Source organism: Escherichia sp. MR, assembly GCF_005280595.1.
In the GTDB taxonomy this organism is placed as follows: Bacteria; Pseudomonadota; Gammaproteobacteria; order Enterobacterales; family Enterobacteriaceae; genus Escherichia; species Escherichia ruysiae.
This window is the reverse complement of the sequence record NZ_SZVK01000035.1, coordinates 1-47146: the sequence shown is the minus strand read 5'-3', so window position 1 is coordinate 47146 and position 47146 is coordinate 1. Positions and strand designations below refer to the sequence as shown.

General features: G+C 51.5%; 42 protein-coding genes, 1 rRNA gene and 1 pseudogene. 15 read left to right on the top strand and 29 right to left on the bottom strand.

All coding sequences use genetic code 11. The features are described from left to right. The first annotated feature begins 3 nt into the window (after nucleotides 1–3). Nucleotides 4–60: an IS1 family transposase gene (locus FC814_RS23550; RefSeq protein WP_003032489.1), complete on the top strand. Its 57-nt coding sequence runs from the start codon at nucleotides 4–6 to the stop codon at nucleotides 58–60. 15 nt (nucleotides 61–75) lie between these two features. Here the strand turns inward: FC814_RS23550 and FC814_RS15190 are convergent. After that, nucleotides 76–327, bottom strand: a pseudogene (locus tag FC814_RS15190) (sugar ABC transporter substrate-binding protein); the annotation flags it as partial. 96 nt (nucleotides 328–423) lie between these two features. Further along, nucleotides 424–3705, bottom strand: coding sequence for a DUF5107 domain-containing protein (locus tag FC814_RS15185; RefSeq protein WP_137326141.1), 3282 nt, complete (start codon nucleotides 3703–3705; stop codon nucleotides 424–426). Between the two features lie 117 nt (nucleotides 3706–3822). On the opposite strand from FC814_RS15185, the gene FC814_RS15180 reads away from it, so the two are divergent. Then, on the top strand, nucleotides 3823–5016 hold the full coding sequence (locus FC814_RS15180; RefSeq protein ID WP_137326140.1) for an ROK family protein: 1194 nt from the start codon (nucleotides 3823–3825) through the stop codon (nucleotides 5014–5016). Nucleotides 5017–5079: 63 nt separating this feature from the next. Here the strand turns inward: FC814_RS15180 and glyA are convergent, their stop codons facing one another. Beyond that, nucleotides 5080–6333 carry a serine hydroxymethyltransferase gene (glyA, locus tag FC814_RS15175; protein WP_000919151.1) on the bottom strand — a complete coding sequence of 418 codons (1254 nt, stop codon included), beginning with the start codon at nucleotides 6331–6333 and terminating at the stop codon, nucleotides 5080–5082. Nucleotides 6334–6660: 327 nt separating this feature from the next. Between glyA and hmpA the strand changes: the two genes are divergently transcribed. After that, nucleotides 6661–7851 (top strand): NO-inducible flavohemoprotein, encoded by a 1191-nt coding sequence (gene hmpA, locus FC814_RS15170; protein ID WP_137326139.1) that lies wholly within the window; start codon nucleotides 6661–6663, stop codon nucleotides 7849–7851. A 43-nt stretch (nucleotides 7852–7894) separates the two neighbouring features. On the opposite strand, the gene glnB is transcribed toward hmpA, so the two are convergent. From glnB to purL, 5 genes are all read right to left on the bottom strand, one after another. Further along, nucleotides 7895–8233, bottom strand: a complete 339-nt coding sequence (glnB, locus tag FC814_RS15165) for a nitrogen regulatory protein P-II (protein WP_000717694.1) — start codon at nucleotides 8231–8233, stop codon at nucleotides 7895–7897. A 60-nt stretch (nucleotides 8234–8293) separates the two neighbouring features. Next, the gene (gene glrR, locus FC814_RS15160; protein ID WP_137326138.1) at nucleotides 8294–9628 is read right to left on the bottom strand and encodes a two-component system response regulator GlrR; all 1335 of its coding nucleotides are present in this window, start codon (nucleotides 9626–9628) and stop codon (nucleotides 8294–8296) included. Next, on the bottom strand, nucleotides 9618–10331 hold the full coding sequence (qseG, locus tag FC814_RS15155; protein WP_137326137.1) for a two-component system QseEF-associated lipoprotein QseG: 714 nt from the start codon (nucleotides 10329–10331) through the stop codon (nucleotides 9618–9620). Before qseG ends, glrR begins: the two co-directional genes overlap by 11 nt. Before the next feature lie 164 nt (nucleotides 10332–10495). After that, nucleotides 10496–11923 (bottom strand): two component system sensor histidine kinase QseE/GlrK, encoded by a 1428-nt coding sequence (qseE, locus tag FC814_RS15150; protein WP_137326136.1) that lies wholly within the window; start codon nucleotides 11921–11923, stop codon nucleotides 10496–10498. Nucleotides 11924–12573: 650 nt separating this feature from the next. Further along, on the bottom strand, nucleotides 12574–16461 hold the full coding sequence (purL, locus tag FC814_RS15145; protein WP_137326135.1) for a phosphoribosylformylglycinamidine synthase: 3888 nt from the start codon (nucleotides 16459–16461) through the stop codon (nucleotides 12574–12576). A gap of 257 nt (nucleotides 16462–16718) precedes the next feature. Between purL and mltF the strand changes: the two genes are divergently transcribed. Further along, nucleotides 16719–18275: a membrane-bound lytic murein transglycosylase MltF gene (gene mltF, locus FC814_RS15140; RefSeq protein ID WP_137326134.1), complete on the top strand. Its 1557-nt coding sequence runs from the start codon at nucleotides 16719–16721 to the stop codon at nucleotides 18273–18275. On the opposite strand, the gene tadA is transcribed toward mltF, so the two are convergent. After that, nucleotides 18272–18775 carry a tRNA adenosine(34) deaminase TadA gene (gene tadA, locus FC814_RS15135; RefSeq protein WP_301546369.1) on the bottom strand — a complete coding sequence of 168 codons (504 nt, stop codon included), beginning with the start codon at nucleotides 18773–18775 and terminating at the stop codon, nucleotides 18272–18274. The genes mltF and tadA overlap by 4 nt on opposite strands. 57 nt (nucleotides 18776–18832) lie before the next feature. Further along, nucleotides 18833–19468 carry a phosphatidylglycerophosphatase C gene (gene yfhb / locus FC814_RS15130; protein ID WP_032225975.1) on the bottom strand — a complete coding sequence of 212 codons (636 nt, stop codon included), beginning with the start codon at nucleotides 19466–19468 and terminating at the stop codon, nucleotides 18833–18835. Between the two features lie 208 nt (nucleotides 19469–19676). On the opposite strand from yfhb, the gene FC814_RS15125 reads away from it, so the two are divergent. Beyond that, nucleotides 19677–20525 carry a MurR/RpiR family transcriptional regulator gene (locus FC814_RS15125; protein ID WP_001013782.1) on the top strand — a complete coding sequence of 283 codons (849 nt, stop codon included), beginning with the start codon at nucleotides 19677–19679 and terminating at the stop codon, nucleotides 20523–20525. 55 nt (nucleotides 20526–20580) lie between these two features. Next, nucleotides 20581–20841 (top strand): 4Fe-4S dicluster ferredoxin YfhL, encoded by a 261-nt coding sequence (gene yfhL / locus FC814_RS15120; protein ID WP_001196294.1) that lies wholly within the window; start codon nucleotides 20581–20583, stop codon nucleotides 20839–20841. 193 nt (nucleotides 20842–21034) lie between these two features. Here yfhL and shoB read toward each other — a convergent pair whose 3' ends face one another. From shoB to rseD, 13 genes are all read right to left on the bottom strand, one after another. Next, nucleotides 21035–21115 (bottom strand): type I toxin-antitoxin system toxin ShoB, encoded by an 81-nt coding sequence (gene shoB / locus FC814_RS15115; RefSeq protein ID WP_000128779.1) that lies wholly within the window; start codon nucleotides 21113–21115, stop codon nucleotides 21035–21037. 441 nt (nucleotides 21116–21556) lie between these two features. Then, nucleotides 21557–21937, bottom strand: coding sequence for a holo-ACP synthase (gene acpS, locus FC814_RS15110; protein WP_000986026.1), 381 nt, complete (start codon nucleotides 21935–21937; stop codon nucleotides 21557–21559). Beyond that, entirely contained in the window at nucleotides 21937–22668 is a 732-nt protein-coding gene (gene pdxJ / locus FC814_RS15105) for a pyridoxine 5'-phosphate synthase (RefSeq protein ID WP_001309669.1), read from the bottom strand. The genes acpS and pdxJ overlap by 1 nt, the downstream gene beginning before the upstream one ends. A gap of 11 nt (nucleotides 22669–22679) precedes the next feature. Further along, nucleotides 22680–23408, bottom strand: coding sequence for a DNA repair protein RecO (recO, locus tag FC814_RS15100; RefSeq protein WP_137326132.1), 729 nt, complete (start codon nucleotides 23406–23408; stop codon nucleotides 22680–22682). Between the two features lie 11 nt (nucleotides 23409–23419). Next, on the bottom strand, nucleotides 23420–24325 hold the full coding sequence (era, locus tag FC814_RS15095) for a GTPase Era (protein ID WP_112027612.1): 906 nt from the start codon (nucleotides 24323–24325) through the stop codon (nucleotides 23420–23422). Continuing rightward, a complete protein-coding gene (gene rnc / locus FC814_RS15090) occupies nucleotides 24322–25002 on the bottom strand; it encodes a ribonuclease III (RefSeq protein WP_001068343.1) in 681 nt (226 codons plus the stop codon). The genes era and rnc overlap by 4 nt, the downstream gene beginning before the upstream one ends. A gap of 272 nt (nucleotides 25003–25274) precedes the next feature. Beyond that, a complete protein-coding gene (gene lepB, locus FC814_RS15085; protein WP_105290344.1) occupies nucleotides 25275–26249 on the bottom strand; it encodes a signal peptidase I in 975 nt (324 codons plus the stop codon). A gap of 15 nt (nucleotides 26250–26264) precedes the next feature. Beyond that, nucleotides 26265–28064 carry a translation elongation factor 4 gene (gene lepA, locus FC814_RS15080; protein ID WP_000790173.1) on the bottom strand — a complete coding sequence of 600 codons (1800 nt, stop codon included), beginning with the start codon at nucleotides 28062–28064 and terminating at the stop codon, nucleotides 26265–26267. Between the two features lie 197 nt (nucleotides 28065–28261). Beyond that, nucleotides 28262–28741: a SoxR-reducing system protein RseC gene (rseC, locus tag FC814_RS15075; RefSeq protein ID WP_000589060.1), complete on the bottom strand. Its 480-nt coding sequence runs from the start codon at nucleotides 28739–28741 to the stop codon at nucleotides 28262–28264. Further along, nucleotides 28738–29694, bottom strand: a complete 957-nt coding sequence (gene rseB, locus FC814_RS15070) for a sigma-E factor regulatory protein RseB (protein ID WP_000812045.1) — start codon at nucleotides 29692–29694, stop codon at nucleotides 28738–28740. The genes rseC and rseB overlap by 4 nt, the downstream gene beginning before the upstream one ends. After that, nucleotides 29694–30344 carry an anti-sigma-E factor RseA gene (gene rseA / locus FC814_RS15065; RefSeq protein ID WP_085461026.1) on the bottom strand — a complete coding sequence of 217 codons (651 nt, stop codon included), beginning with the start codon at nucleotides 30342–30344 and terminating at the stop codon, nucleotides 29694–29696. The genes rseB and rseA overlap by 1 nt, the downstream gene beginning before the upstream one ends. 32 nt (nucleotides 30345–30376) lie before the next feature. Beyond that, nucleotides 30377–30952 carry an RNA polymerase sigma factor RpoE gene (gene rpoE, locus FC814_RS15060; protein WP_001295364.1) on the bottom strand — a complete coding sequence of 192 codons (576 nt, stop codon included), beginning with the start codon at nucleotides 30950–30952 and terminating at the stop codon, nucleotides 30377–30379. Continuing rightward, nucleotides 30949–31104, bottom strand: coding sequence for a rpoE leader peptide RseD (rseD, locus tag FC814_RS15055; protein WP_032147913.1), 156 nt, complete (start codon nucleotides 31102–31104; stop codon nucleotides 30949–30951). Before rseD ends, rpoE begins: the two co-directional genes overlap by 4 nt. 255 nt (nucleotides 31105–31359) lie before the next feature. On the opposite strand from rseD, the gene nadB reads away from it, so the two are divergent. Then, nucleotides 31360–32982, top strand: coding sequence for an L-aspartate oxidase (gene nadB / locus FC814_RS15050; RefSeq protein ID WP_001020197.1), 1623 nt, complete (start codon nucleotides 31360–31362; stop codon nucleotides 32980–32982). Here the strand turns inward: nadB and trmN are convergent. After that, a complete protein-coding gene (gene trmN, locus FC814_RS15045; RefSeq protein WP_024212358.1) occupies nucleotides 32967–33704 on the bottom strand; it encodes a tRNA(1)(Val) (adenine(37)-N(6))-methyltransferase TrmN in 738 nt (245 codons plus the stop codon). The genes nadB and trmN overlap by 16 nt on opposite strands. 131 nt (nucleotides 33705–33835) lie before the next feature. Between trmN and srmB the strand changes: the two genes are divergently transcribed. Beyond that, nucleotides 33836–35170, top strand: coding sequence for an ATP-dependent RNA helicase SrmB (gene srmB, locus FC814_RS15040; RefSeq protein WP_000219193.1), 1335 nt, complete (start codon nucleotides 33836–33838; stop codon nucleotides 35168–35170). Between the two features lie 31 nt (nucleotides 35171–35201). Here srmB and FC814_RS15035 read toward each other — a convergent pair whose 3' ends face one another. Further along, on the bottom strand, nucleotides 35202–36083 hold the full coding sequence (locus tag FC814_RS15035) for a LysR family transcriptional regulator (RefSeq protein ID WP_137326131.1): 882 nt from the start codon (nucleotides 36081–36083) through the stop codon (nucleotides 35202–35204). A 102-nt stretch (nucleotides 36084–36185) separates the two neighbouring features. Between FC814_RS15035 and eamB the strand changes: the two genes are divergently transcribed. Further along, complete coding sequence (eamB, locus tag FC814_RS15030) at nucleotides 36186–36773, top strand: cysteine/O-acetylserine transporter (RefSeq protein ID WP_000189197.1); 588 nt, start codon at nucleotides 36186–36188, stop codon at nucleotides 36771–36773. A 60-nt stretch (nucleotides 36774–36833) separates the two neighbouring features. Here eamB and grcA read toward each other — a convergent pair whose 3' ends face one another. After that, entirely contained in the window at nucleotides 36834–37217 is a 384-nt protein-coding gene (gene grcA, locus FC814_RS15025; RefSeq protein WP_000627804.1) for an autonomous glycyl radical cofactor GrcA, read from the bottom strand. 303 nt (nucleotides 37218–37520) lie between these two features. Here grcA and ung point away from each other — a divergent pair, with 303 nt between their 5' ends. Next, nucleotides 37521–38210, top strand: coding sequence for a uracil-DNA glycosylase (gene ung / locus FC814_RS15020; protein WP_032225983.1), 690 nt, complete (start codon nucleotides 37521–37523; stop codon nucleotides 38208–38210). A gap of 46 nt (nucleotides 38211–38256) precedes the next feature. On the opposite strand, the gene FC814_RS15015 is transcribed toward ung, so the two are convergent. Then, entirely contained in the window at nucleotides 38257–39294 is a 1038-nt protein-coding gene (locus tag FC814_RS15015; RefSeq protein ID WP_137326130.1) for a tRNA/rRNA methyltransferase, read from the bottom strand. Nucleotides 39295–39500: 206 nt separating this feature from the next. On the opposite strand from FC814_RS15015, the gene trxC reads away from it, so the two are divergent. The 5 genes from trxC (at nucleotide 39501) to FC814_RS14990 (ending at nucleotide 45219) form a co-directional block, all read left to right on the top strand. After that, nucleotides 39501–39920 carry a thioredoxin TrxC gene (trxC, locus tag FC814_RS15010; protein ID WP_001098726.1) on the top strand — a complete coding sequence of 140 codons (420 nt, stop codon included), beginning with the start codon at nucleotides 39501–39503 and terminating at the stop codon, nucleotides 39918–39920. Nucleotides 39921–39990: 70 nt separating this feature from the next. After that, nucleotides 39991–40689 carry a tRNA-uridine aminocarboxypropyltransferase gene (gene tapT / locus FC814_RS15005; RefSeq protein ID WP_000138186.1) on the top strand — a complete coding sequence of 233 codons (699 nt, stop codon included), beginning with the start codon at nucleotides 39991–39993 and terminating at the stop codon, nucleotides 40687–40689. Between the two features lie 31 nt (nucleotides 40690–40720). Then, nucleotides 40721–43381, top strand: a complete 2661-nt coding sequence (pat, locus tag FC814_RS15000; protein ID WP_105279427.1) for a protein lysine acetyltransferase — start codon at nucleotides 40721–40723, stop codon at nucleotides 43379–43381. 113 nt (nucleotides 43382–43494) lie between these two features. Continuing rightward, nucleotides 43495–44850, top strand: a complete 1356-nt coding sequence (gene pssA / locus FC814_RS14995) for a CDP-diacylglycerol--serine O-phosphatidyltransferase (protein WP_137326142.1) — start codon at nucleotides 43495–43497, stop codon at nucleotides 44848–44850. 45 nt (nucleotides 44851–44895) lie between these two features. Then, complete coding sequence (locus FC814_RS14990) at nucleotides 44896–45219, top strand: YfiM family lipoprotein (protein WP_137326129.1); 324 nt, start codon at nucleotides 44896–44898, stop codon at nucleotides 45217–45219. Here the strand turns inward: FC814_RS14990 and kgtP are convergent. Beyond that, nucleotides 45216–46514: an alpha-ketoglutarate permease gene (gene kgtP / locus FC814_RS14985; protein WP_000841090.1), complete on the bottom strand. Its 1299-nt coding sequence runs from the start codon at nucleotides 46512–46514 to the stop codon at nucleotides 45216–45218. The genes FC814_RS14990 and kgtP overlap by 4 nt on opposite strands. Nucleotides 46515–46867: 353 nt before the next feature. Next, nucleotides 46868–46983: ribosomal RNA gene (rrf, locus tag FC814_RS14980) — 5S ribosomal RNA — on the bottom strand. Nucleotides 46984–47146: the final 163 nt, after the last annotated feature.

Sequence of the window (47146 nt, the reverse complement as noted above, 5' to 3'; positions counted from 1 at the left end):
TCGGTGGAGCTGCATGACAAAGTCATCGGGCATTATCTGAACATAAAACACTATCAATAAGTTGGAGTCATTACCCACGAGCGTATCAACAAAAGTACTTTCTTTCGAAATATCGCCCTGCGCGTTAGTTTCTATTAACTGAACCTGTACTGAGGAATCTTTTGCCGCATCCTGAACACCCTGACGCACACCGGCATAATATCCCTGAGTATCAAGATATATTGCGCCAATGGTCATTTCTTTTTCCGCAGCCCTGGCAAATAGTGCGCTACCTAATAGCGTAGCCATTAATAATAGATTACGGGTTATTCTGCTTTTTTTAGGCATAGTGCCTCCTGTAGGGTTTTTATTAACAACGGCTTATTCTAATTATTTAGTGATGAGCGGCAGTGCGTGCCGCTCAAAGATTACAGTTAATAGGGTTTAGTGAACGTAGTTAAAAATAAAAGGCATCACGGTGGTGAATAATGCTGCTTTCGGCCAGGCCGGATTAATCGCCGTCAATTCAGCGCGAGCAGATTCATATTGCGCAATCTCCCCTAATCCCGCTGCCGCCAGCATCGCCACCATCAGGCATTTTTCTTTATGCTGCTGTTGTAAATCGCCATACAGCGACAACAAGTCGGGTTGCGAGACGGCAAAGAAATCCGCTTCGATACTGGTTTTCGCCATCTCTTGTGCCCACTGTTTCATTTCAGTGAACAGTTGTTGTGCGGTTTGTTGTTCGCCCAGCAATCGCAGCGCCATCCCTTGCCAGAAGAGATAATCAACTGGCTGATCGTTGTAATAACTGTGGATGTTGATGGTGCGATCGCCGGTCGCCGCCAGGCGTAAACAACGCGTCGCCTCAGCTTCATCACCCTGCGCTTTGGCGCATACTGCCTGCCAGAACCAGATGTCATTATCAGTCTGCCCCGGTAAACGGCCTTCGCTCAAATTCTCCGGGTAATGCAGCGCGGCATGAAGCAGTTCGCTGGCCTGCTGCGGCTGTCTGGCATCAAGATGGTGCCAGGCACGTAACAACTGATTGAGGATAAACTGGCTGGTGACCTTCCCTTCTCCGCCTTCCCACGGGTGGAATTTGCGCGTGGCGAGAATATCTGCCGCTTTGTTTGCCTGACCGGTGAGATGCCACAAATTGAGCAGTTCTGCGGTCATGTCGTCGCGTTTCAGGGCAATTGCCAGATTATTTTCCAGACGCGCCAGTCGTTTCTCCGGTGCAGCCCCGGTTAACTTATCCAGCAAATCCCGTTCGAAAAGCAGACGAGCATCCTGCGGCGCAAGTTGATAAGCATTATCAAGATAACGGGCAGCCAGTTCATAATCATGCTGTTTATTCCACGCATGGATCGCCAACCCGCGCCAGCCGTCGGCAAACTCCGGCGTCATCTCTACGCAACGTTGCCATAACGCTATCGCTTTGCCATAACTGCGCTTGTTGTAATGGAAACAGGCCAGTAAATGACGGGCGAACCAGCACTCTTCAATACTCTCCAGTGCCGCGACTTCTTCCAGCGTATTCGGGAAACGAACAAACTGCGGGAACACGTCAATGGCTTTCGCAATCAATTCGCCGCGCTCAGCTTTCGGCAACAAACTGGCTTGCAGATAAAGCGGCAGCGTTCGCTGGCAGTCCAGTGCGTTCAGCATCTCTGCCGCCAGGGCGGGCATTCCCCAGTTAATCAGTTGCCCGGCGGTCATCAGGGCGTTAACGTCACGCCCCTGACACAGACCACGCCACTGCGTGAGGGCTGACTCGGTACGACCATCGAACCAGTTCAGCCACCACAGGGTGGCGTTCAGCGGATAATCGCGCAGCAGTTTCTCGCGCTGCAAACGCGCGTTGTCCTGACGACCGCTTAACACCAGCAGCAGATTATGCAGGCACAGCACTTGCTGATTGGTTGGGCAGGCGCGCAGACTTTGTTGGCAAAAATCCAGACCAGCGTCGAAGTTATCATTACGCGCCGCCAGCCGTGCCAGACCGTAATAGCCCCCCGCTTTACTGTTGCCGCTCCAGACCGCTCGCCAGAAATCCTCTTCAGCTTGTTGATATTGCCCCTGACGTTCGTAAGCACTGGCGCGAATCAAACTGGCCTGTCCGCACTGCGGGTTTTTGTTCAGCGCATGTGCGCGTTTCAGCGCCTGACTGGCATACGCCACCGCTTGCGGGAAATCTGCGCGGTTATATTCCAGCATCGCCAGCGCCAGGTTACAGCGATAATCCAGCGGGTCCAGCGCCACGCCGCGCAGGTAGTAATCGAACGGTGAACGGCTGGCATGATGGTATTGCTCCAGATGCTGACCGATAAACCAGGCTTCATCTGTACTGGTAATGTCTTGCGCTGCCAGTGGCGCTTTGGCAACGTCCGGCAGCGGCAACTCTTGCGGCTGATGTTCCTGATAACTCAGAACAATATTGCCGTCAGCATCGGAAAGTTCGATGGTCAATCTGTCCGGCTCAATACCGTGCAACACGCCCTGGATGGCGGTCGCTGGCGTCAGGGCAACGGCATCGTTAAGTAACGCTTCGCGCTTGCCGATTTCGCGGATCGCCAGACGGTATCCGTTCAACGGGGAGATAGCATACAGCCCCCACTCAATCCCCCGCTCGCTACGCTGTAATTTAATCACCGCATCGCGGGAGGCGTTTTGCACCATGCCCAGAGAATGGTAAGGCAGGAAATACTGCTCGAAACGCTTCTCTTCGTAAGCATCAAGCCAGGTAAAATCGGGCTGGTTATCAGCAAAAATGCCGGTCATCAGCTCGATATACGGGCCGTTATTGTCGGTCAGGCTCTTATCCCACGCCTGGCCAAATTCACTGTGTCCCCAGCTCCACTGTTTTTTACCCGGCGCAATGTGGTGGTTGGCAACGTGTAATAAACCGCCATCTTCATCGTGACACCACGCGCCAACAAAATCGTACTGCGATTTTTCGGCCATATATGAGGTAGGAACAGGCACGTTTTTATAACGCGAAATGTCCACGCCGGCGGAGTAGTCCACTTTGTAATAGGTGCCGGTGGCGATGGGGAAAGCGGAAACTGCGCGTTTGCCGTGATCAAACACCGCAGTCACATCGGGCGGAAAAACGCTCTGATGCCCTTCCCCACCTTTCACTGCCGGGTTGGCCCACCATAAAAAATGACGCGGCGTGGCGTTGCCGTTATAGACGCGGCTGGCAATCTCCAGTGCGGCACGGTCAGGGCGCAGCGTGAAGCCTGTCATCACCTGTAGACCGTGCATCGGCTCCGTCTCACCAACCCACACGGTCTGTGCACCGTCTTCATGGGCTTCAATGGTGAAATCGACGGGCATAAAGGTGGTCGGGCGATGGTGTTGCGGCCAGTTAAACTCAATCCCGCCGGAGATCCACGGCCCCAGCAGCCCGACCAGCGCCGGTTTAATGACTTCATTGTGATAGACAAAATCGCGCTGTTTCACGTTATCCCACGCGCGATGCACCCGACCGCCCAGCTCCGGCAGGATCATCACTTTGATGTAGTCGTTTTCCAGCCACACCGCCTGCCAGGATTTCAGGGTTTTCTGCTCATTCAGCGTATCGGTCACGCCGTAGGGATAAACCGCGCCGGACGATCCCTGATAAACGCGATTTTCCAGGAACATGGGATGTATATCCTGCGGCCCGGTTTCATAGGTAGGGATCTCAACGCGCTCTTGCCACACTTTTACTGGAGTCATGGTGCCCTCAATATTAACAAGACATACTGAATTAAAAGATTTGTGGCAGTGTATTGAACAATCTGGCAATGTTTTCGCGGAATAATCACGCAATTAACTAAACAAGGTTTAGTGAAGATGAGAGCCTGCATTAACAATCAACAGATTCGCCACCATAACAAATGCGTGATTCTGGAACTGCTGTACCGGCAAAAGCGCGCCAATAAATCAACGCTCGCCCGGCTGGCGCAAATTTCGATTCCGGCAGTCAGTAATATTTTGCAGGAGCTGGAAAGCGAAAAACGGGTGGTGAATATCGACGATGAAAGCCAGACGCGCGGGCATAGTAGCGGCACATGGCTGATTGCGCCGGAAGGTGACTGGACGCTGTGTCTGAACGTGACGCCCACCAGTATTGAGTGTCAGGTTGCTAATGCCTGTCTAAGTCCGAAAGGCGAATTTGAGTATTTTCAGATTGAAGCACCGACACCGCAGGCGCTGCTGTCCGAAATCGAAAAATGCTGGCATCGCCACCGTAAATTGTGGCCGAACCGTACCATCAACCTGGCGCTGGCAATCCACGGTCAGGTTGATCCGGTGACCGGCGTGTCGCAAACCATGCCGCAAGCGCCGTGGACAACGCCAGTTGAGGTGAAGTATCTGCTGGAAGAGAAGCTGGGCATTCGGGTGATGGTCGATAATGACTGCGTAATGCTGGCACTGGCGGAGAAATGGCAAAATAATTCACAGGGACGGGATTTCTGCGTGATCAACGTTGATTACGGCATTGGCTCGTCGTTCGTGATTAACGAGCAAATTTATCGCGGCAGTTTGTATGGTAGCGGACAGATTGGTCACACCATCGTTAACCCGGATGGCGTCGCCTGCGACTGCGGGCGTTACGGCTGTCTGGAAACCGTCGCCTCGTTAAGCGCATTTAAAAAGCAGGCGCGGGTATGGCTAAAATCACAACCGGTTAATACTCAGCTTGATCCCGAAAAACTGACTACCGCGCAATTAATCGCTGCCTGGCAGAGTGGAGAACCGTGGATCACCAGTTGGGTTGACCGCAGTGCCAACGCCATTGGTTTGAGTCTGTATAACTTCCTCAACATCCTTAATATTAATCAGATTTGGTTGTATGGTCGCAGTTGCGCCTTTGGCGAGAACTGGCTTAATACCATAATTCGCCAGACGGGATTTAACCCGTTCGACCGCGACGAAGGACCGAGCGTAAAAGCGACGCAAATTGGCTTTGGGCAATTAAGCCGCTCACAACAGGTGCTGGGGATAGGCTATTTGTATGTTGAAGCACAGTTACGCCAGATTTGATGGCGCGATAACGTAGAAAGGCTTCCCGGAGGAAGCCTTTTTTCAACAGATTAACCGTTTCGCTTATGCGTAAACCGGGTAACGTGCGCAGATGTCGAGAACTTTACCTTTGATGCGCTCGATAACCGCTTCATCATTGATGCTGTCCAGCACGTCACACATCCAGCCAGCCAGTTCTTTCGCTTCAGCTTCTTTGAAGCCGCGACGCGTAATCGCCGGAGTACCCACGCGAATACCGGAAGTCACAAACGGGCTCTTCGGATCGTTCGGTACGCTGTTTTTGTTCACAGTGATATTGGCACGACCCAGAGCGGCGTCAGCTTCTTTACCGGTCAGGTTTTTATCAACCAGATCAACCAGGAACAGGTGGTTATCAGTACCGCCGGAAACCACTTTGTAACCACGCTCCAGGAACACTTCTACCATCGCTTTGGCGTTTTTCGCGACCTGCTGCTGGTAAATTTTAAACTCTGGCTCCATCGCTTCTTTCAGCGCAACCGCTTTACCAGCGATTACGTGCATCAACGGACCGCCCTGACCACCAGGGAAAACGGCAGAGTTCAGTTTTTTGTACAGTTCTTCGCTACCGCCTTTCGCCAGGATCAGGCCGCCGCGCGGACCCGCCAGGGTTTTGTGAGTGGTGGTAGTGACAACGTGAGCATGAGGAACCGGGTTCGGGTAGACGCCAGCGGCAACCAGACCCGCAACGTGCGCCATATCAACGAACAGGTAAGCACCGATGCTGTCAGCGATTTCACGCATTTTCGCCCAGTCAACCACACCGGAATAAGCAGAGAAGCCACCGATAATCATTTTCGGCTTGTGTTCTTTGGCTTGTTTTTCCAGATCTGCGTAGTCGATATGACCGGTAGCATCAATACCGTAAGGAACGATGTTGTACAGTTTACCGGAGAAGTTAACCGGAGAACCGTGAGTCAGGTGACCGCCATGAGCCAGGTTCATACCCAGAACGGTATCACCTGGTTCCAGCAGCGCGGTGTAGACCGCAAAGTTAGCCTGAGAGCCGGAGTGCGGCTGGACGTTAGCGTAGTCAGCGCCGAACAGTTCTTTCGCGCGATCGATCGCCAGTTGTTCGACGATATCAACATACTCGCAACCGCCGTAGTAGCGTTTGCCCGGATAACCTTCAGCATATTTATTGGTCAGCTGAGAACCCTGCGCCTGCATTACGCGCGGGCTGGTGTAGTTTTCGGAGGCGATCAGTTCGATGTGCTCTTCCTGACGTACTTTTTCCTGCTCCATAGCCTGCCACAGTTCGGCATCATAATCGGCAATGTTCATTTCACGCTTTAACATCCGCATCTCCTGACTCAGCTAACAATAAAATTTTTGGCCTTTATAGGCGGTCCTGATGGACAACGGCGAACAGTATAACCGAATCATTGTGCGATAACAGGTCTTGACAAAGGAATTTACGCAAACGATTACCTTCAGACTGTGCAAGGCTTTGGAGAATAAAGAGCTTGCAACCGGAAACGGATTTCTTTTCAGGTTTGTGATGCAAATTTTTCACTTCATCACATTCTTGATGAAAAACACCAAAGAACCATTTACATTGCAGGGCTATTTTTTATAAGATGTATTTGAGATACATCAATTAAGATGCAAAAAAAGGAAGACCATATGCTTGACGCTCAAACCATCGCTACAGTAAAAGCCACCATCCCTTTACTGGTGGAAACGGGGCCAAAATTAACCGCCCATTTCTACGACCGTATGTTTACTCATAACCCAGAACTCAAAGAAATTTTTAACATGAGTAACCAGCGTAATGGTGATCAACGTGAAGCCCTGTTTAACGCTATTGCCGCCTACGCCAGTAATATTGAAAACCTGCCTGCGCTGCTGCCAGCGGTAGAAAAAATCGCGCAGAAACACACCAGTTTCCAGATCAAACCGGAGCAGTACAACATCGTTGGCGAACACCTGTTGGCGACGCTGGACGAAATGTTCAGCCCGGGTCAGGAAGTGCTGGACGCGTGGGGGAAAGCCTATGGCGTGCTGGCAAATGTATTTATCAATCGCGAGGCAGAAATCTATAACGAAAACGCCAGCAAAGCCGGTGGCTGGGAAGGTACTCGCGATTTCCGCATTGTGGCTAAAACACCGCGCAGTGCGCTTATCACCAGCTTCGAACTGGAACCAGTCGACGGTGGCGCAGTGGCAGAATACCGTCCGGGGCAATATCTCGGTGTCTGGCTGAAACCGGAAGGTTTCCCGCATCAGGAAATTCGTCAGTACTCTTTGACCCGTAAACCTGATGGCAAAGGCTATCGTATTGCGGTGAAACGCGAAGACGGCGGACAGGTTTCTAACTGGCTGCACAATCACGCCAATGTTGGCGATGTCGTGAAGCTGGTGGCTCCGGCGGGTGATTTCTTTATGGATGTGACAAATGACACACCGGTAACCTTAATCTCTGCTGGTGTCGGTCAGACGCCAATGCTGGCTATGCTCGATACGCTGGCAAAAGCAGGCCATAGCGCCCAGGTGAACTGGTTCCATGCAGCAGAAAATGGCGATGTTCACGCCTTTGCTGATGAAGTTAAGGAACTGGGACAATCACTGCCGCGCTTTACCGCACACACCTGGTATCGTCAGCCGAGCGAGGCCGATCGCGCGAAAGGCCAGTTTGATAGCGAAGGTCTGATAGATTTAAGCAAACTGGAAGGTGCGTTCAGCGATCCGGCCATGCAGTTCTATCTCTGCGGTCCGGTGGGCTTCATGCAGTTTACCGCGAAACAGTTAGTGGATCTGGGCGTGAAGCAGGAAAACATTCATTACGAATGCTTTGGCCCGCATAAGGTGCTGTGATTTGATATTGCCGGATGGAAACATCCGGCAACCCTGACGCGGTTTAAATTGCCGCGTCGTCCTCTTCACCGGTACGGATACGAATGACCCGTGCCACGTCAAAGACGAAGATTTTACCGTCACCGATCTTGCCGGTTTGCGCCGTGCGAATAATGGTATCGACACAGGTATCGACAATGTCGTCTGGTACGACAATCTCAATTTTCACCTTCGGCAGAAAATCCACCATATACTCCGCGCCACGATACAGCTCGGTATGGCCTTTCTGGCGGCCAAAACCTTTCACCTCGGTGACTGTCATGCCGGTAATGCCGACTTCAGCCAGTGCTTCGCGGACATCGTCCAGCTTGAAGGGTTTAATAATCGCATCAATCTTTTTCATGCTATTCCTTGAAAAGGTCGCCTGTCTTCTGATCTGCTAAACGTAACACATTACGCCAATTCATTCCTTGAAATCGTTTGCATCCAGCTCGTGTCGGGAAAGCAGTTTATAAAATTCTGTCCGGTTGCGCCCCGCCATTCTCGCCGCATGGGTGACGTTACCTTTAGTGATTTGCAGAAGCTTGCGCAAGTAATTGAGTTCAAACTGATTACGCGCCTCAACAAAGGTTGGCAACGCGGTGTTTTCGCCCTCCAGCGCCTGCTCCACCAGCGCATCACTAATTACCGGGGATGAGGTCAGCGCCACGCACTGTTCAATCACGTTGACCAACTGGCGAACATTACCTGGCCAGGTGGCGGTCATCAGGCGTTTCATTGCATCGGTGGAGAACGCGCGAACAAAGGGTTTATGTCGCTCTGCTGCCTGGCGCAACAAGTGATTTGCCAGCAGTGGAATATCTTCCGTGCGCTCCGCCAGTGCCGGAATTTTCAGGCTGACAACGTTGAGGCGGTAATAAAGATCTTCGCGAAACTCCCCGCGCGCCATCGCTTTTGGCAGGTCGCGGTGAGTGGCGGAAATAATCCGCACGTCGATATCAATATCGCGGTTGCTGCCCAGCGGGCGTACTTTGCGCTCCTGCAACACGCGCAGCAGTTTGACCTGCAAAGGCGCGGGCATATCGCCAATCTCATCGAGAAATAACGTACCGCCTTCCGCCGCCTGGAATAAGCCCTCGCGATTGCTGACAGCGCCGGTAAACGCGCCGCGTGCATGACCAAACAGCTCCGACTCCAGCAACTGCTCGGGCAATGCGCCACAGTTAATAGCAATAAATGGTTTGCTGTTGCGCGGGCTGGCGTTGTGGATAGCCTGGGCGAAAATCTCTTTCCCGGTGCCGCTCTGACCGTTAATCAAAACGCTAACATCTGATTGCGCCACCAGCCGCGCCTGTTCCAGCAAACGCAACATCAGTGGACTGCGGGTAACAATCGCCTCACTCCAGCGTTCGTCTGTGGCTGGCGCGGATTGTTCCAGTGCATCGTCAATTGCCTGATACAACGCGTCTTTATCAACAGGTTTGGTGAGGAAACTGAACACGCCCTGCTGTGTCGCGGCAACGGCATCGGGAATGGAACCATGCGCGGTAAGAATAATTACTGGCATTCCCGGCTGCACTTTCTGGATTTCAGCAAACAGTTGCATACCGTCCATTTCATCCATCCGCAGGTCGTTGATGACTAAATCTACTTTTTCGCGATTCAGTACCCGTAATCCTTCAGCGCCACTTTCCGCCGTGACCACGCTGTAGCCTTCGCTGGTCAAGCGCAGGCCAAGCAGTTTCAGCAATCCCGGATCGTCATCGACCAATAATAAATGCGCAGGTTTATGGCTCATCAGGGGTGACCTCACTGGTAGATGGTGCGGGCGTTTCGCTCTCGTGCGGTGTGTCCGGCGCGAAATTTCCGGTCGGTTTGCGGGTCGAGAGCTGACGTTCAATATCGGTCAGGTTTTCCAGCTTGCGAGTGGTGAGTTCCAGTTGTTGCTGTAGAAAGTGATGCTGCTGGCGCAAAGTATCCAGCTCGCTGTCGCTGGACTGCTGGAGTTTACTGTAGCGTTGGCGCTCTTGTGCCAGTTGCAATTGTAACGCCTGATCGTCGCGCCAGAGTTGATACAGCGGGCGAACCTGCGCCGGGATCTCGGTGTTTAACGCGTCTATGCGCGCGACCATCTGGCGACGCTCATACGGCGTGATTTTAGCGTCGGCCAGCAAAATCCCCTGTTTAAAGGTATTTTGCCAGCTGCCATCGCCATACTTACGGGCTTGCTGGCGCGACTGCGCTGGCATTAAACGGTTGGCGCAATCCATCGCCCGTAGCCAGTAAAGCGGATTAGTTTCGGTTGATTTACCTTGCAGCGCCCAGATGTCGCTACATTCGGTAGAAAGATAATCAGCCAGTTGATAAACCGGAATTTTTTCTTCTGCTGACGTATCTATGGCAGGCTTATCGTGACTCTGCACACAACCCAGCAACGCCAGACAAGGCAACCCCGCCAGCCACAGCCGTCGGGGCAATAATCGTTGAAAAATGTGTCGCATATTCACCAGACTTAGAGCCTTTCCCTGTAGGCGTAATCGTTGCAGGCAGTTTGGACACGGACAGCGCGGAGAAACCGGAGCGTACACGTAGTACGTGAGGATTTCGAGCACCGCCCGGAGCCAAACTGGCAAATAAAATAGCCTGATGGGATAGGCTCTTAACATTATTTCGTGTTTTTCGACGACGGTAATTCAATGCGGAAACAAACATCTTGCCCGCTCTCGTCGACCAGATACAGTTCCCCCTGCATACGGCGAATACAATCCCTGGCAATGCTTAATCCCAGACCGCTGCCCTTCACCGCCCCTTTTCGCTGGTGGCTTCCCTGAAAAAAGGGTTCGAAGATCATGGCGCGCTCCTCTTGCGGAATGGGCGTGCCTGTATTGATGACATCAATATAAACCCGCGCACCATGTAAACTACTGCGAAGGCAAATGTTACCGGATTCAGCCCCGTAGTGCACCGCATTGGAGTAAAGATTATCCAGTACGCTCATCAGCAGCATTGGCTCCGCCAGGCAAGTTGTTGCTTTGAGATCGACGTCGGTATGCATCATTTTAGCCCGTGCTGGCAAGCTGTGAGCGGAAACCACCATCTCTACCAGCGGTGCCAGCTCTACGTTCTCCAGCTCCACCGCGCCGTCCGCCTGTTTACGGTTGTAATCAAGCAGTTGTTCGATCAGTTTTTGCAAATTGCGGCTACTGCTATCAAGAATGCTCACCACCTCTTTTTGCTCTGGCGTAAGCGGCCCGACAACCTGGTCAGCCAGTAATTCAGTGCCCTCGCGCATACTCGCCAGTGGCGTTTTTAATTCATGAGATAAATGTCTTAAAAATTGATGGCGTTGGGATTCCAGCCATGACAGGCGCTCACTTAACCAAAGAATACGTTGCCCAACCGAGCGTAATTCACTCGGTCCACTGAACGAAACGCTATTGCCCAGTGAGCGCCCCTCCCCCAGACGGTTGATCATCCGTTCAATATTTTTCACCGGGCCGATAATCATCCGCGTGAAAAGCAACACCATCACCAGACTCACCAGAAATAGCACCAGCGACTGCCAACCAAAATATTGCCCACGTTCGGCGATTTCGCGTTGTAACTGCTGCCCGCGAGAGAACACCACAGTGCGAGTGGCTTGTACCATTTCGGTATTGGCACTGGCGAAGGCTTCCAGACGCGCGGCGGCGGCAGCATCAGGACCGCTGTTGTTACACTGAAGTTGAGCCAGATTATTCAAATCCTGACGCAATGCCTGGTAAAGTTTATCGTCCGGCAGCATACCTGCGTGGGCATCGAGCATTTCGCTGTAACGCTTGCGCTGGCTTTGATAAACCTTCGCAAGCGTAGGGTCGTCCAGCACGCAATACTGACGGTAGCTACGCTCCATCTCCAGCGCCGCGTTGGTCATCGCTTCACTGCGCCGGGCATCGATAAGCGTAGTGCGGTTAACCAGCGCCGCCTGATCGCTAAGCGCATTCAGGCTTTGCCAGGCTTGCCATGCCAGTACCAACAGAGGGAGCAAAATGAGCAAGAATGCCAGCATTACCAGTTGTCGTAATGAGCGGGGAAAAACGGGCCAGCGTTTCAAGGTGTTACTCTCGTCAGACGCGAATAGAGTGATGCTAACCGAGGGGACGTTCAGATACAACAAAGCCGGGAATTACCCGGCTTTGTTGTGGAATAAGGCGGTGCCTAACTCGACGTTTCGCCCGATGGTTGATATAGCTAAGCTGATATCAGAAGTTGGACGGCAGGCACCTTGTTGTGCGTCATTCTAATTTTATGTAGCACGTCCCGAAGGGGCTGACATAAGCGGATGAATGAGCCACTGGTTATTATTATGCAGTAACTGTGCCAATAAATAAAATGGTTTGATAACGTACTGATAAAGCGTGAGTTTGATGGATTAATGGCTGCCCCACTGTTTGGCTATAAATCAGCCACTGTGTCGCTTAAAAGAGACATCTGAAGCTAAAATTATTCGTTTTAAATTAAATCAATAAGTTAAGTGTCACCTATAAGCGACACGATAACTCACACATTGTCGTGATTTACAGACACAAAAAAGCTCCCGGAGCTGGGAGCTTATAACTGTTAGCTAAGTGGTTGTGTAATGCCGGATGCAGCGTAAACGCTTTATCCTGCCTACAAAATCTTGCGAATTCAATATATTGCAAAACTAACCGAGCCAACCAGGTAAGCATAGCGCATCAGGCGATGCGCATATTGCCCGATACCTTAACCCAGCTGCTTACGCGCATTGCGGAAAATACGCATCCACGGACCATCCTCGCCCCAGTTTTCCGGATGCCAGGAGTTGCTGACAGTACGGAAAACACGCTCCGGGTGCGGCATCATAATGGTGACACGACCGCTTTCAGTCGTGACCGCCGTAATACCGTTCGGGGAACCGTTCGGGTTAGCCGGGTAAGTTTCGGTGACCTTGCCGAAGTTATCGACATAACGCAGCGCCACCAGCCCTTTGCTTTCCAGTGCTGCCAGATGCGCCGCATCGCGTACTTCAACACGCCCTTCACCGTGAGAAACGGCAATCGGCATCTGTGAACCCACCATCCCCTGCAACAGCAGCGACGGGCTTTGGGTTACTTCTACCAGGCTGAAACGCGCTTCAAAGCGATCGGAGGTGTTACGCACAAAACGTGGCCACAACTCGCTACCCGGGATCAGTTCACGCAGATTAGACATCATTTGGCAACCGTTACATACCCCCAGCGCCAGCGTTTGCGGACGGTGAAAGAAGGTTGCAAACTCATCGCGTACACGATTATTGAACAGGATTGATTTCGCCCAACCTTCACCGGCACCCAGCACATCACCGTAGGAGAAACCACCGCACGCCACCAGAGCGTGGAAATCCTCCAGGCCAGTGCGTCCAGCCAGCAGGTCGCTCATATGCACGTCGATAGCATCGAAGCCCGCACGGTGGAACGCTGCCGCCATTTCCACATGCGAGTTCACGCCCTGCTCACGCAGTACGGCAACTTTCGGGCGCGCGCCAGTAGCAATAAACGGTGCCGCCACATCTTCGTTGATATCGAACGACAATTTCACATTCAGACCCGGATCGGCGTCATTAGATTTCGCCTGATGCTCCTGATCGGCACACTCCGGGTTGTCACGCAGGCGCTGCATCTGCCAGGTGGTTTCTGCCCACCAGACACGCAACGTAGTACGGCTTTCGCTGAATACAGCCTGCCCGTTGGCGGTAATCACAAAACGGTCGCCAGATACCGCCTGGCCGACATAATGGACGCAATCAGCAAGGCCATACTGTGCCAGTACGGCTTCGACCGCTTCACGGTCAGCGGCACGTACCTGAATCACTGCCCCCAGCTCTTCGTTAAACAACGCCGCCAGGCGATCGTCACCCAGAGTGGCGATATCCGCTTCAATACCGCAATGACCGGCAAACGCCATTTCCGCCAGCGTTACCAGCAGGCCACCGTCAGAGCGGTCGTGATACGCGAGCAACTTACGCTGTGCAACCAGCGCCTGAATCGCCTCATAGAAGCCTTTCAGTTGCGCGACGTCACGTACATCTGCCGGTTTGTCGCCAAGCTGACGATAAACCTGCGCCAGCGCCGTTGCGCCCAGCGCGTTATTGCCTTTGCCCAAATCAATCAGCAGCAGTGCGTTATCTTCGGTAGAAAGCTGCGGCGTGATGGTGTGACGCACATCTTCCACGCGGGCAAATGCAGAAATGACCAGTGACAGCGGCGACGTCATTTCGCGCTCTTCGTTACCTTCCTGCCAGCGGGTTTTCATCGACATGGAGTCTTTACCCACCGGAATAGTCAGGCCGAGCGCCGGGCAAAGCTCTTCACCCACCGCTTTTACGGCTTCATACAGACCCGCATCTTCGCCAGGATGACCTGCAGCCGCCATCCAGTTGGCGGAAAGTTTGATGCGTTTGATATCGCCAATCTGCGTAGCGGCGATGTTGGTTAACGCTTCACCAACTGCCAGACGGGCAGAGGCGGCGAAATCCAGCAGCGCAACCGGCGCACGTTCGCCAATTGCCATCGCTTCACCGTAATAGCTGTCGAGGCTGGCGGTAGTGACCGCGCAGTTAGCGACCGGCACCTGCCACGGACCCACCATCTGATCGCGCGCCACCATGCCGGTTACGCTGCGGTCGCCAATGGTCACAAGGAAGGTTTTCTCTGCCACAGTCGGCAGATGCAGCACGCGTTTCACCGCGTCAGCAATGGTGATCCCTTCACGAGCCAGCGCATCGCCCTTCGCTTTCAGCGTTTGTACATCGCGGGTCATCTTCGGCGTTTTGCCAAGCAGCACGTCCAGCGGCAGATCGATTGGCTGATTATCAAAATGACGATCGTGCAGAGAAAGATGCAGTTCTTCGGTCGCTTCACCAATCACCGCGTATGGCGCACGTTCACGTTTACACAATTCGTCAAACAGCGGTAACTGATCGGCTGCAACCGCCAGCACGTAGCGTTCCTGGGATTCGTTACACCAGATTTCCAGCGGGCTCATGCCCGGTTCATCGCTCAGAATATCGCGCAGTTCGAATTTACCGCCGCGTCCGCCGTCGCTCACCAGTTCCGGCATGGCGTTAGAAAGACCGCCCGCGCCAACGTCATGGATAAACAGAATTGGGTTGGCATCACCCAACTGCCAGCAACGGTCGATCACTTCCTGGCAACGACGCTCCATCTCCGGGTTATCGCGCTGTACGGAAGCAAAATCGAGGTCGGCATCAGACTGACCAGACGCCATGGAAGACGCCGCGCCGCCGCCAAGGCCGATGTTCATTGCCGGGCCGCCGAGAACGACCAGCTTCGCGCCGACGTTGATCTCACCTTTTTGTACGTGATCGGCGCGAATATTGCCGATCCCGCCCGCCAGCATGATCGGTTTGTGATAACCGCGCAGCTCTTCGCCGTTGTGGCTGTTCACTTTTTCTTCATACGTACGGAAATAGCCGTTCAGTGCCGGACGACCAAATTCATTGTTAAACGCCGCGCCGCCCAGCGGGCCTTCGGTCATGATATCCAGTGCAGTAACAATACGTTCAGGCTTACCGAAATCTTCTTCCCACGGCTGTTCAAAGCCAGGGATACGCAGGTTGGATACGGAGAAACCGACCAGGCCGGCTTTCGGCTTCGCGCCGCGTCCGGTTGCGCCTTCATCACGGATTTCGCCGCCGGAACCAGTCGCCGCGCCCGGCCACGGAGAAATCGCCGTCGGGTGGTTGTGGGTTTCTACTTTCATCAGGATGTGCGCCGGTTCCTGATGATAGTCGTAGCGACCTGTTTCGTGGTCAGCAAAGTAGCGGCCCACTTCAGAACCTTCCATTACGGCGGCGTTATCTTTATAAGCAGAGAGAACGTGATCCGGTGTGGTTTCGAAGGTGTTTTTGATCATCTTGAACAGCGATTTCGGTTGCTGTTCACCGTCGATAATCCAATCGGCGTTAAAAATCTTATGACGGCAGTGCTCAGAGTTCGCCTGGGCGAACATATAAAGCTCTATGTCGTTCGGGTTACGACCAAGCTTCGTGAAAGCATCCTGCAGATAGTCAATTTCATCTTCCGCCAGTGCCAGGCCAAGACGCAGGTTAGCGTCGATTAGCGCCTGACGCCCCTGCCCCAGCAAATCAACGCTGGTAACCGGAGTCGGTTGATGATGAGCAAACAGTTGCTCTGCATCATCTAAAGCAAAAAAGACCGTTTCCATCATGCGGTCATGCAGTTCAGCGGTGACCTGCTGCCATTGTTCATTGGTCAGCGTACCGGCTTCTACATAGTAAGCAACGCCGCGCTCAAGGCGGTTTACCTGTTGCAGCCCGCAGTTATGGGCGATATCGGTCGCTTTCGAAGACCAGGGAGAGATGGTGCCTGGACGCGGGGTCACCAGCAGGAGTTTACCTTGCGGGGCGTGGCTGGCGAGTGCCGGGCCATATTTCAGCAGGCGTTCAAGTTGTGCGTGCTCATCATCGTTTAACGGCGCATTGAGGTCAGCAAAATGGACATACTCGGCGTAAATGTTGTGAACCGGGAGCCTGGCAGCCTGAAAACGTGCCAGCAGTTTGTTGATTCGGAATGCCGACAATGCAGGCGAACCACGCAGAATTTCCATCATAAGTCTCTCGTCTTCTAAGCTTTCGGTGTACCCAAGGGGGGGAAACGGGCGTCATTATAAAGAATCTGATGCGCTGACGAAACCGTTTGCGTGGAAATAAAATCGCCCTCATGAATTAGCAACGCGTGCCGCCAATCTCTGTAATAAGTTGCCAACTGGCGCAAGTTTACGCAAAATGCCGCTCATTTATGAGTAAACCTTTCAATAGCATTACGATCTTTCAGGCTGGGACGCGCACGACACAGAGAATTAACTAATTGAAAAAATTAAAGATTAATTATCTGTTCATCGGCATTCTGGCACTGCTTCTCGCGGTCGCTCTCTGGCCATCCATTCCCTGGTTTGGTAAAGCCGACAATCGTATCGCCGCCATTCAAGCGCGGGGAGAGTTGCGCGTGAGCACCATTCATACTCCCCTGACATATAACGAAATCAACGGTAAACCTTTTGGCCTGGATTACGAACTGGCAAAACAGTTTGCCGATTACCTCGGCGTAAAACTGAAAGTCACCGTACGGCAGAACATCAGCCAGTTGTTTGACGATCTCGATAACGGTGATGCCGATCTGCTGGCGGCGGGACTGGTCTATAACAGCGAAAGGGTTAAAAATTATCAGCCTGGCCCAACCTATTATTCCGTTTCACAACAACTGGTCTATAAAGTAGGTCAGTATCGACCACGGACGCTGGGCAATCTGACGGCGGAACAGTTGTCCGTCGCTCCCGGGCATGTTGTCATTAACGATCTGCAAAAACTGAAAGAGACTAAGTTCCCGGAATTAAGCTGGAAAGTGGACGACAGAAAAGGTTCTGTGGAGTTAATGGAAGATGTTATCGAAGGTAAGCTGGATTACACCATTGCCGATTCTGTCGCTATCAGCCTGTTTCAGCGCGTTCACCCGGAACTTGCTGTGGCACTGGATATCACCGATGAACAACCGGTAACCTGGTTTAGTCAATTAGATAACGATAATACGCTTTCTGCGGCTCTGCTCGACTTCTTCAATGAAATGAATGAGGACGGCACACTGGCGCGTATTGAAGAGAAATATCTCGGACATGGCGATGATTTTGATTACGTTGATACGCGCACATTTTTACGCGCCGTTGATGCAGTACTGCCGCAGTTAAAGCCGCTGTTTGAGAAATACGCCGAAGAAATTGACTGGCGTTTGCTGGCCGCGATTGCTTATCAGGAATCGCACTGGGATGCACAGGCCACTTCGCCGACCGGTGTACGCGGCATGATGATGTTAACCAAAAATACCGCGCAAAGCCTGGGCATTACCGACCGCACTGATGCCGAACAAAGCATCAGCGGCGGCGCGCATTACTTACAGAATATGATGAGTAAAGTGCCAGAGAGCGTGCCAGAAAATGAGCGGATCTGGTTTGCGCTCGCCGCCTATAATATGGGCTATGCACATATGCTGGACGCCCGCGCCCTGACGGCAAAAACCAAAGGCAATCCTGACAGTTGGGCCGATGTCAAACAGCGTCTGCCTTTACTTAGCCAGAAACCCTATTACAGCAAGCTGACTTACGGCTACGCGCGTGGGCATGAAGCCTATGCTTATGTCGAAAATATTCGTAAGTATCAGATTAGCCTGGTGGGTTATCTGCAAGAGAAAGAGAAGCAGGCTACAGAAGCGGCGATGCAACTGGCGCAGGATTATCCGGCGGTATCACCTGCTGAATTAGGAAAGGGAAAATTTCCCTTTCTCTCGTTTCTTTCGCAGTCGTCATCTAATTATCTGACGCACTCCCCTTCTCTACTGTTTTCCAGGAAGGGAAGTGAAGAGAAACGAAATTAATCTGTAGCGGGTTGCGCTTTTTTCTGCGCTTTGATTTCCTGGCGGCGCATTCGGAAAAAATCGCTGAGTAGCGCCGCGCACTCATCTGCCAGTATTCCTTCCGTAATTTCCACTCGATGATTCATACCAGGATGGTGCAGCACATCCATTAATGATCCGGCGGCACCAGTTTTCGCATCACGAGCGCCAAAGACTACGCGACCAATGCGGCTGTGAATCATCGCTCCGGCGCACATCACGCATGGCTCCAGCGTGACATACAACGTGGCGTCGATCAGGCGATAATTCTGCAACACCAGCCCTCCTTGCCGCAGCGCCATGATTTCTGCATGTGCAGTAGGATCATGACGGCCAATCGGACGATTCCATCCTTCGCCGATTACGCGATTGTTATGCACTAATACCGCGCCGACCGGCACTTCTCGCTCGCCCCAGGCACGTTTCGCCAGCGTCAGCGCATGACGCATCCAGTATTCGTGGCTAAATTCGACTTCAGACAAAAAGAAAACTCCGGTTATAAAAGCGCGGCGCATTATACACAGACGCTATGCTTTACTCTATTCCAGTTGCTGGAGTTCACCGCGAGGCGTTACCCGCCAGCGATGCTGACAAAAATAGAGTAGCGGATTGTCCTGATTACTGTCGCTATAGCCACTGTACAGCCGCAGCGGTGTGCCGATTTTGCGTTCCAGTTGCGCGACTTTTTCATAACCGAGACAGCGCATGGTCAGCACCCAGCCACCATAGCCGCGCTGGATCTGACTGGCGATAAGATTAACGCGTGGCAGCCACGGCGTATCGAAATAAACCGCTTCGACCAAAGCCTGAGGGGAACCGGTAATCAACCAAATATCAGCATCGGAGCTTAGCAGATAGCTGGTCAGACGTTCCTGCACTAGCGGGAAAGCAGTGACATTGTCGCGAAACCAATGCACGAAATCGGCTTGTAACGCCTGTAAACGTGCTTCGCTATGACCAAAGGTACAACCCCATAGCAGCAAACTCATCGGCCAACGTGCCGCTCGCCCCTTGATTAATAATGCAATGACAATTACCGGCAACAGCGGCAGAACAAGTAACGCATTCAGCGGCTGTCGGCGCAGTAAGTAGCGCAGAAAACTGCCAAACATATCCTGTTGATGCAATGTTCCATCTAAGTCAAAAAACACCACACGACGCTCGTGAGTTGCCAAACCACACCCCTCTGGACTGATACATCCTGATTAATTTTCACTACCAGATAGCCTAACAGATAGATCATCACTTTTCCGGCAACAATCTATCGCATAATGGTTGACTGGAATTTTTAATTCATGGCAATTAACTTTGATGGAATATAATATTCTCTCGCTTGTGTCTCATATTGCCTGTTGTCGCCATTAATTCATCGCGAGGAAAGATATGAACGGCCTACTTCGTATCCGTCAGCGTTACCAGGGGCTTGCCCAGAGTGATAAAAAGCTGGCGGATTATCTCCTGCTACAACCGGACACTGCCCGCCACCTTAGTTCCCAACAACTGGCCAACGAAGCCGGAGTCAGTCAGTCAAGCGTAGTGAAGTTCGCGCAAAAACTTGGCTATAAAGGTTTTCCGGCACTTAAATTGGCGTTAAGCGAAGCTCTGGCAAGCCAACCGGAATCACCTTCCGTACCCATTCATAACCAAATTCGCGGTAATGATCCGTTACGACTGGTTGGCGAAAAACTGATTAAAGAAAACACGGCTGCCATGTACGCAACACTGAACGTCAATAGTGAGGAGAAGCTACATGAATGCGTGTCGATGCTTCGTTCTGCGCGACGGGTTATTCTGACTGGTATCGGCGCTTCCGGTCTGGTGGCGCAGAATTTTGCCTGGAAGCTGATGAAGATTGGTTTTAATGCTGCCGCTGAGCGTGATATGCACGCGTTGCTTGCTACAGTGCAAGCTTCGTCACCGGACGATTTGTTATTAGCCATCTCATACACAGGTGTACGGCGCGAGTTAAACCTGGCAGCAGATGAAATGCTACGAGTAGGTGGAAAAGTGCTGGCAATCACCGGTTTTACCCCCAACGCCCTGCAACAGCGCGCTTCTCATTGCCTGTATACCATTGCCGAAGAACAAGCGACAAACAGTGCTTCGATCTCCGCATGTCATGCTCAGGGAATGTTAACGGATTTGCTGTTCATTGCGCTGATCCAGCAGGATCTGGAACTAGCACCTGAACGTATTCGTCATAGTGAGGCGCTGGTGAAAAAACTGGTTTGAGTAAAGAATGCGCGTATAATGCCCGCCCGGTTTGTGTTGTTTTGAGAGTTTCCTTATGGCGCTGTTAATCACTAAAAAATGCATCAATTGTGATATGTGTGAACCCGAATGCCCGAATGAGGCGATTTCGATGGGTGAACATATCTACGAGATTAACAGCGATAAGTGTACCGAATGCGTAGGTCACTACGAGACGCCAACCTGCCAGAAAGTGTGCCCGATCCCCAATACTATTGTGAAAGATCCGGCGCATGTTGAAACAGAAGAACAGTTGTGGGACAAATTTGTGCTGATGCATCATGCGGATAAGATTTAGTATTTTGCCTCTGGAGCAGGATATTACTTATTCACTCGTGTAAAAACGAAATTATTATATTTATTTTCATGACGTCATTAATAAAAACATTCGTTGAATGAATTTCTATAATATCTGCGCAGACACTTAATTATCATTATTAAAGGCGCGTCAGACTGGTTAAGCCGACGCGCCTTAAGTACGTTTCCTGATGTTATAAGAACAGAAGGATCAGCTGTAAAACAGCAATGACGACTTTAATTACCCGTTTAATAAGGTATCGACAATCAGTCATTCGTTTTTCCTTAAACAAGGAATGCAGCCGTTCAGATTAGCCCTTACATCTCCCCAAAACTGAACGTGCGAGTTATTGAGGGTACATGCTGCACTCCGCACCAGAGCTTTGACGACACCACTCGTTTCAATGGGGGAATTCAGTGATATGGTGTAAAGCACAGCAAAATCTCCAATAACGAAACCAATTTTAAAGTGCTTATGAATTAGCAGTCACGTTAATCTTTCCATCACTATCGAATTCTTCGTCAAGGCTCGAGTTTTTATGCTAAAGATTGCAAGTTGCTTGTAAAAGATAACCCCCCTGATCCATAATCACTCTCGTTGAGGGTGCGTGCTGCACAATATTATTTAAGTTAAAAAGTAAAACCCCCGTTCCTTACCAGTTCGGGGGTTTTACTTTTTAAAAGAACGGTATTATTTAGGTGTTCGAGAAAGAGTTTTAACTTTCAATTATTACCGTGGCGCAAGCATAGTGGCGTTCATCTGCCAGCGTCACATGCATATGTGCGACACCCAGCTTTTCTGCCAATTTTAACGCCTCGCCCCACAACCGCAGCCGTGGCTTGCCGAGTTCATCGTTGAACACTTCAAACTGATTAAATGCCAGGCCATTGCGGATCCCTGTACCAAACGCTTTTGCCGCCGCTTCTTTCACGGCAAAACGCTTCGCCAGAAAACGCACCGGCTGATGGTGCGTTTTCCAGATCTCCCATTCATTATCGCTTAATACGCGTCGTGCCAGGCGATCGCCGGATCGGGCGATCACCGCTTCAATACGGGCGATCTCCACGATATCCGTGCCTAAACCTAATATTGCCATTAGCCACGCGCTTCCAGCATCAGACGCTTCATTTCTGCCACCGCATCTTTCAGTCCGGTCATCACTGCACGACCAATAATGGCATGACCGATATTCAGTTCATGCATCTCAGGGATGGCGGCAATGGCTTTCACGTTGTGATAGGTCAGACCGTGTCCGGCGTTAACTTTCAGACCGAGACTTGCGGCAAAGGTCGCGGCTTTGGCGATACGCGCCAGCTCTTGCGCCTGTTCGGCGTCAGTTTTGGCATCAGCATAGCAACCGGTGTGGATCTCGATAAACGGTGCGCCAACCTCTGCCGCAGCTTTGATCTGCTCTTCATCGGCGTCGATAAACAGTGAGACCTGAATCCCGGCCTCCGCCAGACGCTTGCAGGCATCGCGCATTTTGTCACGCTGCCCTGCGACGTCCAGGCCGCCTTCGGTTGTTACTTCCTGACGCTTTTCCGGTACCAGGCAGCAAAAATGTGGCTTCGTCTCAACGGCGATCGCCAGCATCTCTTCGGTCACCGCCATCTCCAGATTCATGCGGGTATCCAGCGTCTGACGCAGGATGCGCACATCGCGGTCAGTAATGTGGCGGCGATCTTCACGTAAATGCACGGTAATGCCGTCTGCTCCCGCCTGCTCGGCAATAAACGCCGCCTGCACCGGATCCGGGTAAGCAGTACCGCGCGCGTTACGCAGCGTTGCAATATGGTCAATGTTGACGCCTAACAGTAATTCAGCCATGACAATCCTCATCATTCATAATGTGTTTTCACCGTTCGCTTAGGCATAAACTGCCGGAACAGTTCCCTGCTCTTTAATGGTTTACCGCCAAGATACGGCTTAAGCGCCATGCGGGTAAAGCGTTTCGCGGCGCGCAGTGTGTCTGCGTCAGGAAACTCCCGCTCGTATAACGCTTTCAACTGCCTCCCGGTGAACGTTTTATTGTCGATAACTACGCTGGCGATAAATCCTTTTTCTTCGCGATAACGATACGTCATGGTGTCATCTACCGGCTCACCGCTACCCGCACAATGGGTAAAGTTGACGCCATAACCCAGATGCCCCAACAACGCCAGCTCAAAGCGACGCAACGCCGGTTCTGGCGTACCAGTGGCACCTGCCAGAGACTGAATGCAGTGCAAGTAATCGAAAAAGAGTTCCGAGAAGCGGGTCTCGTATTCCAGCACGCGGGAGAGAAGTTCGTTGATGTACAGACCGCTGTAAAGCGTAATACCACTTAATGGCAGCGCCAGCGAGACGGCTTCGGCACTGCGCAGCGTTTTGACTTCACCGCGCCCGCCAAAACGAAGCAAGAGAGGCGTGAAAGGCTGCAATGCGCCTTTCAGGGTAGAACGTTTTGAACGTGCGCCTTTAGCAACCAGACGCACGCGACCCGATTCCTCCGTGAAGACATCCAGCATCAGGCTGGTTTCGCTCCACGGGCGACTATGCAGGACAAATGCGCGCTGCCAGCCTTCCATCGGAGTAACTCTTAGAGATCGTCAACGTAACCGAGACTACGCAGCGCACGTTCGTCATCGGCCCAGCCGGATTTCACTTTCACCCACAGTTCAAGGTGGACAGGCGCTTCGAACATTTCCTGCATGTCTTTACGCGCTTCAATCCCGATGGTTTTGATCTTGGCCCCTTTGTTGCCAATCACCATCTTCTTCTGCCCTTCACGCTCAACGAGAATCAAACCGTTGATGTCATAACCGCCGCGTTCGTTAGAGACGAAACGTTCGATCTCCACGGTCACGGAGTACGGCAGTTCAGCACCGAGGAAACGCATCAGTTTTTCACGGATGATTTCAGACGCCATAAACCGCTGCGAGCGATCGGTGATGTAATCTTCCGGGAAGTGATGGGTCGCTTCCGGCAAATGCTTACGCACGATTGCTGCGATAGTGTCGATATTCAGCCCGGTTTCGGCAGAGATCGGTACGATATCGAGGAAATTCATCTGGCTTGCCAGGAACTGCAGATGCGGCAGCAGATCGGCTTTCTCCTGCACGTTGTCCACTTTGTTCACCGCGAGGATCACCGGCGCTTTACCGTCACGCAGCTTATTGAGCACCATTTCATCGTCCGGCGTCCAGCGGGTGCCTTCAACGACAAAAATCACCAGCTCAACGTCGCCAATGGAGCTGCTCGCCGCTTTGTTCATCAAGCGGTTAATGGCGCGTTTTTCTTCCATATGCAGACCCGGAGTATCGACGTAGATCGCCTGATACGCGCCTTCAGTATGGATACCCACAATGCGGTGACGGGTTGTCTGCGCCTTGCGGGAGGTGATAGAGATCTTCTGCCCCAACAGTTTGTTCAACAATGTGGATTTGCCAACGTTCGGACGTCCGACGATAGCAATAAATCCGCAGTAACTTTTATCGATGCTCATTCCAGCTCCAGTTTTTTCAACGCCTGTTCGGCGGCAGCCTGTTCAGCCTTACGACGGCTTGAACCTGTGCCAACCACCGGTTCGCTCAGGCCGCTAACCTGGCAGTGGATAGTAAATTCCTGATCGTGCGCTTCGCCACGTACCTGAACTACCAGATAAGTTGGCAGAGGCAGATGGCGCCCCTGCAAATATTCTTGCAAGCGCGTTTTCGGATCTTTTTGTTTATCGCCTGGGCTAATTTCGTCCAGACGGGTTTGATACCAGTTAAGGATTAATTTCTCGACGGTCTGAATATCGCTGTCGAGGAATACGCCGCCAATTAATGCTTCGACGGTGTCAGCAAGAATCGACTCGCGACGAAATCCACCGCTTTTAAGTTCACCCGGCCCTAAACGTAAGCACTCGCCTAACTCAAATTCGCGTGCCAGTTCAGCCAGCGTATTGCCACGAACCAGCGTGGCGCGCATCCGGCTCATATCTCCTTCATCCACACGAGGGAAACGGTGATACAGCGCATTGGCGATAACGTAGCTCAAAATAGAGTCGCCTAAAAATTCTAAACGCTCGTTATGTTTGCTGCTGGCACTACGATGGGTTAATGCCTGCTGCAACAGCTCCTGATGATTAAAAGTGTAGCCCAGCTTCCGTTGAAGCCGATTAATTACGATGGGGTTCATGCGATACCAATAAATAAATGCGTCAACAATTCAGCACACGAAACAGACCTGATATGCAGGGTTCTGCTAACAGCTTTGCAGCAGTTTCAGTTGACCTGTATATGGGGACCAACGCTGTTTCGTGTGCCGTGGCGACCTGGAGGTGCCAACCTTAAACTTCGGGGGAATATTCTATACACAACGACGGGGGATGTCGTTAGTCACGGGAGATTTATCTCATAAATAATTCACGTTGTCGCCATAACGGCGACAACGTGAACGAAGATAAGCTATTAATGGATGCCGCCAATACGACTTAAGCGCACACCAGTCGGCCATTCGCCTTCTTGCTTATCGAAACTCATCCAGATAGCCGTTGCCCGACCGACCAGATTCGCTTCCGGCACAAAGCCCCAGTAACGGCTGTCCGCGCTGTTGTCGCGGTTGTCACCCATCATGAAGTATTGGCCCGGCGGAACAATCCAGGTTGCCAGTTGTTGTCCTGGCTGCTGGTAATACATCCCCACCTGATCCTGCGCAATCGGCACGGTCAGGATACGATGCGTTACATCGCCCAGTGTCTCTTTACGTTCAGAAAGACGAATTCCATTTTCTTTGGTTTCGTTTTTCGGCACCTCAAAGAATCCGCTGGTTGCTTCCCCGCCGTTACGACGCGAGAAGGTCTGAACGAAATCGCTCGGTTCCACGTTTGAGTAGGTGACCGGCAGCGCGTTTTCACACGCCTGACCGGAACTGCATCCCGGTTGAATAGTCAACTCTTTCGCAACCGGATCGTAAGTGACTTTATCGCCCGGTAAACCCACCGCACGCTTGATGTAATCAAGCTTTGGATCTTCCGGGTATTTAAAGACCACGATATCGCCACGTTTCGGATGACCGGTTTCGATCAGCGTTTTCTGGTAGATAGGATCTTTAATGCCGTAAGCAAACTTCTCTACCAGAATAAAGTCACCGATTAACAGAGTCGGCATCATCGAACCTGACGGGATCTGGAACGGTTCATAAATAAACGAACGCACAATCAATACGATAGCCAGCACCGGAAATACAGAAGCGCCGGTTTCGAGCCAACCTGGCTTCGGCGCAACTTTTTTCAGCGTTGCTTTATCCAGTGAGTCCCCGGCAGCTGCTTGCGCTGCTGCCTGACGTTCCCGCCGTTTAGGTGCGAAAAAGAATTTATCCACGCACCACAAAATGCCCGTCACCAGTGTGGCAATCACCAGAATCAGGGCAAACATATTCGCCATGCCAACTCCTAATGGTTATTTGTTGTCTTTGCCGACGTGCAGAATGGCGAGGAACGCTTCCTGCGGCAGTTCGACGTTACCGATCTGCTTCATGCGTTTCTTACCTTCTTTCTGCTTCTGCAGCAGCTTTTTCTTACGGCTGATATCGCCGCCATAACATTTAGCCAGTACGTTTTTACGCAGCTGTTTCACGGTGGAACGCGCAATGATGTGCGTTCCAATCGCAGCCTGAATGGCGATATCAAACTGCTGGCGGGGGATCAGATCTTTCATCTTCTCCACCAGCTCGCGACCACGGTTTTGCGAATTATCACGGTGGGTGATCAACGCCAGCGCATCAACACGTTCACCGTTGATTAAAACGTCAACACGCACCATGTCGGACGCCTGGAAGCGTTTGAAGTTGTAATCCAAAGACGCATAACCACGCGAGGTAGATTTCAGGCGATCGAAGAAGTCGAGTACCACTTCCGCCATCGGGATCTCATACGTCAGTGCCACCTGGTTACCGTGATAAACCATGTTGGTCTGTACGCCGCGTTTTTCTACGCATAGCGTAATGACGTTACCAAGATACGCCTGCGGCAGCAGCATGTGACACTCTGCTATCGGTTCGCGCAATTCATAGATGTTATTCACCGCTGGCAGCTTGGATGGGCTGTCGACGTAGATAACTTCTTTCGCCGTAGTTTCTACTTCATACACTACTGTCGGAGCGGTAGTAATCAGGTCAAGGTCGTACTCGCGTTCCAGCCGTTCCTGAATGATCTCCATGTGCAGCAGGCCGAGGAAGCCGCAGCGGAAACCAAAGCCCAGCGCCGTGGAGCTTTCTGGCTCATAGAACAATGAGGCATCGTTCAGGCTAAGTTTGCCCAGCGCATCGCGGAAGGCTTCATAGTCGTCAGAACTTACCGGAAACAGACCGGCGTAAACCTGCGGTTTGACTTTTTTAAATCCTGGCAGCGCCTTTTCTGCCGGATTACGCGCCAGCGTTAAGGTGTCACCGACTGGTGCGCCGTGGATATCTTTAATCGCACATACCAACCAGCCTACTTCGCCACATTTCAGTTCTGTACGGTCAACTTGCTTCGGCGTGAAAATACCCAGACGGTCGGCGTTATAAGTCTGCCCGGTACTCATGACTTTCACTTTGTCGCCCTTACGCAGGGTGCCGTTTTTAATACGGATAAGTGAGACAACGCCCAGGTAGTTGTCGAACCAGGAGTCGATAATCAGAGCCTGCAACGGGCCTTCCGGATCGCCTTCCGGCGGTGGGATGTCGCGCACCAGACGTTCAAGAACGTCCTGCACACCAACGCCGGTTTTCGCCGAGCAACGCACTGCGTCGGTGGCGTCGATACCAACGATATCTTCAATTTCTTCCGCCACGCGTTCCGGATCGGCTGCCGGTAAGTCAATCTTATTCAGTACCGGCACCACTTCAAGATCCATTTCCATTGCGGTGTAGCAGTTTGCCAGGGTTTGCGCTTCTACGCCCTGCCCGGCGTCAACCACCAGCAATGCACCTTCACAAGCGGCCAGCGAACGCGATACTTCATAAGAGAAGTCCACATGACCCGGGGTGTCGATAAAGTTAAGTTGATAGGTTTCGCCATCGGACGCTTTATAGTCCAGCGTCACGCTCTGCGCTTTGATAGTTATGCCACGCTCACGCTCAAGATCCATGGAATCGAGAACCTGTGCCTCCATTTCACGGTCAGACAGGCCACCGCAGATCTGGATAATACGGTCAGACAGCGTCGATTTACCGTGGTCAATGTGAGCTATGATCGAAAAGTTACGTATATTCTTCATAAAGTATGATTATTGTGCCTTAATGCCCGGTTAACCAGGCTTTTAGAAGTCGCTGTTCTGAGCTTAACGTCTGTATTAATAGAAACGCCGCATTCTACACTACAACATTGAGGCGAGGAAATGTTCATACCGTATGGATTGTGGTATCTGGAAACGTCCTCGCATTTGTTATGCAAAATACAACAAAGCCAGTGAAATCACTGGCTCGCGTCTTCCGAAGATGTTTCAAATCGCACAAGGCCAGGCGGCAATGCCACACTTAAAATGACAGGTTGCCACTCTGCCCGGGCAGCAAACTTACGTGAGAATCCACGCGCAATGAGGAATCCGCCAACGCCGCCGAGAATCGCACCACATAATGCTGCAATATCTGAAGCAAAGAGTAGCTGAAATAACGAAGCGATGAAGAATAATCCCACCAACGGCGACATATAAACCAGTAATGCGGAGCTGAGCAGGCTGCCTTCGGCGATTCCTAATTCCACTTTTTGCCCCGGCACTAACGGTTCATCACAGGGTACGACGATGGTATGCGTGGTTTGCGGGCCAAGTTTATTTAACACGCGGCTACCGCAACCAGCACGGGAAGCACAGCTGCTACATGAGGCTTTGACATCACAACTGACCAGCGCCTGCCCGTTTTTCCAGGAGACAACAGTGGCCCACTCTTTAATCATTGCCCTGCCCCAAACTTAATATTCTCGGCAATGCGCTTCGCCGTTTGCGGTGGCAGTTCACCAACAATGGTGATTTCGGCGTTATCACGTACGCTGGTACTGACGGTTCTGCGTCCGGTGCGCAACATCTGGTCGGTGCTCGATGGCGTAGCGCGGTTAACGTTTACCGAGAAGCTGAATAATCCGTCGGAATAGAGACGTGATTCGATAGGCATGTTGTCCATCGTCGGTAACGGACGCCGACTGCTGGAGACTTCACTAAAGCCCTGCGGCAACCAGGTTGGAGTCCAGTTAAATTTGGCTTTTTCACCCACAGGTACAGAAAGCAGCGGTGGCAAGTTCGCTTTCGCCAGCGTCTGCATACTGCTGCTGATATCCTGATTGACGTTGAAAGCAATCACACGGAATTGTTCCAGCGTTTCACCATCGCGATCAAGGAGATCTACCCGCATCGGTAATTTCGATTCGGTGTCCATCCATACGATGTAGCTGTAGCGTGTGCCATCACGAGCTACTACGCGGATTACCTCACATAAGCGGTCGGCAATACGCGTACGCCCCACGGAGATAAAGTCGTAGTAAGGAGAAAGACGCTTGAAATCGGTATAGATGAGCGATGGCAAAGAATCAACAATGTAATCGCCATTAAGTGTGAACGGTTCAAGACCCGGTTCAAAATAGCTGATTTCATTGCCGCGCTGTACCACTTCCCGGCGCGGGCCATCCATTTGCAACAACTGTGCAAGAGGACGGTTATCGAGGCGTGCATGTCGATAACGCAGAGACTCAACACCTTGTTTATTGATGCTGATGAATGACAGCTCGTAATTCAGTGACTGGCTAGCCAGGTTCATCTGCTGTAATAACGCCCCGGACGCAGGGGTGGCCGAGGCGTTAGCAGAGAATAACAGGCTACCTGTCACTAATGACATGGCAAACCAAAGTTGCTTCATTACTGCGATTGCGTTCCTAAAGTTTGAATTCCTGGCACCTGTACAGCGGCTTGCTGTGTCTGGGCCTGCTCAAACTGAAGCTGTTCGGAGTGGAGTCGACGTTGCAGTTCGTAATCCTGCAACATGGCATTAATGCGACGACGCTGCTCCTGTACCTGCTGCTGTTGACCATTGTTCGTAGTCGCTTCAGAAGGCACTCCCAGACTTACCGGACTGGCTTTACCCATCATCGGCAGAGTATTAAATACCGGAGTTTCGGGCTGCTGGGACGTTTCAGATTGTCCATTATAGTGCTGGACGCCAACGATAACTGCAAGCGATACACACGCCGCTACGCCCATTTGGGTAAGCTGTGCCGCCCACGGACGGACTTTCTGCCAGAATGGCATTTTCTGCCATTGATGCGGTGCAGGCTGAGCCTCTGGGATCAATGTCGTCGGTTGACGTACTGGCTCTTCTTCAATGGCAGCCATCACGCGGGAAGAGATATCGAAATGAAGTACCTCGGGAGTATCACCCCGCATAGAGTCACGGATTAAGTGATAGTTTTCCCAGGTTTTCTGCATTTCCGGGTTGTGAGCCAGTTCGTTAAGCAGCTCACTATCCAGCGTTTCGCCATCCATTAAAGCGGAAAGTTGTTCTTTCTGCATGCCTAATACCCTTATCCAGTATCCCGCTATCGTCAACGCCTGATAAGCGGTTGAACTTTATTATCAATAGCTTCCCTCGCACGGAAGATACGTGAACGCACCGTACCCACCGGACAATCCATGATAGCGGCTATCTCTTCATAGCTCAGGCCATCCAGCTCCCGCAAGGTTATTGCCATGCGTAAATCTTCCGGGAGGGACTCAATAGTTCGGAAAACTATCTGTCTCAGTTCTTCTGACAACATTAAGTTCTCAGGGTTCGAAATTTCTTTCAGCGCGCCGCCACTTTCGAAGTTTTCAGCTTCAATGGCATCCACATCACTGGAAGGTGGACGACGCCCCTGAGCAACCAGGTAATTTTTTGCCGTATTAACAGCAATCCGATACAGCCATGTATAAAAAGCACTATCTCCCCGGAACGAATCCAGCGCACGATAGGCTTTAATAAAAGCTTCTTGTACCACATCGGGAACATCACCCGACGGCACATAGCGGGAAACCAGACTCGCCACCTTATGCTGATAGCGCACTACCAGTAAGTTAAAGGCTTTCTGATCTCCCTTCTGGACCCGCTCAACCAGGACCTGGTCCGTTAACTGCTCGCTCATCCGAGGTAAAATCTCCCCAAACCAAATTTCCACGCGCTATCGAAACGCCACTCCATTAGCTGCAATTTGAGCAAGCAAAGGGTTAGAGTGTCTCGTTTTTGTAAAGTTCCGTAACGCATCTGTTTTTGTTTGTCATGCTGTAGACGGATCATTATCTATCATTATAAGTCTACAGAATCTGAATAACGCATTATCTGTGTAGAAATGCCCATTTAACTGCCTGAAGAGTAACCCAACGGCCTTTTTATTTCACCACCTAATCCTCCGCCGACGAGCAACTTCTCTTTTTCCCGTCTTCCTGAATCAACATGTTTAGCCCTTGTAACAAACATCAAAATAACAGATGTTTAATTGTACAACATGATGCTATGCTGGCCGAACGGTGTTTAGTAAATTAAACAATCAAAATGAATATTTTCCCTGAACATTCTTGTGATGTGTTGATTATTGGTAGCGGTGCCGCCGGGCTTTCACTGGCGCTACGTCTGGCGGATAAGCATCAAGTCATCGTTCTAAGTAAAGGTCAAGTTACAGAAGGCTCGACGTTTTACGCCCAGGGCGGAATTGCTGCCGTGTTTGATGAAACTGACAGCATCGATTCCCATGTGGAAGATACCTTAATTGCTGGTGCCGGAATTTGCGATCGCCATGCAGTTGAATTTGTTGCCAGCAATGCGCGTTCCTGCGTGCAATGGTTGATCGACCAGGGGGTGTTGTTTGATACCCACGTTCGGCCAAATGGCGAAGAGAGCTACCATCTGACCCGTGAAGGTGGACACAGTCACCGTCGTATTCTTCATGCCGCCGACGCCACTGGTAAAGAAGTAGAAACCACGCTGGTGAGCAAGGCGCAGAACCATCCAAATATTCGCGTGCTGGAACGCAGCAACGCAGTCGATCTGATTATTTCTGACAAAATTGGTCTGCCGGGTACGCGGCGGGTTGTTGGCGCGTGGGTATGGAATCGCAATAAAGAAGCGGTAGAAACCTGCCACGCAAAAGCGGTAGTGCTGGCAACCGGAGGCGCATCGAAAGTTTATCAGTATACCACCAATCCTGATATATCCTCCGGCGATGGTATTGCCATGGCCTGGCGCGCGGGTTGCCGGGTTGCTAATCTTGAATTTAATCAGTTCCACCCTACCGCACTGTATCATCCACAGGCTCGAAATTTCCTGTTAACGGAAGCTTTACGTGGCGAAGGCGCTTATTTGAAACGCCCGGACGGTACACGATTTATGCCCGATTTTGATGATCGCGGCGAACTGGCACCGCGCGATATTGTTGCTCGTGCTATTGATCACGAAATGAAGCGCCTCGGCGCGGATTGTATGTTCCTCGATATCAGCCATAAACCTGCGGATTTTATTCGTCAGCATTTCCCGATGATTTATGAAAAGTTATTGGGACTGGGTATTGATCTCACGAAAGAGCCTGTCCCAATAGTGCCCGCTGCGCACTACACCTGCGGTGGCGTGATGGTAGATGATTATGGGCGTACCGACGTTGATGGCCTGTATGCCATTGGAGAAGTCAGCTATACAGGATTACATGGCGCTAACCGAATGGCCTCTAACTCATTGCTGGAGTGTCTGGTCTACGGCTGGTCGGCAGCGGAAGATATTGCAAAGCGTATGCCCTATGTGCGCGGCGTCAGTACGTTACCGCAGTGGGATGAAAGCCGCGTTGAGAATCCTGATGAACTGGTGGTGATTCAACATAACTGGCATGAGTTACGCCTGTTTATGTGGGATTACGTGGGCATTGTACGCACAACAAAGCGCCTGGAGCGCGCCCTGCGGCGGATCAATATGTTGCAGCAGGAGATAGATGAATATTATGCTCACTTCCGTGTGTCGAATAATTTGCTGGAGCTGCGTAATCTGGTGCAGGTTGCCGAGTTGATTGTTCGCTGCGCGATAATGCGCAAAGAGAGTCGGGGCTTGCATTACACGCTGGATTACCCGGAGCTACTCGCGCATTCCGGTCCGTCGATTCTCACCCCCGGCAATCATTACATAAACAGATAAAAAGCCTGGGTCAGCGCCGTATACGCTTCGGAATAGTTCTGGTCTGGCCCACGAATCACTAAGCGATCGCTAAAACACTCCCCCGCCTGTGGGGAGAATGCCAGCAGCACCCGATGCGGCAGTCGCGCTTCGTTTTCCGCCACATCCGTCCGTAAACGTAAATGCCAGCCCATATTTAACGCCAGTTCAGTAAAACCATTACCGACCTGTTCTGGCAGCACCACGCAGAAAAATCCCTCTTCGGTAATGCATTCTGCCGCGCAAGTGAGCAACGTCTGGTGATCAAGTGTAGTGGTATAGCGCGCCTGCTCCCGCTGTGGTGTTGCGCACTCTACTCCCTGCTGATAATACGGCGGGTTGCTGATAATTAAATCAAAACGCGCAGACTGCTGGGTAATCCACTGCTGAATATCCACCGTATGGACGTTAATCCGCTCTGCCCACGGGGACTGCGCGATATTTTCCTGCGCCTGGGCAGCCGCTTCATTTTCAATTTCAACCGCATCGATTATCACGCCATCATCGGTGCGCTGCGCCAGCATCAAAGCCAATAAGCCGCTACCGCTGCCGATATCAAGGCAGCGTTTTACCCCAGCCACAGGAGCCCATGCGCCCAGCAAAATTCCATCCGTTCCCACTTTCATTGCACAGCGATCGTGTGCGACAAAAAACTGTTTAAAAGTAAATCCATTACGACGAAGCACGGATGTAGACTGTGACATGAAAATAAAACCTTGCTGGAAAAACGGCGATAGCGCCGGGTAAGAACAATACCTGAGAAGCGATATCCATACAAACAGATGAAGATTGCAGCCGTAACGTCTATAATCAGCGCCCCACACAGAGGTAGAACATGACTGTAACGACTTTTTCCGAACTTGAACTCGACGAAAGCCTGCTGGAAGCACTCCAGGATAAAGGTTTCACTCGCCCGACCGCCATTCAGGCTGCCGCCATTCCGCCTGCGCTCGATGGCCGTGATGTACTCGGTTCTGCGCCGACAGGCACCGGTAAAACGGCGGCGTATCTGCTGCCAGCGTTGCAGCACCTGCTCGATTTCCCGCGTAAGAAATCCGGTCCGCCGCGTATTTTGATCCTCACCCCAACTCGCGAACTGGCGATGCAGGTGGCCGATCATGCCCGCGAACTGGCGAAACATACGCATCTGGATATTGCCACCATCACCGGTGGCGTGGCTTATATGAACCACGCAGAAGTGTTCAGCGAAAACCAGGACATCGTGGTCGCCACAACTGGTCGTCTGCTGCAGTATATAAAAGAAGAGAACTTCGATTGCCGCGCGGTTGAAACGCTGATCCTCGACGAAGCAGACCGTATGCTGGATATGGGCTTCGCCCAGGATATCGAACATATTGCTGGCGAAACTCGCTGGCGTAAACAAACCCTGCTCTTCTCGGCAACGCTGGAAGGCGATGCTATTCAGGATTTTGCTGAGCGTCTGCTCGAAGATCCGGTGGAAGTTTCTGCGAATCCGTCCACCCGTGAGCGCAAAAAGATTCATCAGTGGTATTACCGCGCCGATGATCTTGAGCATAAAACTGCGTTGCTGGTGCATCTGTTAAAACAGCCGGAAGCGACTCGCTCAATTGTCTTTGTGCGTAAGCGTGAGCGTGTGCATGAACTGGCAAACTGGCTGCGCGAAGCGGGCATCAACAACTGCTATCTCGAAGGTGAGATGGTGCAAGGCAAACGCAACGAAGCGATCAAACGCCTGACCGAAGGCCGCGTTAACGTACTGGTTGCAACTGATGTTGCCGCACGTGGTATCGACATTCCGGATGTCAGCCACGTCTTTAACTTCGATATGCCGCGCAGTGGCGATACTTATTTGCACCGTATCGGGCGTACCGCTCGCGCTGGCCGTAAAGGCACCGCAATTTCACTGGTTGAAGCTCATGACCATCTGCTGCTGGGCAAAGTTGGCCGTTATATTGAAGAGCCAATTAAAGCTCGCGTAATTGATGAGTTACGCCCGAAAACGCGTGCGCCAAGCGAGAAACAGACCGGCAAGCCATCGAAAAAAGTGTTGGCAAAACGCGCCGAGAAGAAAAAGGCTAAAGAGAAAGAGAAGCCACGGGTGAAAAAACGCCATCGCGATACCAAAAATATTGGTAAGCGCCGCAAACCAAGCGGAACGGGCGTGCCGCCGCAAACGACAGAAGAGTAATCATAATGCCGGGTTTAAGCCCGGCATTTTTTTATCCCGGCAAAAAACACTCTTCAACACACTGAATAAAAGTATGCATCGCCGGGCTAACCGCTTTTCCGGCATGGTGAGCGCACATTGCCGTAATGGTCTGCGACGGTTCGCCGAAGGGTAATTCAATTAATTCTCCGCACTCCAGCTCTTTTGCTACCGCAAATCGCGGTAAGTAGCTGACTCCGATGTTTGCCGCGACACATCGCTTGATACTTTCAATGCTTATAAGCTCAATGGTGTGTTCCACCGTAATCCGCCGCTGACGCAGCGTGCTTTCAAATATCTGGCGGAAGACACATTGCGGTTCGTTAATAATAAAGCTACAGGCGTTATGTCTTCCCGGCTCAGTAAAATCGACATCTGTAATTTGCGGTGAAGCCACCAACACCAGTGATTGTTCACCCAACTCTCGTCGGTTCAGAGCATCATCATTCCCTACGCGATAAAAGACACCGATATCGGCCTCATCATTCAGCAATGCATCACGGATCACGTAGCAATTCAGCGACTGCAACGATAAACGTACTTTGGGTGCGCGTTGCCGAAAACGCTGCAACACCTGCGGCATTCGGTAAGAGAGTAGCGTTTCACCTGAAACAACGCGCAGCTCTCCGTCCGGATCCGACTCTTTTTTGGCAGCCTCGCGTAGCGTATCCATCACTCTGGTGAGTTCATAAATGTGCGGCAGCAGCTTTTTTCCTTCGCGAGTGAGGCACATCCGTCGGCCAATTTTCTCAAACAACTGAACCGAGAACTCCTGTTCAAGCTGCTGAATATGAAAAGTAACCGTCGATTGTGTGCAGCACAATTTTTGCGAAGCTCGCAAAAAGGAACCCTCTTCCAGCACGGTTTTAAGCGTAATAAAACGGCGCAGATCCATAAACCCAAACCTATCGAGATTGTCGAATTTAGAATGAAAAAACATTCATTTTTTTAAATGTTTCATGTCGGGTACTGTCTACCAAAACAGAGGAGATAACAAGTGACACCGACCCTTTTAAGTGCTTTTTGGACCTACACTCTGATTACGGCCCTCACGCCAGGACCGAACAATATTCTCGCTTTGAGTTCAGCCACGTCGCATGGGGTTCGTCAGAGTTCCCGCGTGCTGGCAGGGATGAGTCTGGGATTTTTAATCGTCATGTTGCTGTGTGCGGGAATTTCGTTTTCACTGGCTGTTATCGATCCGGCAGCAGTGCATTTGTTGAGTTGGGCGGGGGCAGCATATATTGTCTGGCTGGCGTGGAAAATCGCTACCAGTCCAACAAAAGAAGACGGACTTCAGGCAAAACCGATCAGTTTTTGGGCCAGCTTTGCTTTGCAGTTTGTGAACGTCAAAATTATTTTGTACGGCATTACGGCACTGTCGACGTTTGTTCTGCCGCAAACACAGGCGTTAAGCTGGGTAGTTGGCGTCAGCGTTTTGCTGGCGATGATTGGGACGTTTGGCAATGTGTGTTGGGCGCTGGCGGGACATCTGTTTCAGCGATTGTTTAACCGCTATGGCCGCCAGTTGAATATCGTGCTGGCGCTGTTGCTGGTCTATTGTGCGGTACGCATTTTCTATTGAAAGACAAAAGAAAAGCGGAAGAGGTCACCCTCTTCCGCTTAATAACTTGCTACTTAAGCCTTACAGGCTTTCAGTAAAGGTACGAGCGATAACGTCGCGCTGCTGTTCCGGAGTCAGAGAGTTGAAGCGAACTGCATAACCGGATACACGGATGGTCAGCTGCGGATATTTTTCCGGATGCTTAACTGCATCTTCCAGAGTTTCACGACGCAGAACGTTTACGTTCAGGTGCTGACCACCTTCAACGCGAACTTCTGGTTTAACTTCTACTGGAACTTCACGGTATTCAATGTCACCCAGTTTGCTTACTGCAACCACTTCGTCTTCTGCAAAACCTGCTTTCGCAACGATGCAACGCGCTTCGCCTTTTTCGCTGTCCAGCAGCCAGAAAGAGTTCAGCAGATCGTCATTAGCGGCTTTAGTAATCTGGATACCTGTAATCATGTGATGCCTCCCCGGCAAATTATTTGATTTGATTAGCCTGTCGCGGCCAATTGGTAAAACCATTGTTGCTTGAGTGTATATATACTCCTCAAACACCCTTGATTCTTTGATTTAAATCAATAAAAACCACACATCAAATGTGGTCGTAAATGGATTTTATTGTTTTACATCAACTTATGCGAGCGTGAAATTTTACCAATTTACACTTTTTTGCACTCGTTTATGGCTAAAAAATGAGCTTGATTTTGTTCTGTAGAAAGAAGCAGTTAAGCTAGGCGGATTGAAGATCCGCAGGAGAGCGAGATGACTAACCAATTAACCTGGCATGACGTGCTGGCTGAAGAAAAGCAGCAACCCTATTTTCTTAACACCCTCCAGACCGTTGCCAGCGAGCGGCAGTCCGGGATAACCATCTACCCACCACAAAAAGATGTCTTTAACGCCTTTCGCTTTACTGAACTGGGCGATGTCAAAGTGGTGATCCTCGGTCAGGATCCTTACCACGGCCCCGGACAAGCGCACGGTCTGGCATTTTCCGTTCGCCCAGGCATTGCTATACCGCCTTCTCTACTGAATATGTACAAAGAGCTGGAAAATACCCTTCCAGGCTTTACTCGCCCGACACATGGCTATCTTGAAAGCTGGGCACGTCAAGGGGTTCTCCTGCTCAACACCGTATTGACGGTGCGCGCAGGCCAGGCACATTCCCACGCCAGCCTCGGCTGGGAAACGTTTACTGATAAAGTCATCAGCCTGATTAATCAGCATCGTGAAGGCGTGGTGTTTTTGTTGTGGGGATCACATGCGCAAAAGAAAGGGGCGATTATAGATAAGCAACGCCATCACGTGCTGAAAGCGCCACATCCGTCACCGCTTTCGGCGCATCGTGGATTCTTTGGCTGCAACCATTTTGTGCTGGCAAATCAGTGGCTGGTACAACGTGGCGAGACGCCGATTGACTGGATGCCAGTATTACCGGCAGAGAGTGAGTAATTGACGGAAAAATACCGGATGGCAGAATTGCCATCCGGCTGATTTATCAGGCTTTATTCTGACGCCACCATTCGCCAAGCAGAACACCCGTTGCGACAGAGATATTCAGACCAGCAACGTTGCCAGTACCGTCAATCTTCACGCGCAGATCGTTCGGATCGCGTGCGGCATCCGGTAACCCTTCGTATTCCTGACCCAGCACCAGCACCATTTTCGCTGGCAGACTGGTGTTGAACAGCGGTTTACCCTGCTCGCTGGAAGTGGTCACTACGGTGTAACCCGCCTGACGGAAATCATCCAGCACGTTAACAATGTTGTCGCCGGTAATCGGCTGAACGTGCTCTGCGCCGCCTTCTGCGGTACGGATTGCCGCACCCGATTCCAGCAACGCCGCATCCTGCACCACAACTCCTTTCACGCCGAAGTGCGCACAGCTACGCATCATGCCACCCAGGTTATGCGGGTTAGATTCGTTTTCCAGCGCCAGTACGCAATCCTGCGCGCCAGCCTGGCTTACCCACTGCTGTACGGTTGTGCCGTTACGCTTTTTGATCAGGAAGCAAACGCCGCCGTGATGTTCCGTGCCTGACGCTTTTGTCAGTTCCGCTTCATCCACTACATGGTACGCTTTGCGGTTTGCCGCCATCCAGCGCAATGCTTCTTTAAAACGTGGCGTTACGCTCTGGATAAACCAGGCGCGAACAATCGCTTCCGGACGACTCTGGAACAGTGCCTGACATGCATTTTCGCCGTAGACGCGGGTTTCTTCCGCACGCTGACGACGCAAAACTTCGGGATCAATAAAACTTTTACCACTGATGCCACCGTGATCGGCCTTTTCTGGTGCCTCATCACCCGGCGCGCGGGAAACGGTGCGCCACGGCGACTCTTCCCACTTGCGGTCACGGGGCTGACTCTGTTTGTCATCGCGGGCGGGGCGACGGCCACCGTCAGCACGAGATTTTCCTGGACGCCCGCCCCCTTTCCCGGTGCGCGGGTTGTGGGTACGTTTATCAGAATCATCATCACTGCGGACATACATCACTTTGACCTTGCCGCTTTTACCTTTCATTTCATCGTTCATGCTTTTCTCCACCAGCGCTGCGCGAAGCGCGCAGATTACCCGAAGTGCGCGCGGTTCGCCATGATTTCGTACCAAAGCCTGCGACTATCATACCTATTGAATAAAACAGATTGTTGTCTGGAACATTGCCTTTGATAATATGTAACATATTAGAAACATACCGGCGTCATTGCCGATAAGTCTCCTTACTCATCCCGAGGTTAGTTATGAATACCGTTTGTACCCATTGTCAGGCCATCAATCGCATTCCCGACGATCGGATCGAAGATGCGGCAAAATGCGGACGCTGCGGTCACGACCTGTTTGACGGAGAGGTGATTAATGCGACCGGTGAAACGCTCGACAAATTGCTGAAAGACGATCTGCCTGTAGTGATCGACTTCTGGGCGCCGTGGTGCGGCCCTTGCCGTAACTTCGCGCCGATTTTTGAAGATGTTGCGCAAGAGCGTAGCGGTAAAGTGCGTTTTGTAAAAGTGAATACCGAAGCCGAACGTGAATTAAGCAGCCGCTTTGGTATTCGTAGCATTCCGACGATCATGATTTTCAAAAATGGTCAGGTTGTTGACATGCTTAACGGCGCTGTGCCGAAAGCGCCGTTCGATAGCTGGTTGAACGAATCTCTTTAATCTTGCCGGGGCGCATCTTGTGCCCCGTTTTCTCCTCTGCGACAATGGCGGTTTTTCGACGTTCTCTCTCATGACCGAAAACGCTGTTCTCCAGTTACGCGCCGAACGTATTGCACGCGCAACGCGTCCTTTTCTTGCCCGTGGTAATCGCGTTCGTCGTTGCCAACGCTGTCTTTTGCCAGAGAAACTTTGCCTCTGTTCGACAATCACCCCAACTGAAGCAAAAAGCCGTTTTTGTTTGCTGATGTTCGATACCGAGCCAATGAAGCCCAGCAATACCGGACGTTTAATTGCTGATATCTTGCCGGATACTGTCGCGTTTCAATGGTCGCGTACCGAACCCTCGCAAGATTTGCTGGATCTGGTACAAAACCCGGATTATCAGCCAATGGTGGTTTTTCCTGCCTCGTATGCCGGCGAGCAACGGGAAGTCATCTTCTCGCCGCCTTCCGGTAAGCCGCCGCTGTTTATTATGCTCGATGGCACCTGGCCGGAAGCACGCAAGATGTTTCGTAAAAGTCCGTATCTGGATAATTTCCCGGTTATTTCCGTCGATCTTTCCCGGCTTTCTGCCTATCGCCTGCGTGAAGCCCAGGCCGAAGGCCAATATTGTACTGCCGAAGTAGCCATCGCACTTTTAGATATGGCAGGCGATACCGAAGCAGCAACGGGCTTAGGCGAGCATTTCACTCGTTTTAAAACGCGCTATCTGGCAGGAAAAACGCAACATCTGGGTAGCATCACAGCAGAACTGTTAGAAAGCGTTTAAAATCATTCGGTCACTTCTGCGGGAGACCGGTATGAGTCAGCGAGGACTGGAAGCACTACTGCGACCAAAATCGATTGCGGTAATTGGCGCATCGATGAAACCCAATCGCGCAGGTTACCTGATGATGCGTAACCTGCTGGCGGGAGGCTTTAACGGACCGGTACTCCCGGTGACGCCAGCCTGGAAAGCGGTGTTGGGTGTGTTGGCCTGGCCGGATATTGCCAGCTTGCCCTTTACACCCGACCTTGCGGTTTTGTGTACCAATGCCAGCCGCAATCTTGCTCTTCTGGAAGAGCTCGGCGAGAAAGGCTGTAAAACCTGCATTATTCTTTCTGCACCGGCATCTCAACACGAAGATCTCCGCGCCTGCGCCCTGCGCCATAACATGCGCCTGCTAGGACCAAACAGTCTGGGCTTACTGGCTCCCTGGCAAGGTCTGAATGCCAGCTTTTCGCCTGTGCCGATTAAACGCGGCAAGCTGGCGTTTATTTCGCAATCGGCTGCCGTCTCCAACACCATCCTCGACTGGGCGCAACAGCGTGAGATGGGCTTTTCCTACTTTATTGCGCTCGGCGACAGCCTGGATATCGACGTTGATGAATTGCTCGACTATCTGGCGCGGGACAGTAAAACCAGCGCCATCCTGCTCTATCTCGAACAGTTAAGCGACGCGCGACGCTTTGTTTCGGCTGCCCGTAGCGCCTCTCGCAATAAACCGATTCTGGTGATTAAAAGCGGACGTAGCCCAGCGGCGCAACGTCTGTTGAACACCACGGCAGGAATGGACCCGGCGTGGGATGCAGCTATTCAGCGTGCAGGTTTATTACGAGTGCAGGACACTCACGAACTGTTTTCGGCGGTAGAAACCCTTAGCCATATGCGCCCGCTACGTGGCGACCGGCTGATGATAATCAGCAACGGTGCCGCGCCTGCCGCGCTGGCGCTGGATGCCTTATGGTCGCGCAATGGCAAGCTGGCAACGCTAAGTGAAGAGATTTGCCAGAAACTGCGCGATGCGCTGCCAGAACATGTTGCTATCTCTAACCCGCTCGATCTGCGCGATGACGCCAGCAGCGAGCATTATGTCAAAACGCTGGATATTCTGTTTCACAGCCAGGATTTTGATGCGCTGATGGTTATTCATTCGCCCAGCGCCGCAGCGCCCGCAACAGAAAGTGCGCAAGCATTAATTGAAGCGGTAAAACATCACCCTCGCAGCAAGTATTTATCTCTGCTGACGAACTGGTGTGGAGAACACTCCTCGCAAGAGGCACGACGTTTATTCAGCGAAGCCGGGCTGCCGACCTATCGAACGCCGGAAGGTACTATTACCGCTTTTATGCATATGGTGGAGTACCGACGTAATCAGAAGCAACTACGCGAAACGCCGGCGCTGCCCAGCAATCTGACCTCTAATACCGCAGAAGCGCATATTCTGCTACAGCAAGCCATTGCTGAAGGAGCGACATCACTCGATACCCATGAAGTTCAGCCCATCCTGCAAGCGTATGGCATGAACACGCTTCCCACCTGGATTGCCACTGACAGCACCGAAGCTGTACATATTGCCGAACAGATTGGTTATCCGGTGGCGCTGAAGTTGCGCTCGCCGGATATTCCGCATAAATCAGAAGTTCAGGGCGTGATGCTCTATTTGCGTACGGCTAGTGAAGTCCAGCAAGCCGCGAACGCTATTTTCGATCGGGTAAAAATGGCCTGGCCGCAGGCGCGTATTCACGGCCTTTTAGTGCAAAGTATGGCTAACCGTGCAGGTGCTCAGGAGTTGCGCGTAGTCGTCGAGCACGATCCGGTTTTCGGGCCGTTGATCATGCTGGGTGAAGGCGGTGTGGAGTGGCGTCCTGAAGATCAAGCCGTCGTCGCACTGCCGCCGCTGAATATGAACCTGGCCCGCTATCTGGTTATTCAGGGGATCAAAAGTAAAAAGATTCGTGCTCGCAGTGCACTGCGTCCACTCGACGTCGCGGGCTTAAGCCAGTTACTGGTGCAGGTTTCCAACCTGATTGTCGATTGCCCGGAAATTCAGCGTCTGGATATTCATCCTTTGCTGGCTTCCGGCAGTGAATTTACCGCGCTGGATGTCACGCTGGATATTGCGCCTTTTGAAGGCGATAACGAGAGTCGGCTGGCTGTGCGCCCTTATCCGCATCAGCTGGAAGAGTGGGTAGAATTGAAAAACGGCGAACGCTGCTTGTTCCGCCCGATTTTGCCGGAAGATGAGCCGCAGCTTCAGCAATTCATTTCGCGAGTCACCAAAGAAGATCTTTATTACCGCTACTTTAGCGAGATCAACGAATTTACCCATGAAGATTTAGCCAACATGACGCAGATCGACTACGATCGAGAAATGGCTTTTGTGGCGGTACGACGTATTGATCAAACAGAAGAGATCCTCGGTGTCACACGAGCGATCTCCGACCCAGATAACATCGATGCCGAATTTGCCGTACTGGTTCGATCGGATCTCAAAGGATTAGGCTTAGGCCGCCGCTTAATGGAAAAGTTGATTACCTATACGCGAGATCACGGACTGCAACGCCTGAATGGTATTACGATGCCAAACAATCGTGGCATGGTGGCGCTGGCTCGCAAGCTCGGGTTTAACGTTGATATCCAGCTCGAAGAGGGGATCGTTGGGCTTACGCTAAATCTTGCCCAGCGCGAGGAATCATGAGTAAGGTACTGGAAATGTTGACCACTTAATCGGGACTGGTGTTATTATTGCTCGCTTATGTCGTCTGCATTGCACAGAGGACCCTTCAATGAACAGAGAAGAAATGCACTGTGATGTTGTCAAAATTTAAGCGTAATAAACATCAACAACACCTTGCCCAACTACCCAAGATTTCTCAATCAGTTGATGATGTCGATTTCTTTTACGCTCCCGCCGACTTCCGGGAGACGCTGCTGGAAAAAATAGCCAGCGCGAAGCAGCGCATTTGCATTGTTGCCCTGTATCTCGAACAGGATGACGGTGGCAAAGGCATTCTGAACGCGTTGTATGAGGCTAAAAGGCAGCGTCCGGAACTGGATGTGCGGGTGCTGGTCGACTGGCATCGTGCACAGCGTGGACGCATTGGCGCTGCGGCATCTAACACTAACGCTGACTGGTACTGCCGCATGGCGCAGGAAAATCCGGGCGTAGATGTTCCGGTTTATGGCGTTCCAATCAATACCCGTGAAGCCCTTGGTGTTCTGCACTTTAAAGGCTTTATCATCGACGATAGCGTACTTTATAGCGGTGCCAGCCTGAACGATGTTTACCTGCATCAGCACGATAAATATCGCTACGACCGTTATCATCTGATCCGTAACCGTAAGATGTCAGACATTATGTTTGAATGGGTTACACAGAATATTATGAATGGTCGCGGCGTTAATCGTCTGGATGATGTTAATCGCCCAAAAAGTCCGGAAATCAAGAACGACATTCGCCTGTTCCGCCAGGAGCTGCGTGATGCCGCTTATCATTTCCAGGGCGATGCCGACAACGATCGGCTTTCCGTAACGCCGTTGGTAGGTCTGGGGAAATCGAGTCTGTTGAACAAGACCATTTTCCATCTTATGCCTTGTGCCGAGCAGAAACTAACCATCTGCACCCCCTACTTCAACCTGCCAGCAATCCTTGTGCGCAATATCATCCAGTTGCTGCGCGAAGGGAAAAAGGTCGAAATTATTGTTGGTGATAAAACCGCGAATGACTTCTACATTCCGGAAGATGAACCTTTCAAGATAATTGGCGCACTGCCTTATCTTTATGAGATCAATCTGCGTCGCTTCCTGAGCCGTTTGCAGTATTACGTCAATACTGACCAGTTAGTGGTTCGGTTATGGAAAGATGACGACAACACCTATCACCTGAAAGGGATGTGGGTTGATGATAAGTGGATGCTGGTAACCGGTAATAACCTGAACCCACGCGCCTGGCGTCTGGATCTGGAAAACGCCATTTTGATCCACGATCCGCAACTGGAGCTTGCACCACAGCGTGAGAAAGAACTGGAGCTGATCCGCGAGCATACTACCATCGTTAAGCACTACCGCGATCTGCAAAGTATTGCCGATTATCCGGTGAAGGTTCGCAAACTTATCCGCCGTTTGCGCCGTATCCGCATCGACCGATTAATTAGCCGCATCCTGTAATCACAACCCCGTCCTGTACGGGGTTTGTTTTTTGGAGGCCACGTTTTGCGTATTCTTTTTGTCTGTTCGCTATTGTTACTTTCTGGATGCAGCCACATGGCTAACGATAGCTGGAGCGGGCAGGATAAAGCTCAACACTTTATCGCCTCGGCGATGCTTTCTGCCGCCGGAAATGAATACGCACAGCATCAGGGAATGAGCTCTGACCGTAGCGCCACGTTCGGGCTGATGTTCTCTGTAGGGCTGGGCGCGTCAAAAGAACTTTGGGATAGCCGCCCTAAAGGGAGCGGCTGGAGCTGGAAAGATTTTGCCTGGGATGTCGCCGGTGCAACTACCGGCTATACCATCTGGCAACTGGCGCACCACTAAAGACGCATTCCCTTCCCTTTGCGATGCAATGTTAGTGAAACCAGAAATGCAATAACTGACATAAAGGTGACATACCAGAAGAAGGCTGTTTCCATTCCTACCGATTTCAACGATAACGCTACATACTCTGCGGAGCCACCAAATATAGCATTGGCGACTGCATATGACAGACCAACGCCTAATGCGCGAACCTGTGCCGGGAACATCTCAGCCTTCAGTATTCCACTGATTGAAGTATAAAAACTCACTATCAGCAGGGCGCACATCACCAGACCAAAAGCGGCATAAGGAGAGGAAACGTTCTGCAATGCTGAAAGAATCGGAACGGTAAAAATGGCTGCCAGAGAACCGAAACATAACATTGAAGTTCGGCGGCCAATCTTATCCGACAGTGCCCCAATGAGCGGCTGGATGAGCATAAATACAAACAGTGCTGCTGTCATAATGCCGCTTGCTACGTTTGCGTGCATTCCCGCAGTATTCACCAGATACTTCTGCATGTAAGTGGTGAAGGTATAGAAACAAAGGGAGCCCGCAGCGGTAAAACCGAGAACCATGATGAATGCTCGGCGATTGCGCCATAATCCTTTCAGAGATCCAGCTTCTTTTAAAGCGCGTGTTTCTTGTTGTGAAGTTTCATCCAATTGACGGCGTAACCACAACGCTACAACAGCTAACACAGCTCCTAACGCAAAAGGAATACGCCATCCCCACTCTCTGAGTGCAGCGTCTTCCATGGTGTGTTGTAAAACCACGACAACCAGTAGGGCTAGCAGTTGTCCGCCGATCAACGTGACATACTGAAATGAAGCATAAAAACCTTTACGACCTTCTACTGCGACTTCACTCATATAGGTGGCGCTGGTGCCATATTCTCCGCCAACGGATAATCCCTGAAATAAACGCGCGAGAAGCAATAATGCCGGAGCCCACGTACCGATTGTTTCATAACCAGGCAAACAGGCGATTACCAGTGAGCCGAAACACATCATACACACCGATAACAGCATCGATTTTTTACGACCATGTTTATCGGCTATGCGTCCAAATAGCCAACCGCCTATTGGGCGCATCAGGAATCCCGCAGCAAAAACACCGGCTGTTTGCAGTAGTTGAGTAGTCGTGTTCCCAGAAGGGAAGAAGATGTGGGCGAAGTAGAGTGAACAGAACGAGTAGACATAGAAATCGAACCACTCGACCAGATTACCTGAAGAGGCCCCCACAATTGCCCAAATGCGGCGACGAGTATCACTACTTGTCAGTTTGCCGTCTGCCGTTACAGTGCTTTCTGCCATGCCACTATTTCTCCTGCCCTAATCCGATGCTTTGTCGGTTGCTGTTGTTTATTTTTTTTGGTAAATAAAATGTTATACATTTGTTGTACATCATTATACAACCTTAACCATGAATTTAGTTAGCAGGAAAATGGTTATTGAGGATCTTAACGATAGATTTCTGGTAAAGGGGACGTATGGAAGTAGGCAAATTGGGGAAGCCGTATTTGCTGGCGTATGTGGAGGAATAATGCGCGGTTTCCCCCTACCGTGCCTGCGTAGACCGGACAAGACGCGCCAGCGTCGCATCCGGCATTTTTTTTGCACCAACGCAAAAAGGCCATCCTTACGGATGGCCTTCTGCTTTATCTGATGCCTGGCAGTTCCCTACTCTCGCATGGGGAGACCCCACACTACCATCGGCGCTACGGCGTTTCACTTCTGAGTTCGGCATGGGGTCAGGTGGGACCACCGCGCTACGGCCGCCAGGCAAATTCTGTTTATCAACACGTCCTGTTCCGACATGTCGATTTAATCTGTATCAGGCTGAAAATCTTCTCTCATCCGCCAAAACACCTTCGGCGTTGTAAGGTTAAGCCTCACGGTTCATTAGTACCGGTTAGCTCAACGCATCGCTGCGCTTACACACCCGG

What these genes read in the sequence shown, in the direction of transcription:
- hmpA (WP_137326139.1), top strand. Translation starts at nt 6,661, where the DNA reads ATGCTTGACGCTCAAACCATCGCTACAGTAAAAGCCACCATCCCTTTA.
- qseG (WP_137326137.1), bottom strand. Translation starts at nt 10,331, where the DNA reads ATGCGACACATTTTTCAACGATTATTGCCCCGACGGCTGTGGCTGGCG.
- lepB (WP_105290344.1), bottom strand. Translation starts at nt 26,249, where the DNA reads ATGGCGAATATGTTTGCCCTGATTCTGGTGATTGCCACACTGGTGACG.
- yfhL (WP_001196294.1), top strand. Translation starts at nt 20,581, where the DNA reads ATGGCGCTGTTAATCACTAAAAAATGCATCAATTGTGATATGTGTGAA.
- recO (WP_137326132.1), bottom strand. Translation starts at nt 23,408, where the DNA reads ATGGAAGGCTGGCAGCGCGCATTTGTCCTGCATAGTCGCCCGTGGAGC.
- pdxJ (WP_001309669.1), bottom strand. Translation starts at nt 22,668, where the DNA reads ATGGCTGAATTACTGTTAGGCGTCAACATTGACCATATTGCAACGCTG.
- trxC (WP_001098726.1), top strand. Translation starts at nt 39,501, where the DNA reads ATGAATACCGTTTGTACCCATTGTCAGGCCATCAATCGCATTCCCGAC.
- FC814_RS15035 (WP_137326131.1), bottom strand. Translation starts at nt 36,083, where the DNA reads ATGGATCTGCGCCGTTTTATTACGCTTAAAACCGTGCTGGAAGAGGGT.
- pssA (WP_137326142.1), top strand. Translation starts at nt 43,495, where the DNA reads ATGTTGTCAAAATTTAAGCGTAATAAACATCAACAACACCTTGCCCAA.
- rpoE (WP_001295364.1), bottom strand. Translation starts at nt 30,952, where the DNA reads ATGAGCGAGCAGTTAACGGACCAGGTCCTGGTTGAGCGGGTCCAGAAG.
- rnc (WP_001068343.1), bottom strand. Translation starts at nt 25,002, where the DNA reads ATGAACCCCATCGTAATTAATCGGCTTCAACGGAAGCTGGGCTACACT.
- rseB (WP_000812045.1), bottom strand. Translation starts at nt 29,694, where the DNA reads ATGAAGCAACTTTGGTTTGCCATGTCATTAGTGACAGGTAGCCTGTTA.
- FC814_RS15180 (WP_137326140.1), top strand. Translation starts at nt 3,823, where the DNA reads ATGAGAGCCTGCATTAACAATCAACAGATTCGCCACCATAACAAATGC.
- nadB (WP_001020197.1), top strand. Translation starts at nt 31,360, where the DNA reads ATGAATATTTTCCCTGAACATTCTTGTGATGTGTTGATTATTGGTAGC.
- rseC (WP_000589060.1), bottom strand. Translation starts at nt 28,741, where the DNA reads ATGATTAAAGAGTGGGCCACTGTTGTCTCCTGGAAAAACGGGCAGGCG.
- rseD (WP_032147913.1), bottom strand. Translation starts at nt 31,104, where the DNA reads ATGATCCGTCTACAGCATGACAAACAAAAACAGATGCGTTACGGAACT.
- ung (WP_032225983.1), top strand. Translation starts at nt 37,521, where the DNA reads ATGACTAACCAATTAACCTGGCATGACGTGCTGGCTGAAGAAAAGCAG.
- pat (WP_105279427.1), top strand. Translation starts at nt 40,721, where the DNA reads ATGAGTCAGCGAGGACTGGAAGCACTACTGCGACCAAAATCGATTGCG.
- srmB (WP_000219193.1), top strand. Translation starts at nt 33,836, where the DNA reads ATGACTGTAACGACTTTTTCCGAACTTGAACTCGACGAAAGCCTGCTG.
- glrR (WP_137326138.1), bottom strand. Translation starts at nt 9,628, where the DNA reads ATGAGCCATAAACCTGCGCATTTATTATTGGTCGATGACGATCCGGGA.
- era (WP_112027612.1), bottom strand. Translation starts at nt 24,325, where the DNA reads ATGAGCATCGATAAAAGTTACTGCGGATTTATTGCTATCGTCGGACGT.
- FC814_RS15185 (WP_137326141.1), bottom strand. Translation starts at nt 3,705, where the DNA reads ATGACTCCAGTAAAAGTGTGGCAAGAGCGCGTTGAGATCCCTACCTAT.
- kgtP (WP_000841090.1), bottom strand. Translation starts at nt 46,514, where the DNA reads ATGGCAGAAAGCACTGTAACGGCAGACGGCAAACTGACAAGTAGTGAT.
- glnB (WP_000717694.1), bottom strand. Translation starts at nt 8,233, where the DNA reads ATGAAAAAGATTGATGCGATTATTAAACCCTTCAAGCTGGACGATGTC.
- lepA (WP_000790173.1), bottom strand. Translation starts at nt 28,064, where the DNA reads ATGAAGAATATACGTAACTTTTCGATCATAGCTCACATTGACCACGGT.
- acpS (WP_000986026.1), bottom strand. Translation starts at nt 21,937, where the DNA reads ATGGCAATATTAGGTTTAGGCACGGATATCGTGGAGATCGCCCGTATT.
- trmN (WP_024212358.1), bottom strand. Translation starts at nt 33,704, where the DNA reads ATGTCACAGTCTACATCCGTGCTTCGTCGTAATGGATTTACTTTTAAA.
- shoB (WP_000128779.1), bottom strand. Translation starts at nt 21,115, where the DNA reads ATGACTGATTGTCGATACCTTATTAAACGGGTAATTAAAGTCGTCATT.
- glyA (WP_000919151.1), bottom strand. Translation starts at nt 6,333, where the DNA reads ATGTTAAAGCGTGAAATGAACATTGCCGATTATGATGCCGAACTGTGG.
- FC814_RS15125 (WP_001013782.1), top strand. Translation starts at nt 19,677, where the DNA reads ATGAACGGCCTACTTCGTATCCGTCAGCGTTACCAGGGGCTTGCCCAG.
- tapT (WP_000138186.1), top strand. Translation starts at nt 39,991, where the DNA reads ATGACCGAAAACGCTGTTCTCCAGTTACGCGCCGAACGTATTGCACGC.
- rseA (WP_085461026.1), bottom strand. Translation starts at nt 30,344, where the DNA reads ATGCAGAAAGAACAACTTTCCGCTTTAATGGATGGCGAAACGCTGGAT.
- FC814_RS15015 (WP_137326130.1), bottom strand. Translation starts at nt 39,294, where the DNA reads ATGAACGATGAAATGAAAGGTAAAAGCGGCAAGGTCAAAGTGATGTAT.
- grcA (WP_000627804.1), bottom strand. Translation starts at nt 37,217, where the DNA reads ATGATTACAGGTATCCAGATTACTAAAGCCGCTAATGACGATCTGCTG.
- purL (WP_137326135.1), bottom strand. Translation starts at nt 16,461, where the DNA reads ATGATGGAAATTCTGCGTGGTTCGCCTGCATTGTCGGCATTCCGAATC.